49 protein-coding genes and 2 pseudogenes (1 of these 51 running past the window's edge) are annotated in these 56,660 nt (G+C 67.1%); 29 read left to right on the top strand and 22 right to left on the bottom strand.

Going from position 1 to position 56,660, the window contains the following annotated elements; all coding sequences use genetic code 11:
• The 6 genes from leuC to J2X65_RS06530 all read left to right on the top strand — a co-directional run.
• Positions 1–1,268, top strand: partial view of a 3-isopropylmalate dehydratase large subunit gene (gene leuC / locus J2X65_RS06555; protein WP_310199513.1) — the 3' portion only. It extends 148 nt beyond the left edge of the window; 1,268 of the gene's 1,416 nt are visible here — the last part of the coding sequence; the start codon falls outside the window, past its left edge; it ends in the stop codon at positions 1,266–1,268.
• Between the two features lie 10 nt (positions 1,269–1,278).
• Positions 1,279–1,413: a hypothetical protein gene (locus J2X65_RS06550; protein WP_310199511.1), complete on the top strand. Its 135-nt coding sequence runs from the start codon at positions 1,279–1,281 to the stop codon at positions 1,411–1,413.
• 34 nt (positions 1,414–1,447) lie between these two features.
• Positions 1,448–1,849, top strand: a complete 402-nt coding sequence (locus J2X65_RS06545) for a metallopeptidase family protein (RefSeq protein WP_310200061.1) — start codon at positions 1,448–1,450, stop codon at positions 1,847–1,849.
• 55 nt (positions 1,850–1,904) lie between these two features.
• Positions 1,905–2,510 carry a 3-isopropylmalate dehydratase small subunit gene (gene leuD / locus J2X65_RS06540; RefSeq protein WP_310199509.1) on the top strand — a complete coding sequence of 202 codons (606 nt, stop codon included), beginning with the start codon at positions 1,905–1,907 and terminating at the stop codon, positions 2,508–2,510.
• A 168-nt stretch (positions 2,511–2,678) separates the two neighbouring features.
• Positions 2,679–3,059 carry a RidA family protein gene (locus tag J2X65_RS06535; protein ID WP_310199507.1) on the top strand — a complete coding sequence of 127 codons (381 nt, stop codon included), beginning with the start codon at positions 2,679–2,681 and terminating at the stop codon, positions 3,057–3,059.
• A gap of 78 nt (positions 3,060–3,137) precedes the next feature.
• Positions 3,138–3,467 carry a ribbon-helix-helix domain-containing protein gene (locus tag J2X65_RS06530; protein ID WP_310199506.1) on the top strand — a complete coding sequence of 110 codons (330 nt, stop codon included), beginning with the start codon at positions 3,138–3,140 and terminating at the stop codon, positions 3,465–3,467.
• A gap of 21 nt (positions 3,468–3,488) precedes the next feature.
• Here the strand turns inward: J2X65_RS06530 and J2X65_RS06525 are convergent, their stop codons facing one another.
• Both J2X65_RS06525 and J2X65_RS06520 read right to left on the bottom strand, forming a co-directional pair.
• Positions 3,489–3,737, bottom strand: a complete 249-nt coding sequence (locus tag J2X65_RS06525) for a hypothetical protein (RefSeq protein WP_310199505.1) — start codon at positions 3,735–3,737, stop codon at positions 3,489–3,491.
• Positions 3,704–4,207, bottom strand: coding sequence for a hypothetical protein (locus tag J2X65_RS06520; protein WP_310199503.1), 504 nt, complete (start codon positions 4,205–4,207; stop codon positions 3,704–3,706). Before J2X65_RS06520 ends, J2X65_RS06525 begins: the two co-directional genes overlap by 34 nt.
• 208 nt (positions 4,208–4,415) lie before the next feature.
• Between J2X65_RS06520 and J2X65_RS06515 the strand changes: the two genes are divergently transcribed.
• The 5 genes from J2X65_RS06515 (at position 4,416) to leuB (ending at position 9,198) form a co-directional block, all read left to right on the top strand.
• Complete coding sequence (locus J2X65_RS06515) at positions 4,416–4,811, top strand: VOC family protein (RefSeq protein ID WP_310199500.1); 396 nt, start codon at positions 4,416–4,418, stop codon at positions 4,809–4,811.
• 133 nt (positions 4,812–4,944) lie between these two features.
• Positions 4,945–5,493 carry a Twin-arginine translocation pathway signal gene (locus J2X65_RS06510; RefSeq protein ID WP_310199499.1) on the top strand — a complete coding sequence of 183 codons (549 nt, stop codon included), beginning with the start codon at positions 4,945–4,947 and terminating at the stop codon, positions 5,491–5,493.
• Between the two features lie 15 nt (positions 5,494–5,508).
• Complete coding sequence (locus J2X65_RS06505; RefSeq protein ID WP_310199498.1) at positions 5,509–7,080, top strand: GMC family oxidoreductase; 1,572 nt, start codon at positions 5,509–5,511, stop codon at positions 7,078–7,080.
• A 178-nt stretch (positions 7,081–7,258) separates the two neighbouring features.
• The gene (locus J2X65_RS06500; protein ID WP_310199496.1) at positions 7,259–7,864 is read left to right on the top strand and encodes an NAD-dependent DNA ligase; all 606 of its coding nucleotides are present in this window, start codon (positions 7,259–7,261) and stop codon (positions 7,862–7,864) included.
• Positions 7,865–8,091: 227 nt separating this feature from the next.
• Positions 8,092–9,198 carry a 3-isopropylmalate dehydrogenase gene (gene leuB, locus J2X65_RS06495; protein WP_310199494.1) on the top strand — a complete coding sequence of 369 codons (1,107 nt, stop codon included), beginning with the start codon at positions 8,092–8,094 and terminating at the stop codon, positions 9,196–9,198.
• Positions 9,199–9,324: 126 nt separating this feature from the next.
• Here leuB and J2X65_RS06490 read toward each other — a convergent pair whose 3' ends face one another.
• Both J2X65_RS06490 and J2X65_RS06485 read right to left on the bottom strand, forming a co-directional pair.
• The gene (locus J2X65_RS06490; RefSeq protein WP_310199492.1) at positions 9,325–9,594 is read right to left on the bottom strand and encodes a hypothetical protein; all 270 of its coding nucleotides are present in this window, start codon (positions 9,592–9,594) and stop codon (positions 9,325–9,327) included.
• Between the two features lie 96 nt (positions 9,595–9,690).
• On the bottom strand, positions 9,691–10,620 hold the full coding sequence (locus J2X65_RS06485; RefSeq protein WP_310199490.1) for a farnesyl diphosphate synthase: 930 nt from the start codon (positions 10,618–10,620) through the stop codon (positions 9,691–9,693).
• Positions 10,621–10,759: 139 nt separating this feature from the next.
• Here J2X65_RS06485 and mtgA point away from each other — a divergent pair, with 139 nt between their 5' ends.
• From mtgA to J2X65_RS06470, 3 genes are all read left to right on the top strand, one after another.
• The gene (mtgA, locus tag J2X65_RS06480; protein ID WP_310199488.1) at positions 10,760–11,431 is read left to right on the top strand and encodes a monofunctional biosynthetic peptidoglycan transglycosylase; all 672 of its coding nucleotides are present in this window, start codon (positions 10,760–10,762) and stop codon (positions 11,429–11,431) included.
• Between the two features lie 183 nt (positions 11,432–11,614).
• Positions 11,615–11,800: a 50S ribosomal protein L32 gene (rpmF, locus tag J2X65_RS06475; protein WP_018387408.1), complete on the top strand. Its 186-nt coding sequence runs from the start codon at positions 11,615–11,617 to the stop codon at positions 11,798–11,800.
• A gap of 276 nt (positions 11,801–12,076) precedes the next feature.
• On the top strand, positions 12,077–13,780 hold the full coding sequence (locus tag J2X65_RS06470) for a GGDEF and EAL domain-containing protein (protein WP_310199480.1): 1,704 nt from the start codon (positions 12,077–12,079) through the stop codon (positions 13,778–13,780).
• Positions 13,781–13,883: 103 nt separating this feature from the next.
• Here J2X65_RS06470 and phaR read toward each other — a convergent pair whose 3' ends face one another.
• Positions 13,884–14,483 (bottom strand): polyhydroxyalkanoate synthesis repressor PhaR, encoded by a 600-nt coding sequence (gene phaR / locus J2X65_RS06465; RefSeq protein WP_310199478.1) that lies wholly within the window; start codon positions 14,481–14,483, stop codon positions 13,884–13,886.
• Between the two features lie 231 nt (positions 14,484–14,714).
• Between phaR and J2X65_RS06460 the strand changes: the two genes are divergently transcribed.
• The 3 genes from J2X65_RS06460 to J2X65_RS06450 all read left to right on the top strand — a co-directional run bounded on the left by J2X65_RS06460 (position 14,715) and on the right by J2X65_RS06450 (position 18,097).
• Entirely contained in the window at positions 14,715–15,893 is a 1,179-nt protein-coding gene (locus J2X65_RS06460; protein WP_310199476.1) for an acetyl-CoA C-acetyltransferase, read from the top strand.
• A gap of 158 nt (positions 15,894–16,051) precedes the next feature.
• Positions 16,052–16,777: an acetoacetyl-CoA reductase gene (gene phbB / locus J2X65_RS06455; RefSeq protein ID WP_310199474.1), complete on the top strand. Its 726-nt coding sequence runs from the start codon at positions 16,052–16,054 to the stop codon at positions 16,775–16,777.
• A gap of 441 nt (positions 16,778–17,218) precedes the next feature.
• Positions 17,219–18,097: an EamA family transporter gene (locus J2X65_RS06450; protein ID WP_310199472.1), complete on the top strand. Its 879-nt coding sequence runs from the start codon at positions 17,219–17,221 to the stop codon at positions 18,095–18,097.
• Here the strand turns inward: J2X65_RS06450 and J2X65_RS06445 are convergent.
• The 5 genes from J2X65_RS06445 to thpR all read right to left on the bottom strand — a co-directional run bounded on the left by J2X65_RS06445 (position 18,051) and on the right by thpR (position 21,190).
• Complete coding sequence (locus tag J2X65_RS06445; protein WP_310199470.1) at positions 18,051–18,551, bottom strand: cupin domain-containing protein; 501 nt, start codon at positions 18,549–18,551, stop codon at positions 18,051–18,053. The genes J2X65_RS06450 and J2X65_RS06445 overlap by 47 nt on opposite strands.
• A 5-nt stretch (positions 18,552–18,556) precedes the next feature.
• A complete protein-coding gene (gene gloB / locus J2X65_RS06440) occupies positions 18,557–19,330 on the bottom strand; it encodes a hydroxyacylglutathione hydrolase (protein WP_310199468.1) in 774 nt (257 codons plus the stop codon).
• 99 nt (positions 19,331–19,429) lie between these two features.
• On the bottom strand, positions 19,430–19,942 hold the full coding sequence (locus J2X65_RS06435) for an invasion associated locus B family protein (protein WP_310199466.1): 513 nt from the start codon (positions 19,940–19,942) through the stop codon (positions 19,430–19,432).
• Between the two features lie 214 nt (positions 19,943–20,156).
• Complete coding sequence (locus J2X65_RS06430) at positions 20,157–20,561, bottom strand: YkvA family protein (RefSeq protein ID WP_310199464.1); 405 nt, start codon at positions 20,559–20,561, stop codon at positions 20,157–20,159.
• Positions 20,562–20,656: 95 nt separating this feature from the next.
• Positions 20,657–21,190 (bottom strand): RNA 2',3'-cyclic phosphodiesterase, encoded by a 534-nt coding sequence (gene thpR / locus J2X65_RS06425; RefSeq protein WP_213361990.1) that lies wholly within the window; start codon positions 21,188–21,190, stop codon positions 20,657–20,659.
• 165 nt (positions 21,191–21,355) lie between these two features.
• On the opposite strand from thpR, the gene J2X65_RS06420 reads away from it, so the two are divergent.
• The gene (locus J2X65_RS06420) at positions 21,356–22,186 is read left to right on the top strand and encodes an MOSC domain-containing protein (RefSeq protein WP_310199459.1); all 831 of its coding nucleotides are present in this window, start codon (positions 21,356–21,358) and stop codon (positions 22,184–22,186) included.
• Positions 22,187–22,389: 203 nt separating this feature from the next.
• Here J2X65_RS06420 and J2X65_RS06415 read toward each other — a convergent pair whose 3' ends face one another.
• The 5 genes from J2X65_RS06415 to J2X65_RS06395 form a co-directional block, all read right to left on the bottom strand.
• Complete coding sequence (locus tag J2X65_RS06415; RefSeq protein ID WP_310199457.1) at positions 22,390–23,511, bottom strand: DUF4167 domain-containing protein; 1,122 nt, start codon at positions 23,509–23,511, stop codon at positions 22,390–22,392.
• A 598-nt stretch (positions 23,512–24,109) separates the two neighbouring features.
• The gene (prmC, locus tag J2X65_RS06410; protein WP_310199455.1) at positions 24,110–24,964 is read right to left on the bottom strand and encodes a peptide chain release factor N(5)-glutamine methyltransferase; all 855 of its coding nucleotides are present in this window, start codon (positions 24,962–24,964) and stop codon (positions 24,110–24,112) included.
• Between the two features lie 4 nt (positions 24,965–24,968).
• Positions 24,969–26,063 (bottom strand): peptide chain release factor 1, encoded by a 1,095-nt coding sequence (prfA, locus tag J2X65_RS06405; RefSeq protein ID WP_310199452.1) that lies wholly within the window; start codon positions 26,061–26,063, stop codon positions 24,969–24,971.
• Positions 26,060–28,327 carry a phosphoenolpyruvate--protein phosphotransferase gene (ptsP, locus tag J2X65_RS06400; protein WP_310199450.1) on the bottom strand — a complete coding sequence of 756 codons (2,268 nt, stop codon included), beginning with the start codon at positions 28,325–28,327 and terminating at the stop codon, positions 26,060–26,062. The genes prfA and ptsP overlap by 4 nt, the downstream gene beginning before the upstream one ends.
• Before the next feature lie 81 nt (positions 28,328–28,408).
• Positions 28,409–29,662 (bottom strand): aspartate kinase, encoded by a 1,254-nt coding sequence (locus J2X65_RS06395; RefSeq protein ID WP_310199448.1) that lies wholly within the window; start codon positions 29,660–29,662, stop codon positions 28,409–28,411.
• A gap of 190 nt (positions 29,663–29,852) precedes the next feature.
• Between J2X65_RS06395 and ubiG the strand changes: the two genes are divergently transcribed.
• From ubiG to J2X65_RS06370, 5 genes are all read left to right on the top strand, one after another.
• Positions 29,853–30,605, top strand: coding sequence for a bifunctional 2-polyprenyl-6-hydroxyphenol methylase/3-demethylubiquinol 3-O-methyltransferase UbiG (ubiG, locus tag J2X65_RS06390; RefSeq protein WP_310199446.1), 753 nt, complete (start codon positions 29,853–29,855; stop codon positions 30,603–30,605).
• Between the two features lie 325 nt (positions 30,606–30,930).
• Entirely contained in the window at positions 30,931–32,178 is a 1,248-nt protein-coding gene (locus J2X65_RS06385) for an MFS transporter (protein ID WP_310199444.1), read from the top strand.
• A gap of 162 nt (positions 32,179–32,340) precedes the next feature.
• The gene (gene clpB / locus J2X65_RS06380) at positions 32,341–34,956 is read left to right on the top strand and encodes an ATP-dependent chaperone ClpB (protein ID WP_310199443.1); all 2,616 of its coding nucleotides are present in this window, start codon (positions 32,341–32,343) and stop codon (positions 34,954–34,956) included.
• Positions 34,957–35,172: 216 nt separating this feature from the next.
• The gene (locus tag J2X65_RS06375; protein ID WP_310200059.1) at positions 35,173–36,189 is read left to right on the top strand and encodes an SPFH domain-containing protein; all 1,017 of its coding nucleotides are present in this window, start codon (positions 35,173–35,175) and stop codon (positions 36,187–36,189) included.
• Between the two features lie 24 nt (positions 36,190–36,213).
• Positions 36,214–36,678, top strand: a complete 465-nt coding sequence (locus J2X65_RS06370) for an NfeD family protein (RefSeq protein WP_310199441.1) — start codon at positions 36,214–36,216, stop codon at positions 36,676–36,678.
• A 34-nt stretch (positions 36,679–36,712) separates the two neighbouring features.
• Here J2X65_RS06370 and galU read toward each other — a convergent pair whose 3' ends face one another.
• Positions 36,713–37,603 (bottom strand): UTP--glucose-1-phosphate uridylyltransferase GalU, encoded by an 891-nt coding sequence (gene galU / locus J2X65_RS06365; RefSeq protein ID WP_310199439.1) that lies wholly within the window; start codon positions 37,601–37,603, stop codon positions 36,713–36,715.
• A 315-nt stretch (positions 37,604–37,918) separates the two neighbouring features.
• Here galU and J2X65_RS06360 point away from each other — a divergent pair, with 315 nt between their 5' ends.
• Complete coding sequence (locus J2X65_RS06360) at positions 37,919–39,232, top strand: lytic murein transglycosylase (RefSeq protein ID WP_310199437.1); 1,314 nt, start codon at positions 37,919–37,921, stop codon at positions 39,230–39,232.
• Between the two features lie 165 nt (positions 39,233–39,397).
• A complete protein-coding gene (locus J2X65_RS06355) occupies positions 39,398–40,801 on the top strand; it encodes a DUF459 domain-containing protein (RefSeq protein ID WP_310199435.1) in 1,404 nt (467 codons plus the stop codon).
• Between the two features lie 41 nt (positions 40,802–40,842).
• Here the strand turns inward: J2X65_RS06355 and J2X65_RS06350 are convergent, their stop codons facing one another.
• Entirely contained in the window at positions 40,843–41,937 is a 1,095-nt protein-coding gene (locus tag J2X65_RS06350; protein ID WP_310199434.1) for a hypothetical protein, read from the bottom strand.
• Positions 41,938–42,738: 801 nt separating this feature from the next.
• Positions 42,739–43,049, bottom strand: a pseudogene (locus J2X65_RS06345) (SDR family oxidoreductase); the annotation flags it as partial.
• 96 nt (positions 43,050–43,145) lie between these two features.
• On the opposite strand from J2X65_RS06345, the pseudogene J2X65_RS06340 reads away from it, so the two are divergent.
• Positions 43,146–43,507 (top strand): annotated as a pseudogene (locus J2X65_RS06340) (winged helix-turn-helix transcriptional regulator).
• Between the two features lie 120 nt (positions 43,508–43,627).
• On the opposite strand, the gene J2X65_RS06335 reads toward J2X65_RS06340, so the two are convergent.
• A complete protein-coding gene (locus J2X65_RS06335; RefSeq protein ID WP_310199432.1) occupies positions 43,628–45,052 on the bottom strand; it encodes a glutamate synthase subunit beta in 1,425 nt (474 codons plus the stop codon).
• Between the two features lie 182 nt (positions 45,053–45,234).
• A complete protein-coding gene (gltB, locus tag J2X65_RS06330) occupies positions 45,235–49,980 on the bottom strand; it encodes a glutamate synthase large subunit (protein ID WP_404977673.1) in 4,746 nt (1,581 codons plus the stop codon).
• Between the two features lie 474 nt (positions 49,981–50,454).
• Between gltB and J2X65_RS06325 the strand changes: the two genes are divergently transcribed.
• On the top strand, positions 50,455–51,507 hold the full coding sequence (locus J2X65_RS06325) for a hypothetical protein (protein ID WP_310199430.1): 1,053 nt from the start codon (positions 50,455–50,457) through the stop codon (positions 51,505–51,507).
• 137 nt (positions 51,508–51,644) lie between these two features.
• On the opposite strand, the gene J2X65_RS06320 is transcribed toward J2X65_RS06325, so the two are convergent.
• Positions 51,645–52,142: an Hsp20 family protein gene (locus J2X65_RS06320; protein WP_310199427.1), complete on the bottom strand. Its 498-nt coding sequence runs from the start codon at positions 52,140–52,142 to the stop codon at positions 51,645–51,647.
• A 298-nt stretch (positions 52,143–52,440) separates the two neighbouring features.
• On the opposite strand from J2X65_RS06320, the gene J2X65_RS06315 reads away from it, so the two are divergent.
• Positions 52,441–52,836 (top strand): hypothetical protein, encoded by a 396-nt coding sequence (locus tag J2X65_RS06315; RefSeq protein WP_310199425.1) that lies wholly within the window; start codon positions 52,441–52,443, stop codon positions 52,834–52,836.
• 132 nt (positions 52,837–52,968) lie between these two features.
• Entirely contained in the window at positions 52,969–53,919 is a 951-nt protein-coding gene (locus J2X65_RS06310) for an alpha/beta hydrolase (RefSeq protein ID WP_310199423.1), read from the top strand.
• 12 nt (positions 53,920–53,931) lie between these two features.
• Here J2X65_RS06310 and hisN read toward each other — a convergent pair whose 3' ends face one another.
• Positions 53,932–54,717, bottom strand: a complete 786-nt coding sequence (gene hisN, locus J2X65_RS06305; protein WP_310199421.1) for a histidinol-phosphatase — start codon at positions 54,715–54,717, stop codon at positions 53,932–53,934.
• Positions 54,718–56,660: the final 1,943 nt, after the last annotated feature.

Below are 56,660 nucleotides of genomic sequence, written 5' to 3'. Positions count from 1 at the left end.
GCCGCAAGGTACATGCACCGACCAAGACGCTCGCCGTGGTCGACCATAATGTGCAGACCACCGACCGCCGCTTCGGCATCGAGGATCCCGAGAGCCGGATGCAGGTCGAGACGCTGGCCGAGAACGCCCGCGATTTCGGCATCGAATATTTCAACGAGCTCGACAAGCGGCAGGGCATCGTCCATGTGATCGGGCCGGAGCAGGGCTTCACCCTGCCGGGCACCACCATCGTGTGCGGCGACAGCCACACCTCGACGCATGGCGCCTTCGGCGCGCTGGCGCACGGCATCGGCACCTCGGAGGTGGAGCATGTGCTCGCCACCCAGACGCTGATCAGCAAGAAGAGCAAGAACATGCGCGTCACCGTCGACGGCACGCTGCCGGACGGCGTGACGGCGAAGGACGTGACGCTGGCCATCATCGGCGCCACCGGCACCGCCGGCGGCACCGGCTTCGTCATCGAATATGCCGGCGAGGTGTTCCGCAACCTCACCATGGAAGGCCGGATGACGGTCTGCAACATGTCGATCGAGGGCGGCGCCCGCGCCGGCATGGTGGCGCCGGACGAGACTACCTTCGCCTATGTGAAGGACCGCCCGCGCGCGCCGAAGGGCGCGGCATGGGACGCCGCCCGCCGCTATTGGGACACCCTCCATACGGACGAGGGCGCCTTCTTCGATAAAGAAGTGCGGCTCGACGGCGCGTCGCTGCCGCCGATCGTCTCCTGGGGCACCAGCCCGGAAGACGTGATCTCGGTGGAAGGCATCGTGCCCGATCCCGACCTCATTGAGGACGAGGGCCGGCGCGAGGCCAAGCGGCGGGCGCTGCACTATATGGGTCTGACCGCCGGCACGAAGATCACCGATATCGCCATCGACAAGGTGTTCATCGGCTCCTGCACCAATGCCCGTATCGAGGATCTTCGCGCGGCCGCCAAGATCGTGGCGGGCCACAAGGTGCGCGAGGGCGTGTCCGGCATGATCGTGCCGGGTTCGGGGCTGGTGAAGGCACAGGCTGAGGCGGAGGGGCTGGACGCGATCTTCCGCGCCGCCGGCTTCGACTGGCGCGAGCCGGGCTGCTCGATGTGCCTCGCCATGAACGCCGACAAGCTCGGCCCGGAGGAGCGCTGCGCCTCCACCTCGAACCGCAATTTCGAGGGCCGGCAGGGCTTCAAGGGCCGCACCCACCTCGTCTCGCCGGCGATGGCGGCGGCGGCGGCGATCGCCGGCCGCTTCGTCGATGTGCGCCAGTGGCGCAGCCCGGTCTGAGGCCGGCGCGATGGCCCCGCATCCCTATGCCGATCCACCGGAGAACGACGCCATCGAAATCTGGGGGCGGCGCATCGGGCGGGGCCTTGCCGTCGTCTGCGGGCTCGGCTTCGGCGTGTATCTCATCGTGACCTATCTGCGCTGAGGCCTCGCCCGTGAATGCACTCGCAGACGATCCAATGGCTTGGCGCCCGGTGAAGGCGCCGACGCTGGCGATGATGGAGGTGATGGCGGAAGCGGCCTATGCAAGGCTGCCGAAGCGCTTCCGCGACCTGTGCGGCAATCTCGTCGTGCAGGTGACGGACTTTCCCACCGACGAGGTGGTCGAGGAGATGGAGGCGGAAACGCCCTTCGACCTCCTCGGCCTGTTCCAGGGCGTCGGGCTCGCTCAACATTACGAGAGCGCGGCCTTCGCCATGCCCAACATGATCTGGCTCTACCGCCGGCCGATCCTCGACTATTGGGCCGAGCACGACGAGACGCTGGGCAGGATCGTGACGCATGTGCTGATCCACGAGATCGGCCACCATTTCGGCCTCTCGGACGACGACATGGAGCGGCTGGAACAGGAAGCGGGCTGAGCCGGGCCGGAAGACATTCACGGCGCCGCCAATGGGCGGTGCGCAGGAGACGAGAATGGACAAGTTCACCACCCTGACCGGGGTCGCGGCGCCGCTGCCGCTGGTCAATGTCGACACCGACATGATCATCCCCAAGCAGTATCTGAAGACGATCAAGCGCACCGGCCTCGGCAAGGGGCTGTTCTCGGAACTGCGCTACAATGAGGACGGGTCGGATAATCCGGATTTCGTGCTCAACAAGCCCGCCTACAGCAAGGCCTCGATCCTCGTCGCCGGTGACAATTTCGGCTGCGGATCCTCGCGCGAGCACGCGCCCTGGGCGCTGCTGGACCATGGCATACGCTGCGTGATCTCCACCAGCTTCGCCGACATCTTCTACAATAACTGCTTCAAGAACGGCATCTTGCCGATCGTGGTGACGCCCGAGCAGCTGGAAGCGCTGTTCGACGACGCCTCGCGCGGCGCCAACGCCGTGGTGACGGTGGATCTGGAGAGCCAGACCATCACCGGGCCGGACGGCGGCAGCATCTCCTTCGAGATCGACCCGTTCCGCAAGCACTGCCTGCTGAACGGTCTCGACGATATCGGCCTCACCCAGGTGAAGGCCGAGAAGATCCACGACTATGAGGCGCATCTCGCCGCCGACCGTCCCTGGGCGTGAGGCTGCATCGGCGCCGCCAAACGCTGGCGCCGGTTTCCCCGATACCGTTCCGCACGGCCTTGTGCCGGGCATCCACGTGTTTTTGCCGGTGAGCGGTTCAGCTTGCGCGACGCGAGCGATAAGAAGGAGAGTGGCCGACCGGCCGTGATCCCTCTCCGGAGCCTTGTCATGCGCCGTCTTATCTCCACCGGTTCTCCTTTCGAGGCCGAGGCCGGTTATTCGCGGGCGGTGGTCGATGGAGACGACATCTTCGTCTCCGGCACCACCGGCTACGACTACTCCACCATGACGCTGCCGGAGAGCGTGGAGGAGCAGGCGCATGGCTGCTTCCGCAACATCGCCGCGACGCTGAAGGACGCCGGTGCCGCGCTCGCCGACGTGGTGCGGGTGCGCTACATCATCACCCGCCCGGAATACGCCGACATCGTCTTTCCGATTTTCGGCCAGTATTTCGGCACCGTACGTCCCGCGGCGACGCTCATCGTCGCCGGGCTTTTGCGGCCGGAGATGAAGATAGAGATCGAGGTGACGGCGCGCCGATCCGCCTGAGGCGTATTTTCGCCTTTACAGCCGGGCGCTCCCGGAGTGGAATCGTTCAAAACCAGAATGTGTTCCGGGAGACGCTCCATGTGCCAGATCTTCGCCGGCCAAGACCCCGAGACCTATGCATTCCAGACCCGCTCGGTGCGGATCGGCGGCCATTCCACCTCGATCCGGCTGGAAGCGGCCTTCTGGGCGATTCTCGAACAGGTGGCCGCCCATCAGGGCATGAGCCTTGGCAAGTTCGTCACCAAGCTGCATGACGAGGTGCTGGAACTGCATGGCGAGGTGCGCAACTTCGCCTCGCTGCTGCGCTGCTCCTGCCTGATCTATCTCGACGAGGTGCGCAGCGCGCCGAAGCCCGCGCGCGCGCGTTACGCCTGCCCGAGCGCACTGCATCTCGAAGCCGCCGAATAGCCGGCACCGACGATCGCCGACCTACCTGTCGCGCTCGAGGTCCATCGAGCGGCCGAGCCTCGAGAGCAACGCCGGCGGAACCATCGTGCTGTCGCGGCCAAACCGGGACGCGAAGCGGTCAATCTCGGTCAGCTTGTTCTTCGAGCCGGGGAAATGGACGACCGGGTAGAGCTCGCATTCCGATCCGTCCGGCCAGTGATACGGCCGGGCGTTGAAGGCCCGGAAGTCGTGCAGCTTTATGTGGTCCAGCAGATTGTTCCTATGCAGCACATGGATGATGTGCGCCTGCTCGCCTCTGGTGAGAAAGCCGTAGAGTTCCGGTTTCCATTTCGCGTTGACCTCCGATTTGGAACCGAGAGCGCGTCGCTGAGCAGTTTCCGGCCGGAGGTGCAGTTCCGGACGAAGAAGACTCCGGAGTTGAGGAAGGTCCAGCCGCCCTGCGGACTGATGGGGGATTTGCAGGCGACGAAAAAGACCTCGGCCGGCTCCGACCTTATCAAACCCGTCACATCGAATGAGAAATCGGTGAAGAACGCGTCTTCGTCGAGCCACATGACCCAGTCATAGGATTCGATGATGGCGAGAACCGCCATCAACTTGTGGAAGTGCGGGGTTTGCAGGTTTTCGTAACGCCGCGCGTCGTATTCATAGTCCAGGCCGTGGAGCTCAGCGTAGACGCGGTGGTTGATATGGGACCGCAGTTTCGGCGGATGGGCGCCCGATACCAGTCCAAGTCTCATTCTTCGCCTCTCCCGCCGCGCCCAAGGTGACATGACAGCCGAGCGTCGTCGAGGTCGCGGCCCTGGTGCCGGTCCTCGGCGGACGGGCCGGAAGCCGCCATCGCCAAAACACATCGTTGCGATGTGTTAGCTGCCTACCACCATCGCCTCCGGCCGAAGCCTAGCATCCTGGCATGCGGGCGATCGTCGCCCGGTGGAGGTGTTCCAGGTGGCCAAGGCCATTCATTCCATGATTCGCGTGCTCGACGAGGCGCGCTCCGTCGATTTCTACGCCAAGGCCTTCGGCCTCGGCATTGCCGACCGCTTCGGCTTCGACGGCTTCACCCTCGTCTATCTGCGCAATGCCGACGCCGATTTCGAGGTCGAGCTCACCATCAACCACGGACGAACCGAGCCCTATGCGCTGGGCGACGGCTACGGCCACATCGCCTTCGTGGTGGAGGATCTCGACGCCGAGCATGCGCGTTTCGAGAAACTCGGCCTCAATCCCAATCCGGTGAAGGAATTCTTCCGCGAGGGAGCGCTGCTGGCGAAGTTCTTCTTCGTCACCGATCCTGACGGCTACAAGATCGAAGTGCTTCAGAAGCACGGTCGTTATCGCTAAAGCCTCCTTCCACCGGGTTTTGCCCTCCGGTGAAAGGAAAATTCTCGAAGTCCAACCAGAAAGACGCGCCAACGTTTTCAGGACCTTCGGAACAACTTGCCGAAACAAGAACAGCAACAACCAGGAGGAAGCCATGACGATATTGATCGATAGGCGCGACCCTTCGCGCGGCGTCTCGCGCCGGAACATTCTGGGGATGATCGGCGCCACCGGCGCGCTGATGATCTCCGGTCTGGCGGTCATCAGCCCGCGGGAGGCGTGGGGCCTCGAAGTCGTCGCTCTCAAGCCCGAGACCATGCGCACGCTGATCGTGATGGCGCGCGACGTCTATCCGCACGACCGCATCGCCGATCGCTTCTACGCCATCGCCATGAAGCCCTACGAGGCCGATGCCGCCAAGGATCCGGCGCTGAAGGCGATGGTGGAGGAGGGGGTTATCACCCTCGACACCCTCGCCAAGGCGCGGCACGGCGTGCCCTATGTCGATCTCGGCTGGGAGGACCAGCGCGTCGCCCTATTGCGCGAGATCGAGGACAGCGCCTTCTTCCAGAAGGTGAGGGGTGGCCTCGTGGTCGGCCTCTACAACCAGGAGGAGGTGTGGCCGATCTTCGGCTATGAGGGCTCCTCGGCCGACAAGGGCGGCTACATCGACCGCGGCTTCAGCGACATCAGCTGGTTGTGAGGGGAGGGCACGAACATGGCTGCACCTTTCGATCTCAACGATGATTCCGTGGTCGTCATCGTCGGCTCCGGTGCCGGCGGCGGCACGCTCGGCACCGAGCTGGCGCTCAAGGGCGTCAAGGTGGTGATCCTCGAAGCCGGCAAGCGGCACAATATGGAGGATTTCGTCAATAACGAGTGGGAGAGCTTCGCCCAGCTCGCCTGGACCGACATGCGCACCACCTCCGGCTCGTGGCGCGTGCACAAGAATTTCCCGAACCTGCCGGCCTGGATCGTCAAGTCGGTTGGCGGCTCGACGGTGCACTGGGCCGGCGCCTCGCTGCGCTTCCAGGAGCATGAGTTCAGGACCCGCTCGACCTATGGCGACCTCGACGGCGCCAACCTGCTCGACTGGCCGATCACGCTCGCCGAGCTCGAGCCCTATTACGCCAAGGCCGAGGACAAGATGGGGGTGACGCGCACCAACGGCATTCCCGGCCTGCCCGGCAACAACAACTTCAAGGTGTTCGAGGCCGGGGCCAAGAAGATCGGCTACACCGAGGTGTCGACCGGGCGGATGGCGATCAACAGCCAGCCGCGCGCCGATCGCGGCGCCTGCCAGCAGATCGGCTTCTGCTTCCAGGGCTGCAAGTCCGGCGCCAAATGGTCGACGCTGATCGCCGAGATCCCGCGCGGCGAGGACAGCGGCAATCTGGAGGTGCGCCCGGAATCGATGGTGCTGCAGATCGAGCACGACGCTTCCGGCAAGGCCACCGGCGTCGTCTATGTCGACGCCGAGGGCAAGACCCAGCGCCAGAAGGCCCGCATCGTGGCGGTGGCCGGCAACTCGATCGAGAGCCCGCGCCTGCTGCTCAACTCCGCCAGCAACATGTTCCCGGACGGGCTCGCCAACTCCTCCGGCCAGGTCGGGCGCAACTATATGCGGCACATGACCGGCTCAGTTTACGGCATCTTCGAGAAGCCGGTGCACATGTATCGCGGCACCACCATGGCCGGCATCGTGCGCGACGAGGCGGGGCATAATGACAAGCGCGGCTTCGTCGGCGGCTACGAGATGGAGACGCTGTCGCTCGGCGTGCCGTTCATGGCCGCCTTCCTCGATCCCGGCGGCTGGGGCCGCTCCTTCACCTCCGCCATGGACGGCTATGTGAATACGGCCGGGCTGTGGATCGTCGGCGAGGACATGCCGCAGGAGACCAACCGCGTCACGCTGAACACCGATGTGAAGGACAAGAACGGCATGCCGGTGGCCAACGTGCATTTCGACGACCATCCCAACGACATCGCCATGCGCAACCATGCCTACAAGCAGGGATCGGCGATGTATGAGGCGGTCGGCGCGGTACGCACCCTGCCGACGCCGCCCTATCCCTCGACGCATAATCTCGGCACCAACCGGATGAGCGAGAAGCCGCGCGACGGCGTGGTGAACAAGCACGGCCAGACGCACGACATCCCGAACCTGTTCATCTCGGACGGCAGCCAGTTCACCACCGGCGGCGCCGAGAACCCGACGCTGACCATCGTGGCGCTGGCGATCAGGCAGGCGGATTTCATCGCCGGCGAGATGTCGAAGAACGCGATGTGAGGGAACTGTGGATGGCCGGAGCTAACCGCTCCGGTTATCCGCGTCTCACCCGGCGGGGCAAGGCTCCGTTGTGCATCGACTTCGAGGTGACGACGGCTGTCCTTATCCGCGATGCAGCCGGGAGTTGACGTGTCATGAATGCTCGATGCTACCATGAAGGGAACTTTGGGAGGGCATCGTGGACGAAGCATTTTACGCTAGGGTGAACAATGATCGCCTGACCAGTCGACAAATCGACGAACTGATCGGCATTTCGCGTGGGCTGATCGCGGACGGGCAGGTCAACGAGGCCGAGGCCGAGTTCCTGCAGAAATGGCTGGCGGCCAATCTCGGCGTCAGCGATCAGCCGCTTATCCGCGTGCTCTATCAGCGCGTGGCGGAGATACTGGGCGATGGAGTCTATGATTCCGCGGAAGGGGCAGAGCTGTTCGAAACGCTGAGCCGCTTCACGACCGGCAACTTCGAGCTTGGCGAAGTCCTGAAGCCAACCGGTTTGCCGCTCTGCCGCCCGGCCCCAAGCCTTACATTCTATGGCAAGCGTTATTGCTTCACTGGCACCTTCAATTACGGCCAGAGGAAACACTGCGAAGCCGCTGTCGTCGAGCGGGGAGCCGAGATCGGTGGAATGACGCAAAAGACCGACGTGCTGGTGATCGGTGCCTATGCGACGGAGTCCTGGAAGCATTCCTCTTTCGGAAACAAGATCATGCAGGCCGTCGAATGGCGCGACGGCGGAATACCCATCTCCATCGTCGCCGAGGAACATTGGCGACGGCACCTGTAGAGATGTCGAGCGGCGAAGGTGTCGTTTCACTGTTCCCGGACCGGGAATGCGAGCGATGGTCGTCCTTGTCCCCGGCGGCCCGTCTCCCTCGCTGCCGGCCCAGGGGCGGCGCGTTTTCCTTCCGTGGCGGATGGCGCTCCACGCTGCTCCGCCGCTTGCCAGCCGCGGCGCCAGCCATTAGCACTCGCTCGCCCAATAATTCAGCCCAGCATAGGCGAGAGATCCCCATGGCGACCCACAAGCTCCTCCTCCTTCCCGGCGACGGCATCGGCACCGAAGTGATGGCGCAGGTGAAGCGGGTGCTGGCCTGGCTCGAAGGGGCCGGTCTCGCCTCCTTCGCCGTCGAGGAGGACCTCGTCGGCGGTGCCGCCTATGACCAGTGCGGCGCGCCGATTTCCGAAGAGGCGATGAAGCGCGCCTTTGCCGCCGACGCCATCCTGCTCGGCGCGGTGGGCGGCCCGAAATGGGACCATGTGCCCTATGAGGCGCGCCCGGAAGCCGGCCTGCTGCGGCTGCGCAAGGACCTGCAGTTGTTCGCCAATCTGCGTCCGGCCCTGTGCTATCCCGCGCTCGCCGACGCCTCCAGCCTCAAGCGCGAACTGGTCGAGGGGCTCGACATCCTGATCGTGCGCGAGCTGACCGGCGGCGTATATTTCGGCGAGCCCAAGACCATTACCGATCTCGCCGACGGCCAGAAGCGTGCCGTCGACACCCAGGTCTACGAATCCTACGAGATCGAGCGCATCGCCCGCGTCGCCTTCGAGCTCGCCCGCACCCGCCGCAACAAGGTGGTGTCGGCGGAAAAGCACAATGTGATGAAGTCCGGCGTGCTCTGGAAGCAGGTGGTGAGCGAGGTGCACGGCGCCGATTACACCGACGTGTCGCTGGAGCACCAGCTCGCTGATAGCTGCGCCATGCAGCTGGTGCGCGCGCCCAAGCAATTCGACGTGCTGGTGACCGACAATCTGTTCGGCGACATCCTTTCCGACGTGGCGGCGATGCTCACCGGCTCGCTGGGCATGCTGCCCTCCGCCTCGCTCGGCGCGGTGGAGGAGCTAACCGGCAAGCGTCGCGCGCTGTATGAGCCGGTGCATGGCGCCGCGCCCGACATCGCCGGCAAGGGCCTGGCCAACCCGATCGCCATGATCGGCTCGCTGGCGATGGCGCTGCGCTATTCCTTCGGCCAGGGCGATGTCGCTGACCGCATCGAGAAGGCGATCGCCGGCGTGCTGGCCAAGGGCTACCGCACCAACGACATCAAGTCGGAAGGCGCGACCGTGGTCGGCACCGACGGCATGGGCGACGCGCTTCTCGCCGAATTGGCGGCGGGCTGAGCGGGCGGCGGACTAACCGAATCGTCGGCATAAAATACGAAAGCCCGGCCGCCAGAGATGACGGCCGGGCTTTTCGTTTGGGCCCGGAGGCGCAGGAACCGTGGCGGCTCCCCGCGGCGGCTCGGTTCAGCGCGGCAGTTCGTAGGGGCCGGGCAGCGGCCAGCGGGTGCCGGTGATGGTGCTGTCGGTGCCGTAGCTCGGGAAGCGGAAATTGTTCAGCCCGATATAGTTGAGGTCGCGGCTGGTGCCGGGACGCACATTTGGGCCGGGATCGAGATAGGAGCGTTCCGGCAGCTTGCGGATGGTGAGGCGGGTCGAATCCTGCGCGGCGGCGGGCAGCACCGCAAAAGCGGAGCCGGCAACGGCAAGGGCAAGAGCGAGCGGGATGAAACGCATGTGAACCTCCGGGCGACGCATCCGGCATCGCGCAGCGACGCTTACGTCACCCTCAAGATGGAGACAAGCCGGGCGTACGTCGAGATGGCGGCAGGATTAATTCCGTCTTTCGGCGATGAAACGTGCCGCTTCCTGGAGAAGTGTGGCCCGCGTGCCGAAGCCGGCGAGAGCGGCATGGGCTTGCTCGACCAGCTTTGCCAGCTCGGCCCGCGCCCCGGCGACGCCGAGCAATTCGACGAATGTCGCCTTGCCGGCGGCGCTGTCCTTGCCGACCGCCTTGCCGACGGCGACGGCGTCGCCCTCGACGTCGAGCAGGTCGTCGGCGATCTGGAAGGCACGTCCGATGGCCTGCGAATAGCTGTGCAGATCCGCCGCTTCCGCCGGCGAGGCGCGCCCCAGCAGCGCGCCGGCGGCGCAGGCCTGGCGCAGCAGCGCGCCGGTCTTCAGCTCCTGCAGCCGGGCGACGCCGGAAAGGTCCGGGGCGGGGCGGCCGGCATCGGCGAACCGCCCCTCGGCGGCGAGGTCGAGCATCTGCCCGCCGACCATGCCTTCGCCGCCAGCGGCGCGGGCGAGCGCCGCCACCAGGGCGATTCGCACCGCCGGGTCGGGATCGGCCGCCGGCTCGGCGAGAAGTTCAAAAGCGAGGGTGAGGAGGGCATCGCCGGCGAGGATGGCGGTCGCTTCGTCATAGGCGCGATGGACGGTCGGCTGGCCGCGGCGCAGGTCGTCATTGTCCATGGCCGGCAGATCGTCATGCACCAGCGAGTAGCAATGCACGCATTCGAGCGCGGTCGCCGCCGGCAGCGCGCGCGGCATCGGCACGCCGAACAGTGCCGCGCTTTCGATCACCAGGAAAGGCCGCAGCCGCTTGCCGCCGGCCAGCGCCGCATGCCGCATGGCGCGCATCAGCCGATCGCTGACCGGTTGCGCGCGGGCAATCACCCGGTCGAGCTCGACGGCGACGGCCTCGGCGCAGCGGGCAAGGGCGTCGGCGAGCGTTTCGGCAGGGGGAGCGGTGTCAGTCATGATGCCTATCCGTCGGATCCAGGGCTGCGTGCCCGAGCCGATCGCCGCGGTCAAGCGTTCCGGGCCGCGACGGGCGTACGCGGCTTGGTGGAACCGATGGGACCGTCTAGGTTTTCAGTCGTCGGCTAGGGGAGTTGGGATGCGCGGGCTGGTATGGGTCTGGAGAGCGGCGTTCGTCATCGTGCTGGCGCCGCTTGTGCTGGGTCTTCTCTACACTGCGGTCAATCCGGCCTCCACCCTGATGCTGGCCCGCTGGGCGACCGGCCAGCGGGTCGAGCAGAGCTGGGTGCCGCTGGAAGCGATCGCGCCGGCGCTGGTCCGCAGCGTGCTGGCTTCCGAGGACGCCCGCTTTTGCCAGCATAACGGCATCGATCTCGTCGAGCTGCAGAATGTCATGGATACCGCCGAGGATGGCGAGCCGGCGCGGGGGGCCTCGACGATCACCATGCAGCTGGCGAAGAATCTGTTCCTTTGGAACGGGCGCAGCTTCGTCCGCAAGGGCCTGGAAATGCCGCTGGCGCTCTATCTCAACCTCGTCATGAGCAAGCGGCGGCAGATCGAGATCTATCTGAACATCGCCGAATGGGGACCGAATGGCGAGTTCGGCGCCGAGGCGGCGGCGCAGCGGGCCTTCGGCGTTCCGGCGCTGCGGCTGAGCGCGCGCCAGGCGGCGCTGCTGGCGGTGATGCTGCCGAACCCCCATCGGCGCGACGCCGCCAAGCCGGGTCCGGGCCTGTCGCGCCTCGCCAGCCGGCTGCAGGCGCGATTGCCGCGCGAGGGGGCGGAACTCTCCGCATGCCTTGGTTTGTAGGGATGGAGTGAAAGCCGCCGGCGAGAGTGCAGTTTCGGTCCGGCCCCCCTTTCACTCGCGCGCATGAGTCTGTATAAGCCGCCACTCGAAATACGAGCTATCCCGGCGCCGGCCCCCTCGGACATTCCATAAAGGAATTGCGAGGCAAGCCAAGACAGGACCGCCGGCACAGGAGTTGAGACAATGGCCGTTCCGAAGAAGAAAACCAGCCCGTCGCGTCGCGGCATGCGCCGCTCGGCCGATGCCCTCGCCAAGCCCACCTATATCGAGGATAAGGATTCCGGCGAGCTGCGTCGTCCGCATCACCTCGACCTCAAGACCGGCATGTACAAGGGCCGGCAGGTGCTGAAGGTCAAGGCCGAGGCCTGAGCCGGGGGCGGGCTTCCCCGCTCTTCGAGGTATGCTCTCGCGACACAATGAACGAAGCGCGGTCGTCATCGGCCGCGCTTTTTGTCGTGTGGCCGCTGTCTCGGCTTGCACCGTTCCTGTGGCTGGCGCATCGTCCAACTCTTCAAGAGCTGTTCGCCGTCCGCCGACTCGGTTGGCGGCGGGTCACGGGCATGTCCGTGCGAAGGCCGAGTTCGAGGGGGGTGGGCGGCGCATCATGGGATCGGCGGGGCAGGGCACGGGGAGCGACGGGTGTTGATGTCTGACGCGACGGGCTCGGCCGTGCCGGATCTCGGCGGCGTGGCCACGCTGAACGACATCGTGCAGGCCCATGAGACGGTCGACAGCGCCGCCTATGAATGGTGCCTCGCCGATGACCGCCTGCAATGGAGTGCCTCCGCCGCCGCCTTTCTCGGTCCGGATGTCAATCGCGAACTCGCCAGCGGCAACGGCTATGCGGCGATTGTCACGCCGGGCAGCGGGGGCGGGCGCGCCGCAGCGGTCGAGGCATGCCTTTCCGCCGGACTTGCCGGCGAATCGAAGCAGTTCGACATCCGCTACAGTATCCGGCTGCCGGGTCGCGACGGTGCGCGCGAACTGCACGTGATCGATCGCGGCGTCTGCCATTTCGATGCCGGGGGCCGGGTGGAGCGCGTGCTCGGCCTGATCAAGGCCGATACGGCCGGCGGGCAGGGGCGGCCCGCGGCGCCGGCCGCCGTCCAGGTTCTGCCCAATGCCGGCACCGGCCGCCGCCCGCTGGCGATGCTGGTGAAAGACTGGCTCGAGCGCGCGGGACGGACGGGCGAGCCGTTCGGTGTCATCCTCATCGAGATCGACGATCTCGTACGGTTGAACGACACCTATGGCTTCGACGCCGTCGATGAGGTGATCGAGATTTTCCGCCGTCGGCTGCGGGCCGAGCTTGCCGAAGGCGAAGCCATGGGGCGCTGTTCGGTCGGCAGTTTCGGCCTGTTGTTGCGGCTGCGCCCGGGCGAGGATTTCGCGGCGCGGGTCCATGGCATCGTGGATGCGGTCAATGCAAAGCCGCCAAGCACCGAGCGCGGTGTGGTCGCCGCCGGCGTCACCGCCGGGGCGCTGACCGTGCCGGTGCAGGCCGGGACGCTGGCCGATGTCTTCCGCCGCGTTCAGGATGCGCTGTACCATGCGCGGCATCGCAGCCGCGGCAGTTTCGCGATCTTCGATCCGGCCATCGATCGCGCCGCCGAGCAGTGTGCCAATCTCCAATTCGCCGACACGATCGTCCGTGCCCTGGACGAGGAGCGGGTCGGCCTCGCCTTTCAGCCGGTAGCGGCGGCCGCCACCCGCCGCATCGCCTTTCACGAGGCTTTGGTGCGTGTACGGGGCCGCAATGGCTATGTGCTGGATGGTGCGGCGGTGATTCCCACCGCCGAGCGTTTCGGCCTGACCGGGCTGATCGACCGGCGGACGCTGCAACTGGCCTTCGCCACGCTTGCCGCCGATCCGCAGCTGACTCTGTCGGTGAACGTGTCGCCGACCAATCTCGACGATGGCAGCTGGCTGCGGTTGATGGAGAGCCATGCCGGTGACGGGCTGTGCCGGCGGCTCATCGTCGAGATCACCGAGAGCGCCCGCCTTGTCGATATCGGCCATGTAAGGCGGCGTATCGACTGGTTGCATGAGCTCGGCTGCCGGGTGGCGATCGACGATTTCGGCGTCGGCTACACGTCGTTCCGCAGTCTGCGCGAGCTGAACGTGGACATATTGAAGATCGACGGCAGCTTCGTCAGCGGGCTGGTGCGGTCGGAGCCGGACAGCCACTTCGTCCGGGCGCTGATCGAGCTTGCCGCCCATCTCGGCGTCACCACAGTGGCCGAGTGGGTGCTTGACGAGCCGACCGCGAGCCGGCTCGTCGAATGGGGCTGCACCTATCTGCAAGGTGAACTGATCGGCCTTGCCGCCCCGCAGCCGCTGCCGGGCTGAAAGCGGCTTTTCCCGGGCGCCGCTCCGGCAGCGCCGCCTCAGGGTTGATTCGCGCGGTTGTTTCGGCGCGGCTATTTTTCTTCCCGGTTATGCTTCTTCCCGGCTATTTCTTGGGGTCGGCGTCGCCGATCTTGTCGAGGCGCTTCTGCATCTCGGCGACCTGTCGCTTCAGCTCGTCGAGATCGTCGGCCTTCACCGCAGGGGCGGCGGGGGCGGCCTCTTCGCGGGCGTTGGGCAGGAACATCTTGAAGGTCCGGTCGAAGATGTCGATGTTGCGCCGCACCTGCTCTTCCATCGCGCTGAAGCCGCCGGCAGGAAAGCCGCCGGTGGGAAATCCGCCGACACCGAAGGTTTTTGCGAACTGCTCGCGAAACTTTTCCTGGTCGCGCGTGAAATTCTCGATCGACATGTCGAGGTAGCGCGGCACCAGCATCTGCATGCTGTCGCCATAGAAGCGGATGATCTGGCGCAGGAAGTTGATGGGCAGCAGATTCTGACCCTTGCCCTCCTGTTCGAAGATGATCTGGGTCAGCACCGAGTGGGTGATGTCCTCGCCGGACTTGGCGTCGTAAACGACGAAATCCTCGCCGTTCTTCACCATCAAAGCCAGATCCTCGAGCGTGACATAGGTACTCGTGCCGGTATTGTAGAGCCGGCGGTTTGCATACTTCTTGATGGTCACGGGTTCGTTGGATTTCGCCATAGGAGCCGCTTGCCTTGTTGGTTTCCCCTTGAAAACTCTAGGGCCTTTCCGAACTGAGGGCTACAGGATTATCGGTGGACGAGCCGGTCTACAGCCTCTGGTATATTAGGCGCGGCGTTCTCGCGGCCATTGACATGCGTCATACGACGTCACCACGATGTCCCTAAAATCGCTTCCGGTGCGGGATCTCTCCCTGCGCCACATCTGCTTTCCATCGGAGGACGTTCAAACATGAAGGACGGCATCGTCATCGTCGGCGCCGCGCGCACGCCCGTCGGCGCGTTCAACGGCGCTCTCTCCTCCCTACCGGCGCACGAGCTCGGCAAGATCGCGATCAACGCGGCGCTGGAGCGGGCCGGCGTGGCTCCCGGCGAGGTCAGCGAGACCATCATGGGGCAGATCCTCACCGCCGGCGCCGGGCAGAACCCGGCGCGCCAGGCCTCGATTGCCGCGGGCATTCCGGTGGAGAGTCCCGCCTGGGGCGTGAACATGCTCTGCGGCTCCGGCCTGCGCGCGGTGGCGCTCGGCTTCCAGGCGATCGCCAATGGCGACAGCGCCATCGTCGTGGCCGGCGGCCAGGAGTCGATGAGCCAGGCGCCGCATTGCGCCAATCTGCGCAACGGCACCAAGATGGGCTCGCTTGAGATGGTCGACACCATGATCAAGGACGGCCTGTGGGATGCGTTCAACGGCTACCACATGGGCACCACCGCCGAGAACGTCGCTCGCCAGTGGCAGATCACCCGCGAGCAGCAGGACGAGTTCGCGGTCGGCTCGCAGAACAAGGCCGAGGCGGCGCAGAAGGCCGGCCGCTTCAAGGACGAGATCGTCCCCGTCACCATTTCCACCCGCAAGGGCGACATCGTGGTGGCCGACGACGAATATCCCCGCCATGGCGCCACCATCGACAGCATGACCAAGCTGCGTCCCGCCTTCTCCAAGGATGGCACCGTGACCGCCGGCAACGCCTCGGGCATCAATGACGGCGCCGCCGCCATCGTGCTGATGAGCGCCGAGACGGCGGTCGCCCGCGGCGCCAAGCCGATTGGCCGAATCGTCTCCTGGGCGCAGGCCGGCGTCGATCCGGCCGTGATGGGTTCCGGCCCGATTCCGGCCTCGCGCCGCGCACTGGAAAAGGCCGGCTGGACGGTTGCCGATCTCGACCTCGTCGAAGCCAACGAAGCCTTTGCCGCCCAGGCCTGCGCGGTGAGCAAGGATCTCGGCTGGGATACGTCGAAGGTCAACGTCAATGGCGGCGCCATTGCCATCGGCCACCCGATCGGCGCGTCCGGTGCCCGCATCCTGACCACGCTGCTCTACGAAATGCAGAAGCGTGACGCCAAGAAGGCCCTGGCCACGCTGTGCATCGGCGGCGGTATGGGCATTGCCATGTGCATCGAGCGCGATTGACGCGTCCCGCCGGCGGCGCTCCCCCGCCGCCGGCCCGCTGGCCGCAAAGAGCCATGCGGAAATGATGGTCGGGCAAGCGTTTGCGAGCCTTGCCGATAGATGGAAACGACGTACAAGCCGTCGCAGGTTCCGGGACGGAAGCCGAGAGGGGAAGTCAGATGAGTCGCGTTGCGTTGGTCACCGGCGGGACCCGTGGAATCGGGGCCGCGGTGTGCAGGGCCTTGAAGGCTGCCGGATACAAGGTCGCCGCCAACTATGCCGGCAATGAGGAGGCCGCCGCGGCCTTTACCGCCGAGACCGGCATCCCGACCTTCAAATGGGACGTGTCGGATTTCGAGGCCTGCAAGGCCGGCGTCGCGAGCGTGGTCGCCCAGCTGGGCCCGGTCGATGTCCTCGTCAACAATGCCGGCATCACCCGCGACGGCATGTTGCACAAGATGACCGCCGAGCAGTGGTATGCGGTGATCAACACCAATCTCAACTCGGTGTTCAACATGTCCCGGCAGGTGATCGAGGGCATGCGCGAGCGCAGCTTCGGGAGGATCGTCAACATCTCCTCGATCAATGGCCAGAAGGGCCAGATCGGGCAGACCAACTATTCCGCCGCCAAGGCGGGCGATCTCGGCTTCACCCGCGCCCTGGCGCAGGAGAACGCCAACAAGGGCGTGACGGTGAACGCCATCTGCCCCGGCTATATCGCCACCGAAATGGTGAAGGCGGTGCCGCAAGACGTGATCGAGAAGAAGGTACTGCCGCAGATTCCGGTCGGCCGGCTGGGCGAGCCGGAGGAGATCGCCCGGTGCGTGGTGTTCCTCGCGGCCGACGAGGCATCCTTCATCACCGGTTCGACCCTTTCCGCCAATGGCGGTCAGTTCATGATCTGAGCGGCAGTGCCCGGCTCGGGCATCCGGCGGCTTATCTCAGTCTTCGGAGCCGGGCCGGCTTCGGCATCGGAAACGTTGCCGAGCGGCGGCGGTTCGTGGTGGTCGCGGGGCTTCCTGCTCCTGGTCGTCACGCCAGCGTGGCGGCGGTGGCGGGGGCATGAGCCGAGGCGGTCGCCGCGACTCCGACCTGGATGAGCGCTAGGTCCGCGTGTTCGCGCATCGCCAGAGCATCCGGGACAACGGCCGGGCGGGAGCAGCCGTCATGAGAGGCGTCGTGGGGCATGGCTTGCTGTTGCCGGGCTGCCGGCGAGCGAGCGGTTTCGCATTTCTCATCGATCCCGATGCCGGATCGAGCGGCCATCGATGGGGTGATCATCCAAGGAAGGGCTTGGCGTGGGGGCGGGGGGCGGCCATAACGGGCGCCCCATTCAGGTGCCTCCCATGCCCGCTTCGACCTCGCGCTCTTCCGCCACGCTCATCGGCTTTTCCGCCATCCTGCTCTGGGCGACGCTGGCACTCGCGACCTCGGCGAGCGGGGCGGTGCCGCCCTTCCTGCTCACCGCGCTGACTTTTGCCATAGGCGGCGTGGTCGGGCTGGTGGCAGCGGCGGTGCGTGGTGTCGGGCTCTCGGTGCTGCGCCAGCCCTGGCCGGTGTGGCTGCACGGCGTCGGCGGGCTGTTCGGCTATCACTTCTTCTATTTTTCGGCGCTGAAGCTGGCGCCGCCGGCGGAGGCGGGGCTGATCGCCTATCTCTGGCCGCTACTGATCGTGCTGATGTCGGCGGCGCTGCCCGGCGAGCGGCTGCGGCCGGCGCATATCATCGGCGCGCTGATGGGGCTCGCCGGCACGGTGTTGCTGCTCGGCGCCCGGGCCGGCGGCTTCGGCTTCTCGCCGGATTATCTGCCGGGCTATGCGGCGGCGGCGCTATGTGCGGTGATCTGGTCGAGCTATTCGGTACTGGCGCGGCGGTTTGCGCGCGTGCCGACCGAGGCGGTGGCCGGCTTCTGCCTTGCCACCGCAGCGCTGTCTGTGCCGTGCCATCTGCTGTTCGAGCCGTCGATCTGGCCGTCGGGAGCGACAGAATGGCTGGCGGTGGCCGCGCTCGGCATCGGACCCGTCGGTATCGCCTTCTATACCTGGGATATCGGCATGAAGCAGGGCGATATCCGCTTGCTCGGCGTCGCCTCCTATGCGGCGCCCGTGCTGTCGACGCTGCTGCTGGTGGCGACCGGTTTCGCCAGCGCCAGCTGGGCGCTGGCCGGCGCCTGTGCGCTCATTGTCGGCGGCGCCGGGGTGGCAACGCTGCTCGCCCGGAAATAGTCCGTCCGCGGAAGCAGCCGGGTTGCCAGCCCGGGGCCGCGAGTTCGAAGCCGGCATACTCGAAGCCGGGCGCCACGGTGCAACCGACCAGCGTCCAGTCGCCGAGGCTCTTCGCCGCTTGCCAGGTATCGCGCGGCACCACGCGCTGCGGCTCCTCGCCAGCGGCAAGGTCGGGCCCGAGCAGAAGGGATTGGACCGGTCCCGCATCGGTCGCCGCCAGCGAAAGCCTGAGCGGTGCCCCGGCGTGCCAGTGCCAGATTTCTACCGCGTCGACCCGGTGCCAGTGCGAGGCCTCGCCCGCCGCCAGCAGGAAATAGATGGCGGTCGAGGCGGCACGGCCATCCTCCAGCCGATGCGGATCGCGGTAGGTCTCGCGAAAGTGGCCGCCTTCGGGATGCGGTTCAAGCCCGAGGCGGGCAATGATCTCGGTGGCGGAAAGGGACGTGGCCGCCATCGCTCTCAGCTCCTGAACCGGCTCTTGAGTTCGCGCAGCTCGGTGAACACCGCCGCCGGGTCGGCGCCACCGAGGCCGAGCTTCGTCGCAAGCGCCGGGTCGTCGGCACGCAGGAACGGATTGCTCGCCTTTTCCATGCCGATGCTGGTCGGCAGTGTCGGCTTGCCTTCGGCGCGCCGTGCCTCGGCCAGTGCGAGCTGCTCGCGCGAAGCGGCATTGTCCGGGTCGACATGCACGGCGAAACGGCCGTTGGAGACGGTGTATTCATGGCCGCAATAGACGGCGATGTCGTCAGGCAGCGCCCGCAGCCGCAGCAGCGATTCCCACAGCACCGGCGGATCGCATTCGAACGGCCGGCCGCAGCCCATGACGAACAGCGTGTCGCCGCTGAACAGCAATCGCTCGCCCTCGAACAGGAAGACGATATGGCCCTTGGTATGGCCGGGCGTCTCCAGCACCCGGCCCACCAGGCTGCCCACTGCCACCGGATCGCCATCCGTCACCGCGAAATCGAGACCGGGAATGGTGTCGCGTTCCGCCTTCGGGCCGATCACCGTCGCGCCGTAGCGCGCCTTCAGCGCCTCGACCCCGGCAATGTGATCGGTGTGGTGATGGGTGACGAGGATATGCGTCAGCGTCCAGTCCTCCCGCTCCAGCGCGGCGAGGACAGGCGCCACTTCCGGCACGTCGACGACCGCGGTCGCCTCCGTCACCGGGTCGCGCAGGAGCACGGCGTAATTATCGGCGAGGCAGGGGATCAGGCGAAGCTCGACCGGCATGGCGGTTCCCGATGGGGGTTTCCGGAAGGCGTCCTCGGATGAGGAAGGCACGTGGTCCGGCACTCTCCGAGGACAGCGCCGGCTTCCGTAGCGTCCGGCTCAGCGGCATTCCTGCGTCGCGCGATCCACCGCCGCCGAGATTCCGCTCAGCGAATAGGTGTCGGTGGTGACGTTGCCGCGGACCGACGTGCTCTTCACCACCACGTCCTTGCCGCGCCGCATGGCATCGAGCAGGCGGTTCTCTTCCGCCACGTTGCGCACCCAGGCGCCCGAACCGCGCGTGTAAAGATCGAACGAGCCCGGACCGATGGTGAGCGTGGCGTCCGAACCCTCCTTCAGCGGGAAGCCCATGACCACGCTGATCTCGTTCTTGACGTTCTCGGCGGTGCGGGTGCTGATGAAGAAATAGGCGGGATCGCGGCTGAGGCCGGCGGGCGCACGCGTTTTCGGCTGCGAGAGCGCGTAGCAGATCTTGCCGCTGCCGCTGTCGTCCAGATAAACGCCCCAATCGCCGAACTGGCCGACCAGCTTCGGCGCCGCCTGGGCGCCAGCCGTTCCGATGAGTGCCAGTGCCAGGCCGGCGAGTGCCGCGCACGCAATGCGTCGTGCCATCGTCGATCGCTCCTGTGGTTATGCTTCCACCGCGGCTGCGGCTTCGCTCAATGCTCGGTTAAGACCGCTAAAGGGATATCTGCCCCTCGGACGGCTGTGAACCCTTGCGACCGGGATGTGATCGCTTTGCCGGAGAATTGGGCTCATCTTCGAGTGATTTTGTCGGGAGGGTAAATGAAGGATTACGGTGGCGGATGAAAACCGTGGAAAGCCTTCACACGCGTGTGATTCGCTCGAGCGCCCGGCGCGCTGCCTCGCGGTGGATGGGGGTGATGTGGGCGGCGAGGAGATTGAGCGCGGTGGCAAGCACGGCGGCATCGTCGGAGAAGCCGAGCACCGGCAGGATATCGGGAACCGCATCCGAAGGCAGCAGGAAATAGGCAAGCGAGCCGAACAGCATCGCCCGCACCTTCACCGGCGTTTCGCGGTCGAGCGCGCAGTAGTAGGCAGCGGCGGCATCGGCGGCGAACGGGATACGCGTGGCGACGCCGGCGAGCTTGCGCCAGAAGCCGGCGCGCACCTGCGCCTCGTCGTCCGTGCCGCCGGCGCCGGTGAAGCGCCCGTCATCGCGAAGGTCGAAATCGTCGGCTGCGGCAGCGTCGATGGGGCGGGTGGCCATATGACCCTCATGTGTCATGACCGTGAGATGGCCCCGCTCATCCTCATCCGCAATATGTCCGGCGCAAGGCAGAAACGCCGGCCGACGCCGCGCCGCTACATCAGCGGGTAGGCGGCTTCGACGCGATAGGGGCCGCCGCCGACCGAATCGCGCGAGGAATACAAAACGAAGCGCGAGACCTCGAAGCTCGGCGAGCGGAAATAGCCGCGCAGCGAGAGATAGTCGGCCACCTGGCGCGGGGCCGCGTCCCGCAGCCGGGCAAGGGTGACATGCGGGCGGAAATTACGTCCCTCGGGCGGCAGGCCGATGCGCTTCATCAACCGCTCATGCTCGGCCTGCAGCTCGATCAGCGCGCTGTTGGCCTTCACGGCGGCGAAGATGGCGCGCGGCTTGTTGTTACCGAACTGGTCGACGCCGTCGAGGGTGAGGTCGAAGCCGAAGCGGTCCACCTCGTCGAGCGCTGCCGCCGCGTCGCGCGCCATTGCATGGTCGACATCGCCGATGAAGCGCAGGGTGACGTGATAGAATTCGGGGTCGATCCATCTCGCTCCGGGCAGGCCGCCGCGCAGCATCGACAGGGTGCCGGCGACATTGGCCGGGATTTCGAGGGCGGTGAAGAGCCGCGGCATGGCCGGCCTCCCTGATAACCTCGGGATCGTCTGCATCGATTTGATACGGATTCGGGCGCCGAGGAAAAGCGTAAAAATAGGGCAGTACCATTATGGCCGCATCATGCCTGTCACGCCTCTCGGCGAAGCTGACGGCCTCGAATGAAGCCTGTATGTTGAGCCGCCATGACCGAATCAATCGACGATACCGACTCCGCCGCGCCCGCCGATCTGCCGGAGGCGCCGATTGCATTTGCCTCGGTCGCGTCGATCTATCGCTACCCGATCAAGGGGCTCTCTCCCGAGCGGCTGGATGTTGCGGATCTGGTCGCCGGCGGCTATTTCCCAGGCGACCGGCTCTATGCCATCGAGAACGGTCCTTCCGGCTTCGTGGCAGAAGCGCCGGCGTTCCAGCCGAAGATCAAGTTCCTGATGCTGATGCGCAATGAGCGGCTCGCCGCGCTCGAGGCGCGTTATGACGACGCCGCGACCACGCTCGTCATCCATCACGAGGGCGCCGAGGTGGCGCGCGGCGATCTGTCGACCGAGGAGGGGCGGGCAGCGATCGAATTGTTCTTCCAGCGCTATGCCCGTTATGAGCTGCGCGGCGCCCCGAAGCTGCTGGCGGCGCCGGAGGGATTCCGCTTCGTCGATACCACCGAAGGGTATATCTCGCTGATCAATCTCGCCAGCTGCCAGGCGCTCGGGGAGATGACCGGCAAGCCGGTCGATCCGCTGCGCTTCCGCGCCAATCTCTATCTCGCCGGCATGGAGCCTTGGGAGGAGTTCGACCTGGTCGGCCACACCATCGAGATTGGCGAGCAGGTGAAGCTGAAGGTCACTGAGAGCATCGTGCGCTGCGCCGCCACCAATGTCGATCCGGTTACCGCCATGCGCGACCTGGATATTCCCGGCACGCTGATGCGCCGCCTGGGCCATAATCATTGCGGCATCTTCGCCGAGGTGCTGTCCGGCGGATCGATCGCCGAGGGCGACGCGGTACGCCTGCGGCTCTAGTTTTCGACGATCCGGAAGCGAAGAAGGCGCGCTGGCTGCTTAGCCGGCGCAGGCCGGCTTGTCCCCTGACGCTGCGCTCTTTGCCCTTTCCGGACGCGCGCCGGGCCGGGGTGCGCGTGCTTCTTCAACTGGGCTCGGGAAAACGCGACAGCCCGGCACGAGGCCGGGCTGCACGGAACGTCAATCTGCCGGACGGCTAAGGTTCACTCGCCGGCTTCGGCGGGCTCGGCCGGGGTTTCACCCTCGGCGTCGCCGGCGCGGCGGTAGCGACGCCGGCGGGTACGCGGCTTGGCGGCCTCGTCGGCGGCTTCCGCCTCCGGCACCGCGGTCGTCGTCTCGGAAGCGGCGGGCGCGGCGGCGGGAGCCGGAGCCGCTGCGGCGGCGCGAGACCTGCGCGTGGGCGCAGCGGGGGGCGCCACGACGGGAACGGGCTCGGGTTCCGGCTGCGGCGCGGGTTGCGCGGCCACGGGGAGAGGGGCCGGCACCGGCTCGGGCGGCACGGGTGCCGCTGCCGGCGCTACCGGGAGCGGGCCGGTGCTTTGGGTGATGAAGGCCGGCAGGCCGATTTCAGCCTCGACGTCGGGACCGAGGGTCGGCTGCGGCTGGTTGCCCGGATCGCGATACGCGTTCTCGCGGGCCTCGCGATAGGGGCGCTCGCCGCGCTGCCAGCGATTCTCGCGCGGCTGGTCGGAGCGATGATCGCGATCATCGCGCGGCGCGCGATCCTGCCGGTGACCGTTGCGATCCCGATCGCGATCCCGGTCCTGGTTGCGATCCCGGTCCTGATTGCGATCCCGGTCCTGGTTGCGGTCCCGATCCTGATTGCGGTCCCGATCCTGGTTGCGGTCGCGATTGTCCCGGTTATCGCGGCGATTATAGTTGTCGCGATCGCGGTAGCCGTCGCGGGCAGGCTCACGGCCGCCTTCCTCGCGCTGGGGCAGCTCGCGCGGCTGCTGCTGGTTGGGCTGCGCTTCGCCGGTTTCCTCGAAGTCGAAGTCGTCCTCATCCTCATCCGGACGCTGGAACGGCTGGCCCTGCACGCCGAACTGCGCCTGCACCGCGGCGATGATGCGGAAATAATGCTCGGCATGTTGGAGATAGTTCTCCGCCGCCACCGGATCGCTGGAGGCCTGCGCGTCGCGGGCGAGCTGCAGGTATTTCTCGGCGATGGTCTGGGCGGTGCCCCGGACCTTCACATCCGGCCCGTTCGACTCATAAACCCGGGTGAGCGGGTTCTGGCCGCGCCGATTGGGGTTGTTGTTCCGGCCACGCATACGCTTCTGCTGGTTATTATTTCGCATTGAGTCTGGTCTCTGCTGCCGCACGTCCCGGGCCGGGCCGAAGCGCCGTTTCCGGGGGCATGCGGGAGGGTCAATCGCCTTCTGGGGTCCGTATCGTCTTCGTTTGCGTCACAATTATCGGTATCGGGCGCAGCCTTCGGAAAAATCTCGACCGGGCAATTCCAGCACATCGGCGCAGGGGCCGGCGGATATCCGCCGGGCGATCCGCTTGCGCGGAACGGCCCTGGAGGCCGATCGCCCGGCAAGACCCTTTCGGATCCATATACCGCAGCGAGGCCAGAACCTCCGAGGCATGAACCTCTCTTGCGCCAGGGGCCGGATCCGACCGGACAATCCGATCGCTGCTACGGCAATTCACCCTGTCGGCACGCCAAAGGCGTTGCCGTCAGCTTCGCGCCCTGCCGCACAATGACATGCGGCCAAACGACTGAAGCAATCATGTCCTAGGTGACATCGACCTCCCTTGCGGGAGAGCTACCGGTCAGGGGACTGTCCCGGCTGCGCAAGCCGTTCCGAAGTCAACATCCTATCGGTGAATGATGTCTCAGGTCGATTCCTGTGACCGGACACTAATCGGTTCGGTAGTCGGTTCCAAGCCCTTTTTTGCTGGCGGGCGGCGATCTCACACCGGTGTGGTAACCAAGGCGCGGGCTATGCCGCCGAGATCGGTGCGCGCCGAACCATCGATACCAAGGCCGACCGCCCTGACCAGCCGGGTGACCTCCGCCTCCTGTCCCGCTCCCAGTTCGAGAATTGCCCGGCCTCCGGGCGATAATAGGGCGGGCAGATGACCGGCTATGGCGCGGTAGGCCGTCAGCCCGTCCACTCCGCCGTCCAGCGCCATATGGGGATCGTGAGCGCGCACTTCCACCTCCAGCCGGTCGATATCGGCGGTTTCGATGTAAGGCGGGTTGGAGATGACGAGGTCGAAGCGTCCGCCGAGCGCTGCGGCCCAGTCGCCGACGACCACGGCGGCACGCGTATAAAGACCGAGCGCGGCAAGATTGGCGCGTGCCTGCCGTGCGGCGCCTTCCGAACGATCGATCCCGATGCCGGTCGCATTCGGCCGCTCGGAGAGAAGAGCGGCGAGGATCGCGCCGCTGCCGGTGCCGAGGTCGAGCACCCGCAAGGGGCGCAGGCGTTCGGGAAAGGCGGCGAGCGCGGCTTCCACCAGCGTCTCGGTTTCCGGGCGCGGTACCAGCGTCTCGGCGGAGAGCGTGAAGTCGAGACTCCAGAACTCGCGCCGTCCGGTCAGTCGGGCCATGGGCTCGCCGGCGACGCGGCGATGGGCAAGGCTCCGCAGCCGCCGGGCGTCGGCATCCTCCACGGGAAAGTCGGCGCGAGCGATCATGTCGGCATCGCCGAGGGACAGGGCTTGCCGGATCAACAGTCGAGCTTCCCGCAGGGGCGATTCGACGCCGGCGGAGGCGAGGAGCCCGGCGATCTCGCTGGTCAGCGCAGCGCGGGAGACCGGCATCGGCCTAGTTCCAGCCGGCCGATTCAGCCTCGGCCAGCAGCGCCGCCTGATATTCGGTGACGAGCGCATCGACGAGGTCGCCGAGCGCATCGCCGGCGACGATCTCCGGCAGCTTGTACAGGGTGAGGCCGATGCGGTGATCGGTGACGCGCGCCTGCGGGAAATTATAGGTGCGGATGCGCTCGGAGCGGTCGCCTGAGCCGACCTGCAGCTTGCGCTCGCTGGCGCGGGCGCTGTCGCGCTTCTCACGCTCGGCCTCGTAGATGCGGGCGCGCAGCATGCCCATGGCACGGGCCTTGTTCTTGTGCTGCGAGCGCTCGTCCTGCACGGCCACCACGGTGCCGGTGGGGATATGGGTGATGCGCACCGCGCTCTCGGTCTTGTTGACGTGCTGGCCGCCGGCGCCGGAGGCGCGGAACACGTCGATGCGCAGGTCGCCCTCGTCGATGGCGATGTCGACCTCCTCGACCTCCGGCAGCACCGCCACCGTGGCGGCCGAGGTGTGGATGCGGCCCGAGCCCTCGGTGTCCGGCACGCGCTGCACGCGGTGGACGCCGGATTCGAATTTCAGCTTGGCATAGGCGCCGCGGCCATGGATGGCGGCGATGATTTCCTTGTAGCCCCCGGCCGCGCCCTCGCTCATCGACAGCACTTCGACCGACCAGCCGTTCAGCGAGGCGAACCGCTCATACATGCGGAACAGGTCGCCGGCGAACAGGGCCGCCTCGTCGCCGCCGGTGCCGGCGCGCACTTCGAGGATGACGCCGCGCTCATCCATGGCGTCCTTCGGCAGCAGGGCGAGCCGCACCTCATGGACGAGCGCTTCGGTCTTCTCCTCCAGCGAGGACACCTCCTCGGCGGCGAGGTCGGCCATCTCCCTGTCGCCGGCGGCATCCTCCGCGAGCAGCCGTGCCTCGGCGAGCTCGCGCTCGGCGGTGCGCAGCGCCTTCACCCGCTCGATCAGCGGCGAGAGGTCGGCGAATTCGCGCGAGAGGCGGACATAGGCCTCGGCATCCGGGTTCGCCGAGAGCGCGTGCTCGATCTCGGCGTGGCGGGCGAGAAGCTGATCGAGGCGGGCGTCGGGCAGGGCGGGGGTCACAGCGGCAGGCCGGTGGTTTCGGCGAAGGCCTTCAGATGCGGGCGCAGGCTGGGAATATAGGCCTCGCCGTTCAGCAGCGGCTTGACCAGGGCTGCGACGGCGCCGAGATCGAGATCGAGGAACATGGCCTTCACCGGGCCGTAGGAGGCCGGCGAAAGCGACAATTTGCGATAGCCGATGGCGGCGAGCGCCAGCGCCTCCAGCGGCCGCGAGGCGAGCTCGCCGCACAGGGTCACCTGCTTGCCGTGGCGTTCTGCGGCGTCGGCGATGGTCTTGAGCGCATTGAGCGCCGCCGGCGACAGCGGATCGAAGCGATCGGCCACCCGTGGATTGCCGCGGTCGGCGGCGAACAGGAACTGCACCAGATCGTTGGAGCCGACCGAGGCGAAATCGATGCGTTCGAACAGCGCGTCGAGCTGGAACAGCAGCGAGGGCACTTCCAGCATCACCCCCACCAGCACCCGGTCGGGCAGGCCGTGGCCGTGGCGGCGCAGATGGGTCAGCTCGCGCTCGACGATGTGGCGGGCCTTATCGAACTCATCCACCGCCGCCACCATGGGGAAGATCAGCCGCAGCTCGCGGCCATTGGCGGCGCGCAACAGGGCGCGCACCTGGCTGCGCAGCAGACCCGGCCGGTCGAGGCCGAGGCGGATGGCGCGCCAGCCCAGCGCCGGGTTCTCCTCCTCGATCGCCCGCATATAGGGCAGCACCTTGTCGCCGCCGATGTCGAGGGTACGGAACACCACCGGCCGGCTGTCGGCCGCATCCAGCACCGCGCGATAGAGCTTGAGCTGTTCATTGGTGCGCGGGAAGGCGGAGGCGATCATGAACTGCAGCTCGGTGCGGAACAACCCGATGCCCGAGGCGCCAGTCTCTTCGATGTGCGGCAGGTCAACGAGGAGGCCGGCATTCAGGTGCAGGTCGATGGTGACACCGTCCTTGGTAACGGTCGGCACGTCGCGCAGCGCGGCATATTGCTCCAGCCGCTTGGCGCGGAACCGGACCTTCTCGACATAGACGCCCTCGACATCGGTGGGCGGGCGCACATGCACCTCGCCGGACACGCCGTCGACGATGATCGGATCGCCGGCATCGACGAGGCCGACGATGTTCTCGATATGCCCGACCGCGGCAATATTGAGCGCCCGGGCGACGATGGTGAGGTGGCTGGTCGCCGCGCCTTCCTCCAGCACCAGGCCGCGGATGCGGGTGCGGTCGTAGTCGAGCAGCGCCGCCGGGCTCATATTGCGGGCGACGATGATCGCATTGTCGGGCAGCGCCATCTTCTCCGGGCCGCCGGAGCGGCCGGTGAGCTGGCGCAGCAGCCGGTTGGCGAGGTCGTCGAGATCGTGCATCCGCTCGCGCAGATACGGGTCGGTCATGCGCAGCATGCGCGCGCGGGTGTCCGACTGCACGCGCTCGACCGCGCCCTCGGCGGTGAGGCCGGTCATCACCGCCTCGCGCATGCGGTTGATCCACCCCCGGTCGTGGGCGAACATCCGGTAGGCTTCGAGGATCTCGCGGTGCTCGCCGACGCGGGCGACCCCCTCGTCTTCCAGCATGGTGTCGATGGAGGCGCGCAATGTCTCGACCGCGTGGTCGAGCCGGTCGAGTTCGCCCGGCACGTCGTCGGCGATGACCTTGGTCACCTCGATGCGCGGCTCGTGCAGCACCACATGGCCGAGGCCGATACCCTCGGAGAGCGCGCTGCCGGTGAGATGCAGCGGGCGGCGGGCGGCGGGCTCGGCACCGGGCAGGGCGAGGGCGGTCAGTTCGCCGGAGGCGATGATCTCGGCGAGCACCATGGCGGTGGTCTGCAGCGCCTCGATCTCTTCCTCGGTATAGGAGCGGTGAGCGCGGTTCTGCACCACCAGCACGCCGAGCGTGTTGCCGGCCCGCAGGATCGGCACGCCGAGGAAGGAATGGTAGATCTCCTCGCCCGTCTCCGGCCGATAGGAGAAGGCGGGATGCGCCTGGGCATTGGAGAGGCTGATCGGCTCGGCCTCGCGGGCCACCGTGCCGACGAGGCCCTCGTCGATGCGCATCACCGTCAGATGCACGGCGCTGCGATTGAGGCCCTCGGTGGCGTAGAGCTCCAGCGTGCCGTCGACGCGCAGCACATAGACCGAGCAGACCTCGGCCACCATGTTGGCCGCGATCAGCACGACGATCTTGTCGAGGCGGTCCTGCGCGCTGACCGGCTCCGCCATGACTTCGCGCAGGCGGCGCAGCAGCACGCGCGGACCGCCGAGGGCGCTACGCATCGGCCGTCCCTGGAAGCCGGGCAGAACCCGGATCTATCGAAGAATCGGCGCGGCCGGGGTCGCGCCGCCGAAATAATGCCGTCAGGCGTCGAGCCCGTATACCGAATGCAGCGTCCGCACCGCAAGTTCGGTATAAGCCGCATCGATCAGCACGGAGATCTTGATCTCGGAGGTGGAGATGGCGCGGATGTTGATGCCGCGCTCCGACAGCGCCTTGAAGGCGCGGGCGGCCACGCCGGCATGCGAGCGCATGCCGATGCCGATGATCGAGATCTTCACCACATCGGTGGCGCCCTCGATGGTCTCGAAGCCGATATCCGACTTCACCGCCGCCAGCGCCGCCTTGGCGCGCTCGAAATCGGCGGTCGGCACGGTGAAGGTGATGTCGGTGTGGCCTTCCGCCGAGATGTTCTGCACGATCATGTCGACGTTGATGTTGGCATCGGCCAGCGGCACGAAGACATTGGCGGCGATGCCCGGCTTGTCCGGCACGCGGCGGATGCTCACCTGGGCCTCGTCGCGCGCGAAGGCGATGCCGGTGACGACTTCACTCTCCACGATTTCCTCCTCGTCGCAGATCAGGGTGCCCGGCGGGTCGCCGGCGGTCTTGAGTTCCGGCGCGTCCGGGTCGGTGAAGCTGGAGCGCACGAAGGTGCGCACCTTGTGCACCATGGCCATCTCGACCGAGCGCACCTGCAGCACCTTGGCGCCTAGCGACGCCATCTCCAGCATCTCCTCGAAGGCGACCCTGTCGAGGCGCTTGGCCTTGGGGACGATGCGCGGATCGGTGGTGTAGACGCCGTCGACGTCAGTGTAGATGTCGCAGCGATCGGCCTTGATGGCGGCGGCCACCGCCACCGCGCTGGTGTCCGAGCCGCCGCGCCCCAGCGTGGTGATGCGCCCGGTCGGCTCGTGGATGCCCTGGAAGCCGGCGATCACCGCCACCTCGCGGCCGGCACCGAATCGGCGGACGATCTCGTCGCCGTTCACCGACAGGATTCGCGCCGAGCCATGGGCCTCGTCGGTGGAGATCGGCAGCTGCCAGCCCTGCCAGGAACGCGCGGGAATGCCCATGTCCCGCAGCGCGATGGCAAGAAGGCCCGACGTCACCTGCTCGCCCGAGGCGACGATGGCGTCATATTCGGGCGTATCGTACAGCACAGCCGTTTCGCGACACCAGGCGACTAGCTCGTTGGTCTTGCCGGACATGGCGGAAACCACCACGGCCACCTCGTGGCCGGCATCGATCTCGCGTTTGACGTGGCGGGCGACGTTCTTGATGCGCTCCACGTTCGCGACGGACGTGCCGCCGAACTTCATCACCAGACGTGCCATGGGAAGAAACCGTACCGCGTTGTTCTTATGTCGGGCGCAGGGGAGGGAGCCCCCGGCCGAAAAGGCGCGTATACATATCCACCTCGCGCCCCGCCCGCAACGGGCGCGCGTGGGTCGGCGGCGAGCTTGGAATTGTTCCCGGCTGCGCCCGTTTCCGACCGGTTGAGCCCGATTGACCCGAGAGCGCCTGATGTCCGAGACCACCGCCACCGCCACCACCGTCGATCCTCGCGAAGTGGAGCGCTTCGCCGCTCTCGCTGCCGAATGGTGGAATCCGCGCGGCAAGATGGGGGTTCTCCACAAGTTCAATCCGGTGCGGCTTGCCTATCTGCGCGAGAAGATCGTCGCCCATTTCAACCGCGATCCGCGCGCCATGCGCCCTCTGGAGGGGCTGCGCCTGCTCGATATCGGCTGCGGCGGGGGTCTGCTGTGCGAGCCGCTGGCGCGGATGGGCGCCAGCGTGGTCGGCATCGACCCGGCCGAGAAGAACGTCCGCGTCGCCGCGCTGCACGCCGAGCAGAGCGGCGCGCCGGTCGAGTACCGCGCCGCCACCGCCGAGGCGCTGGCCGAGGCGGGCGAGCGCTTCGACGTCGTGCTGGCGATGGAGGTCGTCGAGCATGTCGCCGATGTCGGGCTGTTCGTGAACAGCGCGGCGGAAATGGTGAAGCCGGGCGGGCTGATGTGTGCCGCGACGCTGAACCGCACCGGCCGCTCATTCGCCCTCGCCATCGTCGGCGCCGAATATGTCCTCGGCTGGCTGCCGCGGGGCACGCATGACTGGAAGCGCTTCGTCACCCCCGAGGAACTGGCGGCGGCGATGACCGCCGGGGGGCTCGCGGTGTCCGACCGCGAGGGCGTGGTGTTCAACCCGCTGCTGAACGAGTGGCGGCGCTCGCGCGATCTCGGCGTCAACTACATGATGCTGGCCGAGCGGCCAGCCTGAGCTGCAGCGCGGCCGGCCGTCCACTCCGGCCCGGCCCCATGCCACGGGACGGCAGAGGCGTGCCCCTCGTTAGATGAAACGGTTCTCGGGCCGGATCGCCGCCGCGAAGCGCTCCGATTCGGTTTTGGCACGCGGGTGCGGCAGCTCGTGCAGAGGCACGTCGAAGGTGCGGGCCGCCGCTCGCGAGGATCGGCATGGGGCTTCCGGCGGCCGCCCGCGCGGCCTTTGCGGCGGAAGGGTGCGAGGTCGGCATGTCTTCCCCATGGTAATATGGAACTGTGACAAGGGTGGCGACTTGATGGGCATCTCCACCGGGATCCCGCCCATGGCCGTCGCTTCCTCCCACGTCGCGCTCGCCTCCCTCAACCTGTTCCTGTCCGATGTCCGCGACGGCCTCGGCCCGTTTCTCGGTGTGTTCCTGCAGCAGAAGCAGTGGACGCCGGGCGAGATCGGCATCGTCATGACGATTGGCGGCCTCGCCGGCATGGTCGCCACCATCCCGATGGGCGCACTGGTCGATTCGAGCCGCGCCAAACGGGCGATCGTGGTGATCGGCTCGGCGGTGGTGATCGCCGCCTCGATGGCCATCCTGCTGGCGCCGAGCTTCGGCGTGGTGGCGGTGGCGCAGATGGTCAACGGCATCGCCGCCGCGGCGCTGGCGCCCGCCGTCGCCGGCATCACCCTCGGCCTCGTCGGCGCCGGCGGCTTCGACCGCCAGCTCGGCCGCAACGAAGCGTTCAATCATGCCGGCAACATCCTCGCCGCCGTGCTGGCCGGCGTGTTCGGCTGGTGGCTCGGCCTGCCGGCGGTGTTCGCGCTGATGGCGGCGATGGCGGTCGGCTCGGTGCTCTCGGTGCTGGCGATCCGGCCGGGCGACATCGACCACGACGCCGCGCGGGGGCTGGCGCCGACCGGCGGCGGCGATGAGCAAGCCGAAGGCTGGCGCTCGCTGCTCTCCGACCGGCGGCTGCTGGTGGTGGCGCTCACCCTAGCCCTCTTTCATCTCGGCAACGCCGCCATGCTGCCTTTGCTGGGCCAGGCGATGGTCGCCAATGGCGAGGGCGATCCCTCGGCGCTCACCGCGCTCACCGTGGTGGTGGCGCAGGCGACGATGATCCCGATGGCGCTGCTCGCCGCCCGGCTCGCCGGAACGCAGGGCTACCGTACCGTGCTGATCCTCGCGCTGCTCGCCCTGCCGCTGCGCGGGGCGATCGCCGCCGCCTCGGCCCATTGGGACATCCCGTTCGGGCTCTATCCGGTGCAGATCCTCGACGGCGTCGGCGCCGGGCTTCTGGGCGTCGCCACGCCGGGCATCGTCGCCCGCATCCTCAAGGGCACGGGCCGCTTCAATGTCGGGCTCGGCGTGGTGATGACGGCGCAGGGCATCGGCGCCTCGCTCTCGACCACACTTGGCGGCGGCGTCGCGCAATATGCCGGCTATCCCGCCGCCTTCCTGGTACTGGGCGGGGTGGCGGTGGTGGCGGCCTGCGCCTATCTCCTCGGCGGTGCGCCGGGCAACGAGACGCCGGGCGCCCGCCCCGTCGAGACGCTCCGCGGAAAATACGCCGCCTGATCTCGTCCGGCCCCTTCCGTTGCTCATCTGCCACACTACATGAGAGCAGACGGGCCGCCTGATCGGGGTCCGCCGCGGCGGCCGGGATACGGGCGCCGCCGTCCCGCATGAGCCGTTCGTGCTTCCGAGCGAGGCGAACGGGGGGCCAGGAGGCAACGACCTATGAATTTCGAGATCTACACCGAGCGCGCGCGCGGCTTCATCCAGTCCGCCCAGTCGCTCGCCCTGCGCGAGGGGCACCAGCAGTTCACGCCCGAGCACCTTCTCAAAGTGCTGCTCGACGACCCGGAAGGCCTGTGCGCGGGCCTGATCCAGCGCGCCGGCGGCGATGCGCGCATCGTGCTCGCCGATACCGAAGCGGCGCTCGCCAAGCTGCCCAAGGTGCAGGGCTCGGGCGCCGGCCAGGTCTATCTGGCACCGGCGACCGCTCGGGTGTTCGACGCCGCCGAGAAGGCGGCGAAGAAGGCCGGCGACGGCTATGTCACCGTCGAGCGGCTGCTGCTGGCGCTGGCGCTGGAGAAGGACAGCGAGGCCGGCAAGATCCTCAACAAGTCCGGCGCTTCGCCGCAGAAGATCAACGCCGCCATCGAGGCGCTCCGCAAGGGCCGTACCGCCGACAGCGCCACGGCGGAGAACGCCTATGACGCGCTGAAGAAATTTGCCCGCGACCTCACCAAGGAGGCCCGCGAGGGCAAGCTCGACCCGGTGATCGGCCGCGACGAGGAGATCCGCCGCACCATCCAGGTGCTGTCGCGGCGCACCAAGAACAACCCCGTCCTCATCGGCGAGCCAGGCGTCGGCAAGACCGCCATCGTCGAGGGGTTGGCCCTGCGCATCGTCGACGGCGATGTGCCGGAGAGCCTGAAGGACAAGAGCCTGCTCGCGCTCGACATGGGCGCGCTGATCGCCGGCGCGAAATATCGCGGCGAGTTCGAGGAGCGGCTGAAGGCGGTGCTCTCCGAGGTCGAGGCGGCCGAGGGCGGCATCATCCTGTTCATCGACGAGATGCACACGCTGGTCGGCGCCGGCAAGGCGGACGGGGCGATGGACGCCTCCAACCTGCTCAAGCCGGCGCTGGCGCGCGGCGAGCTGCATTGCGTCGGCGCCACCACGCTCGACGAGTACAGGAAGCATGTCGAGAAGGACCCGGCGCTCGCCCGCCGCTTCCAGCCGGTCTTCGTCTCCGAGCCGACGGTGGAGGACACCGTCTCCATCCTGCGCGGCATCAAGGAGAAATACGAGCTGCACCACGGCGTGCGCATCACCGACTCGGCGCTCGTCGCGGCGGCGACCCTGTCCAACCGCTACATCACCGACCGCTTCCTGCCCGACAAGGCGATCGACCTGATCGACGAGGCCGGCTCGCGGCTGCGCATGCAGGTCGATTCCAAGCCGGAGGAGCTCGACAACATCGACCGCGAGATCGTGCGCCTGCGCATCGAGCAGGAGGCGCTGAAGAAGGAGAGCGACGTCGGCTCCAAGGATCGGCTGAAGAAGCTGGAGAAGGAGCTTGCCGACCTCGAGGAGCAGTCCTCGTCGATCACCTCGCGCTGGAAGGCGGAGAAGGACAAGCTCGGCGACGCCCAGAAGCTCAAGAGCGACCTCGAGAAGGCGCGCGCCGACCTCGCCATCGCCCAGCGCAACGGCGAGTACCAGAAGGCCGGCGAGCTCGCCTACGGCACCATCCCGGCGCTGGAGAAGAAGCTCGCCGAGATCGAGACCAAGGATCTCGCCGCCGAGGTGAAGGCCGGCGCCATGGTGGAGGAGGCGGTGACGCCCGATCACATCGCCGGCGTGGTCTCGCGCTGGACCGGCGTGCCGGTCGACAAGATGCTGGAAGGCGAGAAGGAGAAGCTCCTTCGCATGGAGGAGGAACTCGGCAAGCGCGTCATCGGCCAGAAGGAGGCGGTGGAAGCCGTCTCGACGGCGGTGCGCCGTGCCCGTGCCGGCCTGCAGGACCCGAACCGGCCGATCGGCTCGTTCATGTTCCTCGGCCCCACCGGCGTCGGCAAGACCGAGCTGACCAAGGCGCTGGCGGCGTTCCTGTTCGACGACGACACCGCGCTCGTGCGCATCGACATGTCCGAGTACATGGAGAAGCACGCGGTGGCCCGGCTGATCGGCGCGCCTCCCGGCTATGTCGGCTATGAGGAGGGCGGCGCGCTCACCGAGGCGGTGCGGCGCCGGCCCTATCAGGTGGTGCTGTTCGACGAGGTCGAGAAGGCGCATCCGGACGTGTTCAACATCCTGTTGCAGGTGCTGGACGACGGCCGCCTGACCGATGGGCAGGGCCGCACGGTCGACTTCCGCAACACGCTGATCATCATGACCTCGAACCTCGGTTCGGAGTTCCTGGTGAACCAGCCGGATGGGCAGGACACCGAGGCGGTGCGCGACGAGGTGATGGCGGTGGTGCGCGCACACTTCCGGCCGGAATTCCTCAACCGCGTCGACGAGATCGTGCTGTTCCACCGGCTGCGGCGCGAGCAGATGGGCGCCATCGTCGATATCCAGGCGAAGCGGCTGCAGAAGCTGCTCGACGAGCGCAAGATCGTGCTGGAGATCACGCCCGAGGCGCGGGACTTCCTCGCCGAGAAGGGCTACGACCCGGCCTATGGCGCGCGTCCGCTGAAGCGGGTCATGCAGAAGCTGCTGCAGGATCCGCTCGCCGGCCGCATCCTTGCCGGCACGGTGAAGGACGGCGATGTGGTGAAGGTCGAGCGCGGCGCGGGCGAATTGCTGTTCGACACTCGCCCCTCGGTGGAGGAGGCCGCCTGAGCGGCCTTCACCAGCGGATGCTTCAATGCGGCGCGACCCGGAAGCGGGCCGCGCCGTTCTGCTTTCGGCCGGGCGCATTGCCGGGCGGCGCCGCGCCTTCCGTCATGATCACCCGCCGAACCCCCTCGGCTGCGTCCGGGCGGCCGCCTTGCGGCCGGCTTTCCCCCGCGCCACACTCCTGCGCCCGACTTTGGTGCCCTTCTGGAGCGACCCATGCTGATCGGCTTCAACCTGTTCGTCGTCGTGCTTCTGGTGCTGGCGATCGCCACCATCCTCGCCGGCGTGAAGACCGTTCCGCAGGGCTACCAATACACGGTGGAGCGATTCGGCCGCTACACACGCAGTCTTACGCCGGGCCTCAACATCATCATCCCGTTCATCGACCGCATCGGCAACCGGGTGAACATGATGGAGCAGGTGCTCGACGTGCCGACGCAGGAGGTGATCACCAAGGACAACGCCACGGTGGCGGTGGACGGGGTGGCCTTCTTCCAGGTGTTCGATGCGCCGCGTGCCAGCTATGAGGTCTCCCGGCTCGATCTGGCCATCCTCGCGCTGACCACCACCAATATCCGCACGGTGATGGGCGCGATGGACCTCGACCAGCTGCTCTCGCATCGCGACGAGATCAATGAGCGCCTGCTCAAGGTGGTCGACGCCGCCGCCTCGCCCTGGGGCGTGAAGATCACCCGCATCGAGATCAAGGACATCGTGCCTCCCGCCGACCTCGTCTCCGCCATGGGGCGGCAGATGAAGGCCGAGCGCGAGAAGCGCGCCGTGGTGCTGGAGGCGGAGGGCCAGCGCCAGTCGGAGATTTTGCGCGCGGAAGGCGAGAAACAGGGCCAGATCCTCCAGGCCGAGGGACGGCGCGAGGCCGCCTTCCGCGACGCCGAGGCGCGCGAGCGGCTCGCCGAGGCCGACGCCAAGGCGACGCAGATGCTGTCCGCTGCTGTCGCGTCCGGCGACCCAGCGGCGCTGAACTACTACATCGCCGAGAAATACGTGAAGGCGCTGGAGGCGATGGCCACCGCGCCGAACCAGAAGACGCTGATCCTGCCCTATGAGGCGACGGCGATCCTCGGCTCGCTCGCCGGCATCGCCGAGATCGCCCGCGGTGCGTTCGGCGAGGCGGGCGCGGCGCGAGGCCCGGCACGCCCGCGGCCGACGGGACCGGCGACGGGCTCGTCTTCCACGGGCACGTCTTCCGGCGGCCATGACGGCTTCGGAATCTGACCGGCGGGCGAGGTGGAGGCGGCGATGGCAGGGCTGGTGGAGATCGGGCGCGAGATCGGCAACTGGATCTGGTTCATCCTCGCCGGCCTGTTGCTGCTGGGCGAACTGCTGCTGCCGGGCGCTCAGCTGATTTGGCTCGGGGTCGCGGCGCTGGCGACCGGGCTCGTCGTGCCGCTGCTCGATATCGGCTGGCAGGGGCAACTGGTGCTTTATGCCGTGCTGGCCTTCGTCACCTTGCTGCTCGGCCGCCGGATGTTCCCGCGCGGGCCGAAGATGAGCGACCGGCCATTCCTCAACCGCCGCGGCGAGGCATTGATCGGCCGCGCCTTCGTGCTGCGGGAGCCCATCGCCGGCGGCATCGGCCAGGTGAGGGTGGACGATACCGTCTGGCGGGTGATGGGGGAGGACTGCCCGGCGGGGGCGCGGGTGGTGGTCACCGGCATCGACGGCGCGACGCTCACGGTGCGGCCCGAGGGGACGGCGGCCTGAGCCGCGCTCCCTCGGGTAAGAGCGGGGAACCGCCTCAGTCGTTGCTGGCGAGCAGGGCGTCGAGCTCGGGGCGGAACGTCTCGGCAATGTCCGGCCGCGCCAGCGCATAGGCGACGTTGGCCATCAGGAAGCCCAGCTTCGAGCCGCAATCATAGATCGAGCCGTCGAAGGTGACGCTGTAGAAGTCCTGCTTCTTGGCCAACTTCAGCATCGAATCGGTCAGCTGGATCTCGCCGCCGGCGCCGCGCTCCTGGGTCTCCAGCAGGTCGAAGATCTCCGGCTGCAGGATGTAGCGGCCGGAAATGGCGAGGTTGGAGGGGGCGACCTCCTTCTTCGGCTTCTCGACCATCTTGGCGATGCGGTGCACGCGGTCGGCGATGTTGTCGCCGAGGCCGACGATGCCGTACTGGTCGGTCTGGTCCATCGGCACTTCATAGACGGCGATGTGGTTGCCGCCGCCCGCCTTGTCATAGGCGTCCACCATCTGGGCGAGGCAGCTCTTGCCGTTGCGCGGCTTGTGCAGCATGTCCGGCAGCAGCAGCGCGAAGGGCTCGTTGCCGATGATGTCGCGCGCGCACCACACAGCATGGCCGAGGCCGAGCGGCAGCTGCTGGCGGGTGAAGCTGGTCTTGCCGGGGCCCAGGGTCTCGGCCCGCAGTGTGTCGAGCAATTGATGCTTGCCGCGCTCGGACAGCGTGGCCTCGAGCTCGTACTGCCGATCGAAATGGTCCTCGATCACGCCCTTGTTGCGGCCGGTGACGAAAACGATGTGTTCGATGCCGGCCGCGCGGGCCTCGTCGACGACGTGCTGTACCACCGGGCGGTCGACCACGGTCAGCATCTCTTTGGGAACCGCCTTGGTGGCGGGCAGGAAGCGTGTGCCGAGACCGGCAACGGGAAGGATCGCCTTGCGAATATGTGTCATCTGCAACTAGGTCCGTTCTTGAAATGAGCGGGTCGAGCCGGATCGGTCTAGGTGGGGGCGTATGAACCTCAACTTAACGTGTGAAGCGCGCCAATCACAAAAATCATGTGACAGGCCGCAGCTTCTCCACTCAGCATGGCCGCGGCAGTCGGTCGCATGGAGGTAATATAAAGCTCCTTACGCTGCGAAATCGGAAAAACCGACCTCCCGTTAAGTCCGCGTAAAACATGCCGAGCCCCTAATCGGCCAGGACTGCGTATCAGAGGTCTCAACATGCGTACAGGGTCGGTTTCCGGCAGCCGCTTATCGGGTGGCATGGCCGCCGTTGTCCTCGCGATCGGGCTCGGGGGCTGCGCGTTCTCGGACGATGTGACCGGCACCGTCGCCAAGGCCGGGCCGCCGCCCATGCCGGCGCGGGCGGCACCGCCGCCGCCGCGCGTCGCCTCGGGGCCGGCGCCGGCGGCCGGCTCGTCGCATCCCGACATGCAGCCCGCCGCCCTGCGCGCGGCGGAGGCGAACTTCAGCCGCTGCATCGCGGCGCTGGAGCCGAAGGCCCGCCAGGCCGGGGTTTCCGCCGCCGGCTTCCGCCGGCTCACCGCCGGGCTGACCCCCGACATGTCGATCATGAAGAAGCTGGAGACCCAGCCGGAATTCTCCCGCACGCCCGGCCAATATGTCGAGATGCTGGTTTCCGAGACCCGCATCCAGAAGGGCCGCCAGGCGATGGCCGAGAACGCCGCCGTCTTCCAGGCCGTCGAGCGCACCTACGGCGTCGATCCCTATGTAGTGGCGGCGATCTGGGGCATCGAGACCAATTATGGCGGCGCCCGCGGTTCCTATCCGGTGATCCAGGCCACCGCCACGCTTGCCTGCGTCGGCCGACGCCAGCCCTATTTCCGCGACGAGTTCGTCGCCGCCCTGCGCATCGTCGATCGCGGCGACATACCCGAGAGCCACCTGAAGGGTTCCTGGGCCGGTGCCTTCGGCCTTACCCAGTTCATGCCGACCGCCTTCCAGCGCGACGCCGTCGATTTCGACGGCGACGGCCATCGCAATGTCGTCGATTCCGTCGCCGACGCCATGGGCTCGACGGCCAACAAGCTGAAGCGCGGCGGCTGGAAGCCGGGCACAAGCTGGGGCTACGAGGTCATCACCCCGCGCGGCTTCGATTATCTCCTCGCCGACAAGAGCATCCGCAAGCCGCTGCGCGAGTGGGCGGCGCTCGGCGTGACCCGGATCGGCGGGCGTGGCTATCCCAATGGCGAGGCGACCGCCTATCTGCTGCTGCCCTCCGGCGCCAACGGTCCGGCCTTCCTGATGACCGACAATTTCCGCGCCATCCTTTCCTACAATCCGGCCGATGCCTATGCGCTCGCCATCGGCCATCTCGCCGATCGAATCCGGGGTGGCGGGCCGTTCGTTACGCCGTGGCCGGAAGACACGCGCATGCTGTCGCGCGCCGAGCGTTCGGAACTGCAGCAGCGCCTCGCCCGGCGCGGCTTCGATCCGGGGCCGGCCGACGGCACCATGGGCCAGCAGACCCGCATCGCCGTGCGCGAGTTCCAGGTCAGCGTCGGCATGCTGCCGGATGGACATGCCACCGGCGAGGTGCTGGACCGGCTGCGCTAGCGCACCCGCTGCCGCTCGCGGTGGCGAACCGTTGCGATCCGTCGTCTTCCGCGTCTCCCATGTCGGGCGGCTTTGCCCGGTGTGGGGCGGTTCCGGCGGCAATGGCGGGCGGCGGGACTTGAAACCGCCGCGATATTGGTTCACCGCTTGCCGACGATGGATCTCATGAACCGCACCGGGCAACGACGGCGGATGGGACCGGAGGGCGATGCGTCCTCCGCGTGGCTGTGGCTTGCCGGCTCGGCGCTGTGCCTGCTGCTGCTTCTCCTGCCGGAGGCGCCGGCGCTGGCGCAGGCAGACTGGTTTCGTCCCCCCGCCGATGTCGGCCAGCCCTCGCGTGCCGCGCCGCCGCAACGGGCGCGGCAGCCACCACCGCAGCCGCGCCGCCAGCAGCAGGCGGCGCCGGTTCGGCAGGCCCCGGCCCAGCAGCCGCGCGGATGGAACCCGTTCCAGCCGCTGATCGATTTGTTCCAGCCGCAGGATGAGCCGCGCTATGCGCCGGGTCGTCCGCGCGATCTCGGCCCGCCGCCGCCCGCTGTTGCCGCGCCGGCTCGCCCGGCGGTCGAAACGCCGGCCGAGCCGCGCGGTTCGGTCTATGCGACAGCCGCCGCCGCCCGGGCGGAACGGGGCGAGGATTTGAAGGGCATCGTGCTGGTGCTGGGCGATGAATATGCCGATGTGCTGGCACAGGGTCTTGCCGATGCCTTCGCTGCCGACCGCAAGGACATCGCCGTGGTCGGTCATGCCGAGTCCGGCTCGGGTTTCGCGCCGGCCGGCACCTATGATTGGATCAGCGAGGCGCGCCGTCTGGTCGCATCGGAGGCGCCGAGCGCGGTCGTCATGTTCGCCGGCAGCGCCGATCTGGCGCCCATCCAGGACACGGGTGGGGCGGCCGAGCTGTTTGACGAGCGCTGGCGGGCGATCTACGGCCGGCGTATCGACGAACTGCTGCTCGGGTTGAAGCTGCAAGGGCGTCCGGTGGTCCTGGTCGGGTTGCCGCCGGTCGACGATGCCGCCGCCAGCGAGCGCAATGCCCGGCTCAACGAGCTGCTCAGCGAGCGTGCCGAGCGGGCAGGGGTGATCTTCGTCGAGGTCTGGGACGGCTTCGTCGATGAGAACGGCCAGTTCATGATGTCGGGTCCGGCGGTGGACGGTCAGCGTCGGCGTCTGCGCACCGCCAACGGCCTCGGCTTTACCCGTGCCGGTGGGCGCAAGCTCGCCTTCTTCGTCGATCGCGAGCTCGGGCCACGCCTGGAGCATGAAGAATTGCCGGTGCCCGGCGATCCGGTGGCCGCGCGTCCCTCGATCATCATGCTGACCGGCGCCGGCGCCGGCATCAGCGCGCGCGCACTCGCCGGAGCGCCCGGGCCGGCCCCGGCCTCCCCGTCGCCGCCGCCTCCGGGCGAGGCGCAGGATGGCGCCCTGCGGCTGCTGGTGCGCGGCGAGCCGCTGCCGGCGGTGAGCGGGCGCACGGACGATTTCAGCTGGACGCCGCCGAGGCGCGCCGACGAGAGCGCGGCGGCGCAGGCGGCCCCCGAATCGACCGGCGCCGCCAAGACAGCGCCTTAGCGGCACCGTTTCGCGTGGGGGAGCGGCGCTACCGGCGCGCGTTACTGGGCGGCGACCTCGCGCGGCCAAGACAGTGTCGGGTCGGGTTCCCGCAACAATTGCTCGGGCACCTGGTAGGTGGTTCCCGGCATCGTCAGGCCGGTCCAGCGCAGGCGCGCCTTCCAAGGCGACAGATACTTGGCCACGTCGCTATGCCGGTTGGGCAACTGCGCCACGCCGTCGATGATCAGCGGATTGTCATAGAGCGAAAGGGCGGAGACGTAATCGTCATCCGTCAGGCAGATCGCCCGGGTTGGCGCGGGATTGGTCAGGAAGGAATAGTAGCCCTCCGCATAGGCGAGCTCGATTTCGCGTCCCATTTTGTGGAGCACCGTCAGCAGCGAGCCGGAATAATAGGCGCACTGGTGGGCGCCGCCGCCCTGGGTGCTGATGAAATGGAAGGTCCGCTTATAGAGCGAAGCTTTGAAATCGTTGACGCTGACACCTCCGAACCGCGATGCGTAGTCCTGCACGAGATCATCGAAGAGGAACACCGACGGAAATTCGTTGACCAGGGACAGGTCGTCGAATTCGGGCCGTAGCCTGACGTCGTTCGAATATCCGTCCTGGATATCCTTGATGCCATGCCGGATATACACGATGGTGTATTGGTCGCTCAGCCGCTCGAAAGTCTCTCGCAGGCAGGTGGTGTTGATGAAATTAATGGGTGGATTCTTCCACTCATTATTGAATTTGTTATGGACGATCAGGATAGGCTTCGCATCCAGGCTGTCCCGGAACGCCTCGTTGCTTTGCGCGATATCCAGCGTTCCCAGCTGCCGCATGACCGGGAACAGATGAAAGGGCGAGGGGCGCGCATAAATATGCTCGAGACCAACCGGCATCGGCGTGCTGATGCGCCGGTGAAGGCGCCGCTGCCGCCGTTCGACGATGGAGCGGCAATCCAGCGCTTCATAGAACATCGTCATGCCGGAAAAGGTGAGAATGTCGGTATTCTTGAGCAGCCCGGCCCGAGAAAGCCAGTTCGCGAACGGAAGAAATAAAATTATCTCCGCACCAAACTCCCCATCGAAAAAGATCGATTCGGGCATCTGCTTCTTGTTGAGGAGGGATGAGATAAAAGACTTCACGGCCATGTTAACCGTTCTCTCCGTTTCGTCTATTTTACGGCAGGACGCCTAGCGCAGATAGATGGTTCGCACGAACCCCGGCATTTTTCCATTTTCCCAGCGCAGCGAAACACCGCAACAATTCGCAAGCTCGACCAAACCAGGCACACAAGGCAATGCAGCTCTTGACGTGATATCGCCCATCGCCGGCTGTGGAACGCCGCGTTCGGCCGGATAGCGGGGGCGATGATCCGTGGCGAGCGTGTCGGCTCGACGGGCTTGGCATTCGGATGAAGGACGTCCGGCTTCATCGATCCGGCACGGTATGGGGCGTCGGATCGCTGAATGCGCTTTGGCGACGGAGCGTCGATGGAAAGGCCGCCGACGAAAACCCCCTCACATTCATGCCGACCGGCAAGGACGACGTCATTCTGCGAGATTTCCCTGGACGTCACCCGGCCGATTTCATCGTCGAGATCGATCTTCGATGTGTAGGCGGGTCTCCCGCAATAGAGCTTAAGCGGACCCATGCCGAATTGATCTCGATTCGCAAAAGTTCGAACTAATTCTACCTGACAAGGCATATGTTGGCTGCCGCCGTTCATCCTGCCCGAGCGGGACCAATCTATCCCATACTCGACCGAAGCTGTCACGTTGAGCCGCTATGACGGCGGGAGCGGGCAGGTGGCCACTTTCGCCATCACGTGCCGATGCTGCTTGCGCGACCGCATTGGCGGGGCCTTCGGGAGCGACCTTCCCGACGGCCGAGCGCGAGGATGGCGGCGGCGAAAACGCGCGGAGGAGACGCGGACACCGCGCTTCCAAGCCTCAAGCGGTGGGAACGGTCCCGCCGTCAATGACATATTCAGTACCGGTTATCGCAGCGGCACGCGTCGATGCCAGGAAGGCTATCAGATCGGCGACCTCGCCTGGCCTGGCAGGTCGGCCGAGCGGAATGCCGCCGAGCGAATTCATGATGATCTTCTTGCCGCCCTCATAATCGGTGCCGGCCTCCCTCGCGAGCCGTTCCGCCAGCGCCACGGCGGCGTCGGTCTCGATCCAACCCGGCGGCACGCGAACAACTCTGATGCCCTTGTGGGTCACTTCCTTCGACAGGCTCTTGCGTAGGTCGACAGCGCGCATGCTCGATCGGGTCGAACTTGTTCGATCATCGAAGATGGCCTAACGCCCAGAAGAGCAAGAACACACAAAAAGTAAGGTATTTACGGAAAAGTATGCCCCATCATTATACAAAAGAAACAGCAGCCGAGGGCGTCGAGAACGCGTTCAAGCTTCTTGAAGGGCGCTGGAAGCTGGTGATCCTGTTTCACCTCTTTGGCGGGCAGGTTCTGCGCTTCTCCGATCTCGACGCGCGATCCCGGGAATCTCCCAAAAAATGCTGATCCAGCAACTTTGGCAGATGGAAAAGGATGGGATTGTGCGTCGCATCGTCCACCATCAGGTGCCCCCGAAGGTCGAATACGGCCTCACGGACTGGGGACAAGCCCTGTGTCCGGCATTGGACGCGCTGCTCACCTGGGCGGCGCAGCGGGAAAGCATGGATTCGGAGCGCGAAGACGCGACGAGCCAGGGCTGAGGGGTATGAGCTTCATTGCAGGCATGACGGAGGATGGGCCGCCTGGGCGATCCGCCGAGGGCCGTCGGTGGCAGCCACCGCCGCAGGGCTTCCCTGGCGGCGGTGGGAGATGAAAGCGGCTCAGCGCGGCAGCACTGAGGCGCCCATCAGGAAGGTGTCGATGGACTGCGCCGCCTGCCGGCCTTCGCGGATCGCCCACACCACCAGCGACTGGCCGCGCCGCATGTCGCCGGCGGCAAACAGCTTCGGCACCGAGGTGACATAGTCGTTGTCGGAGGCGGCGACATTGCCGCGCTTGTCGAGCGTCAGGCCGTCGAGCGCCAGCATGCCCTCATGCACCGGGTGGATGAAGCCGAGCGCGATGAAGACGAGGTCGGCCTTGATGTGGAATTCGGTGCCGGCGATCGGCTGGCGCTTGGCGTCGACGCGGGCGCACTTCACCGAGACGACATGGCCCTTCTTGCCCTCCATGCCGAGCGTGGCGGCGGCGAATTCGCGCTCGGCGCCCTCGGCCTGGCTGGAGGAGGTGCGGAACTTGGTCGGCCAGTACGGCCAGATCGCCAGCTTGTCCTCCTTCAGCGGCGGCACCGGGCGGATGTCGAGCTGGTGGACCGAGAGCGCGCCCTGGCGGAAGGCGGTGCCGACGCAGTCGGAGGCGGTGTCGCCGCCGCCGATGACGACGACATGCTTGCCGCTGGCGAGGATCGGCTGCTCGGCGCTCACATCCTCGCGGCCGAGGCGGCGGTTCTGCTGCACCAGATAGGGCATGGCGTAATGCACGCCGGCGAGATCCTGGCCGGGCAGGGCCGGGTCGCGCGGGTGTTCGGAGCCGCCGCACATCAGCACGGCATCGTGGCTGTCCAGCAGCGCATCGAGCGGACGGTTGACGCCGACATTGACGCCGTAATGGAAGGTCACGCCCTCCGCTTCCATCTGCTGGACGCGGCGGTCGATATAGTGCTTCTCCATCTTGAAGTCGGGGATGCCGTAGCGCAGCAGGCCCCCGGCCTTCGGCTCGCGCTCATAGACATGCACCTCGTGGCCGGCGCGGGCCAGCTGCTGGGCGGCGGCCATGCCGGCCGGGCCGGAGCCGATCACCGCCACCTTCTTGCCGGTCTTGTGCACCGCCGGCTCGGGCCGGATCCAGCCCATCTTCCACGCCTTGTCGGCAATGGCCTGCTCGACGGTCTTGATGGTGACCGGCATATCCTCGAGGTTCAGCGTGCAGGCTTCCTCGCAGGGGGCGGGACAGATGCGGCCGGTGAATTCGGGGAAATTGTTGGTGGAATGGAGGTTGCGCGTCGCCTCTTCCCAATTGCCGTTATAGACGAGGTCGTTCCAGTCCGGAATCTGGTTATGGATCGGGCAGCCATTCGGCCCGTGGCAGAACGGAATGCCGCAATCCATGCAGCGCGAGGCCTGGTTGGCGACTTCCGAGTCCGGCAGCGGCAGGGTGAATTCGCGGAAATGGCGAATGCGGTCGGACGCCGGCTGATACTTCGCCTCGCGCCGATCGATTTCGAGAAACCCGGTAACCTTACCCATCGCGCCCTCTCGTCGGAGCACCGCCACTCTGGAGGCGTTCCAGCTCCGCAGCCAGATACATCAATTGTGCCATTTGGAAAATGACGACGCGGCATCGAGCCGCGCCGCCAACCGCGCCGGGGTCCACGGGGCCCCCGGCGCGGCCGGCGCTCGCCCGGTTCAGGCGGGCGCGGGGCGGCGGCCTATTCGGCCGCCTGCAACCCGCGCGCTTTCTCCATCTCGCGCAGCGCCCGCTGGTACTCGACCGGCATCACCTTGACGAACTTGCCGCGATACTCGGTCCAGTTGTCGAGGATGCTCTGGGCGCGCTGCGAGCCGGTATGGTGCAGGTGCTTGGCGATGAGCTGGTGCAGGCGTTCCTCGTCGCCATGGCCCATATCGGCCATGATGTCGATGCGGCCCTTGAACTCCAGGTCGCCGCCATGGTGGTGCAGGCGCTCCAGAAGGTCTTCCTCCTCCTCGACCGGCTCCAGGTCCACCATGGAGAGGTTGCAGCGGTTCTTGAAGCTGCCATCCTCGTCCAGCACATAGGCGACGCCGCCGGACATGCCGGCCGCGAAGTTGCGTCCGGTCTGGCCGATCACCACCACCACGCCGCCGGTCATGTACTCGCAGCCATGGTCGCCGGTGCCCTCGACCACCGCGATGGCGCCGGAGTTGCGCACCGCGAAGCGCTCGCCGGCGACGCCGTGGAAATAGACCTCGCCGGCCGTCGCGCCATAGAGCACGGTGTTGCCGACGATGATCGAGTTCTCCGGCACGATGGAGCTGTGGCCGGGCGGGCGCACGATGAGGCGGCCGCCGGACAGGCCCTTGCCGACATAGTCATTGGCCTCGCCGACCAGCGTCATCGTCACGCCGGCGGCGAGGAAGGCGCCGAAGGCCTGTCCGGCGGTGCCGGTCAGGTGGATGTCGATGGTGTCGTCCGGCAGGCCGGCCTCGCCGTAGCGCTTGGCGACCTCGCCCGACAGCATGGCGCCGACGGAGCGGTTGATACTCATGATCGGCGTCTCGATCCGCACCGGCTCGCCGCTCTCCAGCGCCGGCATCGCCTTCTCGATCAGCGTGCGGTCGAGCACGTGATGGATCGGGTGGTTCTGCCGCTCGGTATGACGGATGGCGACGTCCGGGCCGACCTGCGGCTTGGCGAAGATGCGGCTGAAGTCCAGCCCCTTGGCCTTCCAGTGGTCGATCGCCGGCTTCTGGTCCAGCCATTCGGAATGGCCGATCAACTCGTTGAAGTTGGTGACGCCGAGCGCGGCCATGATCTCGCGCACTTCCTCGGCGACGAAGAAGAAGTAGTTGATCACATGCTCGGGCGTGCCCTTGAAGCGCTTGCGCAGCACCGGATCCTGGGTGGCGACGCCGACCGGGCAGGTGTTCAGGTGGCACTTGCGCATCATGATGCAGCCGGCGGCGATCAGCGGCGCCGTGGAGAAGGCGAAATCATCAGCCCCCAGCATCGCGCCGATCACCACGTCGCGCCCGGTGCGCAGACCGCCATCGACCTGCAAGGCGACGCGCCCGCGCAGCCCGTTCAGCGTCAGCGTCTGGTGCGCCTCGGCGAGGCCGATCTCCCAGGGCGAGCCGGCATGCTTCAGCGCGGTGAGCGGTGAGGCGCCGGTGCCGCCCTCGAAGCCGGAGATGGTGATGTGGTCGGCGCGCGCCTTGGCGACGCCGGCGGCGACCGTGCCGACGCCGACTTCCGAGACCAGCTTCACCGAGACGTCGGCCTCGGGGTTGACGTTCTTCACGTCGTAGATCAGCTGCGCCAGATCCTCGATCGAGTAGATGTCGTGGTGCGGCGGCGGCGAGATCAGCCCGACGCCCGGCGTCGAATGGCGCACCTTGGCGATCACCGCGTCGACCTTGTGGCCGGGCAGCTGTCCGCCTTCGCCGGGCTTGGCACCCTGCGCCATCTTCAACTGGATCATGTCGGCGTTGACGAGATAGTCCGCGGTCACGCCGAAGCGGCCGGAGGCCACCTGCTTGATCGCCGAGCGCATGCTGTCGCCATTCGGCAGCGGCTTGAAGCGCGAGGCTTCCTCGCCGCCTTCGCCGGTGTTCGACTTGCCGCCGATGCGGTTCATGGCGATGGCGAGCGTGGTGTGCGCCTCGCGCGAGATCGAGCCGAACGACATGGCGCCGGTCACGAAGCGCTTGACGATCTCCGCCGCCGGCTCGACCGCCTCGAGCGGCACCGGCGCATGGCCGATCTCCGCCGCCTCGCGGATGCGGAACAGCGAGCGGATGTTCAGCGTCTTGTCGCCGGTCTCGTTCACCAGCCTGGCGAAGTGCCGGTACTTGTCCTGGGCGTTGCCGCGCACCGCGTGCTGCAGCACCGCGACGGTCTCCGGGTCCCAGGCATGCTCCTCGCCGCGCAGGCGGTAGGCATATTCGCCGCCGACATCCAGCGCGTTGCGGAACACCGGCGCGTCGCCGAAGGCGTCGCGATGGCGCATCGCGGTCTCTTCGGCGATCTCGGCGAGGCCGATGCCGCCGATGGTCGAGGCGGTGCCGGTGAAATACCTGGCGACCACCTCGTCGGACAGGCCGACGGCGTCGAAGATCTGCGCGCCGCAATAGGACTGGTAGGTCGAGATGCCCATCTTGGACATCACCTTGAGCAGGCCCTTGTCGACCGACTTGATGAAGCGCTTGACGATCTCGTACTCGTCGACCTCCTCGGGGATGTCGGCGCGCATGGCGATCAGCGTCTCGAAGGCGAGATAGGGGTTGATCGCCTCGGCGCCGTAGCCGGCGAGGCAGGCAAAGTGATGCACCTCGCGCGCCTCGCCGGTCTCCACGACGAGGCCGGCGGCGGTGCGCAGGCCCTTGCGGATCAGGTGATGGTGCACGGCGGCGGTTGCCAGCAGCGAGGGAATGGCGATGCGGTCCGGCCCGACCAGGCGGTCGGACAGGATGATGATGTTGTAGCCGCCATGCACCGCCGCCTCGGCGCGCTCGCACAGCCGCTCGACGGCGTCGCCCATGCCCGCCGCGCCCTTGTCGGACGGGTAGGTGATGTCGAGGGTGCGGGTGTCGAAGCGCTCTTCCATGAAGCCGATGGAGCGGATCTTCTCCAGGTCGGCATTGGTGAGGATCGGCTGGCGCACCTCGAGTCGCTTGCGGCGCGAGCTGCCCTCGAGGTCGAAGATGTTCGGCCGCGGCCCGATGAACGAGACGAGGCTCATCACCAGTTCCTCGCGGATCGGGTCGATCGGCGGGTTGGTGACCTGCGCGAAGTTCTGCTTGAAATAGGTGAACAGCGACTTCGACTTCTTCGACAGCGGCGAGATCGGCGTGTCCGTGCCCATGGAGCCGACAGCCTCCTGGCCGGTGGTCGCCATCGGCGCCATCAGCAGCTTGAGGTCTTCCTGCGAATAGCCGAAGGCCTGCTGGCGGTCGAGCAGCGACACGTCGGTGCGGACCTCACGGGCCTCCACCGCGCGCAGTTCCTCGAGCACCAGCTGGGTGCGCTTCAGCCACTCCCCATAGGGATGCTTGCGCGCCATCTCGGTCTTGACCTCCTCGTCGGGGACGAGGCGGCCCTCTTCGAGGTCGATGAGCAGCATCTTGCCGGGCTGAAGCCGCCACTTGGTGACGATCTCTTCTTCCGGGAAGGTCAGCACGCCCATTTCCGAGGCACAGACGATCTTGTCGTCCCGAGTGACCATGTAGCGGGCGGGACGCAGGCCGTTGCGGTCCAGCGTGGCGACGATCTGCCGGCCGTCGGTGGCGACGATGGCGGCCGGGCCGTCCCACGGCTCCATCAGCGCGGCGTGGTACTCGTAGAAGGCGCGCCGCTCCTCATCCATCAGCGGGTTGCCGGCCCAGGCCTCGGGGACGAGCATCATCGCCGCGTGCGGCAGCTCGTAGCCGCCCTGCACCAGGAATTCGAGCGCGTTGTCGAAGCAGGCGGTGTCCGATTGCCCCTCATAGGAGATCGGCCACAGCTTGGAGATGTCGTTGCCGAACAGCTCCGAGTCGACGGAGGCCTGGCGGGCCGCCATCCAGTTCACATTGCCGCGCAGCGTGTTGATCTCGCCATTATGGGCGACCATGCGATAGGGATGCGCCAGCGACCACGCCGGGAAGGTGTTGGTCGAGAAGCGCTGGTGGACGAGGGCCACCGCGCTCTCGAAATCCACGTCGTGGAAGTCGGCATAATAGGTGCCGAGCTGGTCGGCGTTGAACATGCCCTTGTAGACGATGGTGCGGCAGGACAGCGACACGACGTAATAGCCGGCCGTCAGCGGGTCCTTCGCCGAATAGATGACGTTCGACACCACCTTGCGCAGGATGAACAGCCGGCGCTCGAACTCGTCCTCGCTGGCGATCGCCTCGCCGCGGCCGATGAACACCTGCACATGGCTGGGCTCGGTCGGCAGCACGGTGTGGCCGAGATGCGAATTGTCGGTCGGCACCTCGCGCCAGCCGAGCACGATCTGGCCCTCCTCGGCGACGACGCGCTCGAAGGTCTCGCGGATGATCCGCTGGCCTTCCGCCTCGCGCGGCAGGAAGACGTGGCCGACGGCGTAGTGGCCGGGCGCGGGCAGCTCGAAGCCGAGCCGGGCCGCTTCCTTGGCGAAGAACTTGTGCGGGATCTGCACCAGCATGCCGGCGCCGTCGCCGGCGCGCGGATCCGCGCCCACGGCGCCGCGATGCTCGAGGTTGAGCAGGATCTGCAGCCCGTCCTTGACGATCTGGTGCGACTTGCGGCCCTTGATGTCGGCGATGAAGCCGACGCCGCACGAGTCCTTCTCGTTGCGCGGGTCGTAGAGGCCCTGCGCCGCCGGAAGGCCGGGGTCGATCACGGCTCGGTCGATGGCGGCAATGGGTTTGGCGATGGCGCGGTCCGTCGCGGCCGGACGCACCGTACCCTCAACGAAACTCGACTCGGCCATGCCGCCAAACTCCTCGCTCATCGGAGCCTCCCATGTGTTCGCCTCGCCGGTGGACATGCCGAGACATCCCGGCCCCGCGGGCTCACCGCCCGCAAGCATGCACACCAGCATCAAGATACGCTAGCATCGACTGTGCCATGCCGATGTGCCTCCATCGTGCAGAGCGGCAGCCTATCTGCCTGATAGGACAGTATGGTTGTCCTATCAATGCCGAACATGCCAGAAACCGCGCGCGTGGACAAGCGGGAGATAGCACTTTAGGCGCGGCATTTTTATCTCTTGTTGCGGGATCCGGCCATAACGCGCAATCAATGCCAATCCGAGGGTGGGGCGGACGCAAGCCCATTGCCCGCCGCCGCTGCGGAGCAGACGTTGCGCGGGTGGCCGGAGCCGGAGCCGTCTCAGCGGCGCCGCATTCCCCGGCTTTCATGGTTCACGGTTGGTAAGGCCTGCTGTTCAGCTGATCGTCAGCTGTTTTTTCTGGAATGCGGTTCGATGTCCAAGCTGCGCGCCCCGAAATTCTTCCGATACGCCGTGTTGTTGCCGGTGCTCGCCGCCGCCTTCGCCGCGGGCGCGGCCTGGCCGGTGCCGCCGGCGCGGGCACAGGTCTATTACCGTCCCTATGCGCCGCCGCCCGGCTATGTGCCGGTGCCTCGCTATGCACCGCGCGCCTATCCGGCGCCCGGCTCGGTCTATCGCCCGGCGATCGCGCCGCCTTATTCCCCGCCGGTGATGCCGCGGGCCGACATGCGGCCGATGCTGAGCTCGATGGGGCTGCGCAACATCTCGCGCCCACGCACCGACGGCCAGTTCTATGTCAGCGAGGCGACCGATGCGATGGGGCGCCGCGTGCAGGTGCGGGTGAACGCCTATTCGGGCGCCATCGTGTCGATGCGGCCGCTCGGTCCGGCGGTGCCGGTCACGCCGCCGGGAGCCGGCAGCACCCCGCTGCCGGTGACGACCGTGCTGCCGCCGCGCAAGCCGCCGCTGCCGCCCTCGCCGCATGCGCCGCTTTCCACCAACCTGCCGGAGGCCGGAGCCTCGACGCCGGGCGGCGCCCAGCGCCCGGTCGATCCGATGCCGTCGGCCTTGCCACAGATCTCGCCGCCGGCGAGCGGCGGCGCCTCGATTAACGCGCCGAAGCCGTCGGTCGCGGCGGTGCCCCCGGCAGGAAACGATCCCGCGCCGGCGGAGGCCGCAAAACCGGCGGAAGCCGCCGCGCCCGGCGCGGTGCGGGTCATTCCCGGCGTGGCGACGCCGCCCAATGCGGCCCAGCCGGGCAATGCGTCGACTGGCTCGGCTGCTCCCGGTCCGGCTTCGGCCAGCCCGTCATCGACGGGTGCCGCGCCGCCCGCCGGCGCGCCGGCGGTCGCGCCTGTGGTGACGCCGGAGACCGCGGCCAGGCCTCCCAATGCGTTGGAAGCGCGCGCCGGCGTCTCCACCGGTGCCGGTGCCGGAGCGGCGGAGGTGCCGGCCGGCACCGCCTCGGTGGTGGTGCGCGAGGTCAACGAGCCGCCACGTCCCACGCCCAAACCGCCGATACAGTAGCCAGGCACCGCACAAACCACAGGCACTCCGGGGGCGGGCAGGGCATCGCGCAAAGGGAGGGCATCGCGCGCAAACGAATGGCGCCCCGGGGGACCGGGGCGCCGACTTGCGTGCTTCAGCTTTAACGGATGCCGCGATTACGCGGCGACCTTGGCGTCGATCACCTCGGCGGGCGCCGCAACCTGCGGCACGCTGCCGGAGGTGATGGCGATCGAGCGGGGCTTCAGCTTCTCGGGCACCTCGCGCACGAGGTCGACATGCAGCAGGCCGTTGGCAAGCGAGGCACCACGCACCTCGACATGATCGGCGAGCTGGAAGCGGCGCTCGAAGGCGCGGGCGGCGATGCCCTGGTAGAGCACCTCGCCGGTGATGCCAGCGGCAGAGCCGGCCGATTCATCGACCTTGCGCTCGCCGCGGATGGTGAGGGTGTTCTCTTTCACGTCGATGCTGAGGTCGCGATCGGTGAAACCGGCGACCGCCACGGTGATGCGGTAGGCATTCTCGCCGGTCCGCTCGATATTGTAGGGCGGATAGGTCGTGCCGGCATCGACGCCGCCGACCTGGTCGAGCAGCGAAAACAGCCGGTCGAAGCCGACGGTGGAACGATAGAGCGGGGAAAGATCGAACGTACGCATAACATATCCTCCTGTGAAGCGACATGCAGGGATGACGGACCCTCTCGCCTGAGCCGGGTCCTTCTTCGTGCCGCCGATTGGCCGGCACCTCCTGGAAATAGGTGGGCGCGCGCGCTTCGCAAGAGGGGTGGAAAGCGAAGTCGCCGGTGAAAATCGACGGGCGGATGCGACGAAGATGAACGGCAGATGAACGGCCGGCTCGGCGGTAATTCAGTTCAAATCCGGCATGATTCCGGCCAAGGTGGTGTGCGCGGCGCTCGAGGCGCCTTGGCGGTGAACCGGGAGAGCCCTGGCGGTGATGGCGATGCTGCGCGTGCTGTTGGCGATCCTGCTGGCGTTGCCGGCCGGGCTGACGCTCGATGCGCGGGCGCCCGCCCTCGCCCAAACCTTCGCCCAGGCCATAGGTCCCTCGGGTGGGCCCTGGGCGGCGCCCTATGGCCGTGGCGGCCCGCCTCCGGGACCCTACGGGCCCTATGAGGCGCCGCCGGCCGGCGGGCGTCTCGATGGCGAGGCGGCGGCGCGGATGCTGCGTTCCCGCGGCTTTTCGGATGTATCGGTGCTGCGCCAGCGCGGCCCGACCATCCTGCTCGAGGCCAATGGCCCGCGTGGCGAGCGGGTGCAGGTGGTGGTCGATGCCGCCTCCGGGGCCATCAGCGGCATGAAGGTGATCGGTTTCGGCGCCCAGCGCTATTGAGGGCCGGAAGCCGCGGCAGGTAATCACAAAACTGTCACGAAACCCTGCGGAAAGCCTTGCCGGCTTGTGATTCGGCGTAGGGTTCGCTACTCACGCTTCCCGTTTCCTTCGAAGGTCTTCTTCACCCGCGAAATGAACCTCTTCAGCACCCCCGACAATCCCGTGCCCGACAGCGCCGAAAGCGGCATGCTGCGCACCGCCGATGGTGTGTCGCTGCGCTATGCCTATTGGCGCGCCGCCACGCGTGCGCGGGGCACGGTGTGCGTGTTTCCGGGGCGCACCGAGAAGATCGAGAAATATTTCGAGACCGCCGAGGACCTGCGCGGGCGTGGCTTCTCGGTGGCGGTGCTGGACTGGCGCGGCCAGGGCGGCTCGCAGCGCCTGCTGCGCAATCCGATGAAGGGACATGTCGGCGCCTTCTCGGACTACCAACTCGATCTCGAGGCGTTCATGCGCGAGATCGTGCTGCCGAACTGCCCCGCGCCCTATTACGCGCTCGCCCATTCGATGGGGGCGGCGATCCTGCTGGAATCCGCCCGCCTCGACAGACGCTGGTTCGACCGCATGGTGCTGTCGACGCCCATGCTGGACCTCGCCATGGTCCGTCATGAGCGTGCGGCCCGTCGTACCGCCCGTGTGCTGAACGCCGCCGGCCTGTCGCGTGTCTATGTGCCGCATAATGGGCGGCTGCGCGCGGGGGAACTGATCTTCGAGGGCAACCGGCTCACCTCGGATCCGGTGCGTTTCGCGCGCAACCTCGCCATCAGCGTGCAGCATCCGGTGCTCGATGTCGGCCCACCGACCATCGGCTGGGTGAAATCGGCCTTCGACCAGATGGACCGGCTCACCGATCCCGCCACCGCGCGGGTCATCCGCCAGCCCTTGCTGATGGTTGGGGCAGGAGCGGACAAGGTGGTCTCCACCCCGGCGATCGAACGGCTGGGCAGCCGCCTTATCGCCGGCGCGCATATCGTGCTGCCGGGCGCGCGGCACGAATTGCTGCAGGAGCGCGACGAGTTTCGTCAGCCCTTCCTTGCCGCCTTCGATGCCTTCATCCCCGGCAGCACCGCCGCGGCAGCCTGAACGAGGCGGCGTTCAGCCGTCCGCCAGCACCTTCAGCGCCTGTTCGTGCACCCGCTTGTCGCCGGCGGCGATGATGCGCCCGCCCCCCTGCGCCGGATTGCCTTCCCAATTGGTGATGATGCCGCCGGCACCCTCGATGATGGGGATGAGCGCAGCGATGTCGTAATCCTGCAACTCGGTCTCGATGACGAGGTCGACATGGCCGGCGGCGATCATGCAATAGGCATAGCAATCGCCGCCATAGCGTGGCAGCCGCACCTGCCGTTCCACTTCGCCGTAGCGGGCGCGGTCGGCCTCCTTCATCAGCCGGGGGCTGGTGGTCATCAGCAGCGCTTCGTCGAGCGAGGCACAGGGGCGGACCGACAGGCTGCGCGGTCCCGCCGGGCCGCGATAGCGGGCGCTCATGCCGTCGCCGTAGAAGCGCTCGCCGACGAAGGGCTGGTGCATCATGCCGTAGACCGGCGCGCCACGATGGGCGAGGCCGATCAGGGTGCCCCAGGCGGGCAGGCCGGCGATGAACGATTTGGTGCCGTCGATGGGATCGAGGATCCACAGATACTCGGCATCGAGATTGTGGTCGCCATATTCCTCGCCGCGAATCCCGTGCTGCGGGAAGGTTTTCTGGATGAGATTGCGCATCGCCTGCTCGGCGGCGCGGTCGGCGGCGGTGACCGGATCGAAGACGGCGCCCTTGTTCTTGTCCTCGACGCCGAGGGCGGTGCGGAAGAAGGGCAGGATGGCCTGGCCGGACAGGGTGGCGAGTTCGTGTACGAAGGCTTCGAAATCCACGGCGCCCATCTGGCTGCACTCCGTTCTGCCCGGTCGATGCCGCTCGGCACGGCGCCCCCTTCCATATCGGCCGCGCTGCCGGCCGGCAATGGCACGCGCGGGGGACGCCCATGACGGCACTCGACGTAAGGGAGTGATGAGCGTTCCTCATGGCAAAGCGCTTTTGGCGCCGCCCGAAGCTGCGCGTCAGGCGCATGGCTGCCATTCCGGCAAGATGAACAATTAGGCACGTTCGGCGATTGCCAGCGGCGGCCATTGCTGCCATATTATTGCGGTGCGGCAAGGCAATTGGCGTTGCCTCGCCGTCGCCCTCCTTGGGCGTTTCCTCCCTAGACTTGGGCCGCTCCGGCAACGTGAGCGGCCCCTTTCTTTTGTCCAGGGTGTTGTTTCCAGAAGATTTTTCCGAATTTTTCCCCGTATGGCGCCCTGCGATCCATGTGGCTGCCTCCCGGCTCTGCGGCAGGGAATCGTGGTCCGGCCGCGGCGGGCCGACGAATGGGCGCTTGATCGGCGGCCAGGCGCGGTCAGGGCGCGTTTCTCGTCACTTGCGCGTGATGCTCGCCACTCGCCTTTCGTTTCTTTCGTTTGCCCCTTGCGTCAGGCGCCTATCTCCTGCATATTATTGCGGTGCGGCAGCGTGATTGGCGTTGCGTTGCCGTCGCCCTCCTTGGGCGTTTCCTCCCTAGACTTGGGCCGCTCCTCCGGGACGCGGCCCTTTCTTTTTCTGCGCCGTCTCGCCCGCTCCAGATATATGCGGGATAAGACGAGCTTGCCCCGACCTCATTGTAGAATGACAAGGCGCGCTCGGCTTCCGGCCGATGTCGGCTCGATGGCCGCCAGCTGGAGACGCACAAGCGTACCGGCCCTCACGTAGGGGGCAGGCCACATCGCTGGTCCCGTGCTGTGCGCCACTCTTGCCATCTGATCGCGTCATTCCCTCAGCTGCCATGCTGAAAGCGCAGCCTCGGCGTGACAGCGCACCGGAATCGCACACCCTCATCGTTCCGTGTTGAGGGACGGCCCGATAGCGCAGCGATCAATTAACGCGACTCGGAAGCCCGCGCTAAAATGGGCGAAGCGGTAAAAGTGACTTCGGACTGCTTCCATTATGGACGACGGGTAGGTCGCTCGGGCTTGCCCGCTTCTTAAGCAGCGGACGCCGCGCACCTCCCTTCTATGCAGGTGCGCCGGCGCCATGTTCTCGATCGAGCCTCCCCGAATCGTGGCTCAAACGCGCAATCGGTCGCTCCAGGCCGTGGAAAGCCTCCCCCCGGCGGCAAGGCGCGCCCTGTTCGCCAAGCTGGTGACGTGCGTGAGATGGTCGCGCGCCGGTGGTCGCCGGCGGGCACGCCGGCCGCCACTTGCGAGGTCCCGATCGGCGCGGCGTCGCGAGTATTGGCAGATCCCTGCCTGAAGGGCGGAGAGCTGTGCAGCCGGGTGCTGTCTCTGAAATGCCCAAAGACGGCTGTCTTCCATATGCGGGAGTCCTGCGACGTGCCGGCGCGCCGAGTTGCCCCTGCAGGCGCGCGGTACCGGCGGCATGGTGGCCTTGAACGACAGGAGGCGGAGAGGGCGACGCCCCGTCATCCGGCGAAGCTGCTGCGTGGAATCGGGCCGGGGGCGGGCACTCAGGCGTCGATCGACGTCTTCCCAAAAAGAAAAGAGCGCGCAAAGACGGCCGGTTGACGCCTTGCAGCGCGGGGAGAGCGGCATGGCTCAGCGGAGCGACGTGCCGCTCGGCCGCTGCAAGACCACCGGGAGAGCCATGCGTGGCCATCTGAAGCGCCCGCCGTCGCCCGGCAAGACTGACGCGCACCGATGTCCGGCAACGGTGATCTGGCTGGCTCGCCTTCCCCTATAAGAGCGCCTAACAAAACCTCGTGCGGGCCCTGAAAGCGATGATGGCGGCGGCGATTGTGAGGAAAGCGCGATAGAGGTCGGCGTGGCGTTCG

This window comes from Ancylobacter sp. 3268 (genome assembly GCF_031456575.1).
In the GTDB taxonomy this organism is placed as follows: Bacteria; Pseudomonadota; Alphaproteobacteria; order Rhizobiales; family Xanthobacteraceae; genus Ancylobacter.
The sequence above is the reverse complement of the archived record's forward strand: the minus strand, read 5'-3'. Positions and strand labels throughout refer to the sequence as shown.

Bases quoted from the DNA above. Each gene is read 5' to 3' on its own strand.
- J2X65_RS06550 (WP_310199511.1), top strand. From the start codon at position 1,279: ATGGCCCCGCATCCCTATGCCGATCCACCGGAGAACGACGCCATCGAA.
- J2X65_RS06545 (WP_310200061.1), top strand. From the start codon at position 1,448: ATGGCTTGGCGCCCGGTGAAGGCGCCGACGCTGGCGATGATGGAGGTG.
- leuD (WP_310199509.1), top strand. From the start codon at position 1,905: ATGGACAAGTTCACCACCCTGACCGGGGTCGCGGCGCCGCTGCCGCTG.
- J2X65_RS06535 (WP_310199507.1), top strand. From the start codon at position 2,679: ATGCGCCGTCTTATCTCCACCGGTTCTCCTTTCGAGGCCGAGGCCGGT.
- J2X65_RS06530 (WP_310199506.1), top strand. From the start codon at position 3,138: ATGTGCCAGATCTTCGCCGGCCAAGACCCCGAGACCTATGCATTCCAG.
- J2X65_RS06520 (WP_310199503.1), bottom strand. From the start codon at position 4,207: ATGAGACTTGGACTGGTATCGGGCGCCCATCCGCCGAAACTGCGGTCC.
- J2X65_RS06510 (WP_310199499.1), top strand. From the start codon at position 4,945: ATGACGATATTGATCGATAGGCGCGACCCTTCGCGCGGCGTCTCGCGC.
- J2X65_RS06505 (WP_310199498.1), top strand. From the start codon at position 5,509: ATGGCTGCACCTTTCGATCTCAACGATGATTCCGTGGTCGTCATCGTC.
- leuB (WP_310199494.1), top strand. From the start codon at position 8,092: ATGGCGACCCACAAGCTCCTCCTCCTTCCCGGCGACGGCATCGGCACC.
- J2X65_RS06490 (WP_310199492.1), bottom strand. From the start codon at position 9,594: ATGCGTTTCATCCCGCTCGCTCTTGCCCTTGCCGTTGCCGGCTCCGCT.
- J2X65_RS06485 (WP_310199490.1), bottom strand. From the start codon at position 10,620: ATGACTGACACCGCTCCCCCTGCCGAAACGCTCGCCGACGCCCTTGCC.
- mtgA (WP_310199488.1), top strand. From the start codon at position 10,760: ATGCGCGGGCTGGTATGGGTCTGGAGAGCGGCGTTCGTCATCGTGCTG.
- rpmF (WP_018387408.1), top strand. From the start codon at position 11,615: ATGGCCGTTCCGAAGAAGAAAACCAGCCCGTCGCGTCGCGGCATGCGC.
- J2X65_RS06470 (WP_310199480.1), top strand. From the start codon at position 12,077: ATGTCTGACGCGACGGGCTCGGCCGTGCCGGATCTCGGCGGCGTGGCC.
- phaR (WP_310199478.1), bottom strand. From the start codon at position 14,483: ATGGCGAAATCCAACGAACCCGTGACCATCAAGAAGTATGCAAACCGC.
- J2X65_RS06460 (WP_310199476.1), top strand. From the start codon at position 14,715: ATGAAGGACGGCATCGTCATCGTCGGCGCCGCGCGCACGCCCGTCGGC.
- phbB (WP_310199474.1), top strand. From the start codon at position 16,052: ATGAGTCGCGTTGCGTTGGTCACCGGCGGGACCCGTGGAATCGGGGCC.
- J2X65_RS06450 (WP_310199472.1), top strand. From the start codon at position 17,219: ATGCCCGCTTCGACCTCGCGCTCTTCCGCCACGCTCATCGGCTTTTCC.
- J2X65_RS06445 (WP_310199470.1), bottom strand. From the start codon at position 18,551: ATGGCGGCCACGTCCCTTTCCGCCACCGAGATCATTGCCCGCCTCGGG.
- gloB (WP_310199468.1), bottom strand. From the start codon at position 19,330: ATGCCGGTCGAGCTTCGCCTGATCCCCTGCCTCGCCGATAATTACGCC.
- J2X65_RS06435 (WP_310199466.1), bottom strand. From the start codon at position 19,942: ATGGCACGACGCATTGCGTGCGCGGCACTCGCCGGCCTGGCACTGGCA.
- J2X65_RS06430 (WP_310199464.1), bottom strand. From the start codon at position 20,561: ATGGCCACCCGCCCCATCGACGCTGCCGCAGCCGACGATTTCGACCTT.
- thpR (WP_213361990.1), bottom strand. From the start codon at position 21,190: ATGCCGCGGCTCTTCACCGCCCTCGAAATCCCGGCCAATGTCGCCGGC.
- J2X65_RS06420 (WP_310199459.1), top strand. From the start codon at position 21,356: ATGACCGAATCAATCGACGATACCGACTCCGCCGCGCCCGCCGATCTG.
- prmC (WP_310199455.1), bottom strand. From the start codon at position 24,964: ATGCCGGTCTCCCGCGCTGCGCTGACCAGCGAGATCGCCGGGCTCCTC.
- ptsP (WP_310199450.1), bottom strand. From the start codon at position 28,327: ATGCGTAGCGCCCTCGGCGGTCCGCGCGTGCTGCTGCGCCGCCTGCGC.
- J2X65_RS06395 (WP_310199448.1), bottom strand. From the start codon at position 29,662: ATGGCACGTCTGGTGATGAAGTTCGGCGGCACGTCCGTCGCGAACGTG.
- ubiG (WP_310199446.1), top strand. From the start codon at position 29,853: ATGTCCGAGACCACCGCCACCGCCACCACCGTCGATCCTCGCGAAGTG.
- J2X65_RS06385 (WP_310199444.1), top strand. From the start codon at position 30,931: ATGGCCGTCGCTTCCTCCCACGTCGCGCTCGCCTCCCTCAACCTGTTC.
- clpB (WP_310199443.1), top strand. From the start codon at position 32,341: ATGAATTTCGAGATCTACACCGAGCGCGCGCGCGGCTTCATCCAGTCC.
- J2X65_RS06370 (WP_310199441.1), top strand. From the start codon at position 36,214: ATGGCAGGGCTGGTGGAGATCGGGCGCGAGATCGGCAACTGGATCTGG.
- galU (WP_310199439.1), bottom strand. From the start codon at position 37,603: ATGACACATATTCGCAAGGCGATCCTTCCCGTTGCCGGTCTCGGCACA.
- J2X65_RS06360 (WP_310199437.1), top strand. From the start codon at position 37,919: ATGGCCGCCGTTGTCCTCGCGATCGGGCTCGGGGGCTGCGCGTTCTCG.
- J2X65_RS06355 (WP_310199435.1), top strand. From the start codon at position 39,398: ATGAACCGCACCGGGCAACGACGGCGGATGGGACCGGAGGGCGATGCG.
- J2X65_RS06350 (WP_310199434.1), bottom strand. From the start codon at position 41,937: ATGGCCGTGAAGTCTTTTATCTCATCCCTCCTCAACAAGAAGCAGATG.
- J2X65_RS06335 (WP_310199432.1), bottom strand. From the start codon at position 45,052: ATGGGTAAGGTTACCGGGTTTCTCGAAATCGATCGGCGCGAGGCGAAG.
- gltB (WP_404977673.1), bottom strand. From the start codon at position 49,980: ATGAGCGAGGAGTTTGGCGGCATGGCCGAGTCGAGTTTCGTTGAGGGT.
- J2X65_RS06325 (WP_310199430.1), top strand. From the start codon at position 50,455: ATGTCCAAGCTGCGCGCCCCGAAATTCTTCCGATACGCCGTGTTGTTG.
- J2X65_RS06320 (WP_310199427.1), bottom strand. From the start codon at position 52,142: ATGCGTACGTTCGATCTTTCCCCGCTCTATCGTTCCACCGTCGGCTTC.
- J2X65_RS06315 (WP_310199425.1), top strand. From the start codon at position 52,441: ATGGCGATGCTGCGCGTGCTGTTGGCGATCCTGCTGGCGTTGCCGGCC.
- J2X65_RS06310 (WP_310199423.1), top strand. From the start codon at position 52,969: ATGAACCTCTTCAGCACCCCCGACAATCCCGTGCCCGACAGCGCCGAA.
- hisN (WP_310199421.1), bottom strand. From the start codon at position 54,717: ATGGGCGCCGTGGATTTCGAAGCCTTCGTACACGAACTCGCCACCCTG.